The following is a 57270-nucleotide window of genomic DNA, read 5'->3' on the forward strand; positions in this document are numbered from 1 at the left end:
GGGGAGGCCGGACCTCCCCAGACCCCGCCTTTACGGAACGATCCGGTCCAACACCGCGACGAAAAATCCATCGGTGCCATGGCGGGCCGGGGTGAAGCGGTGCCACGGCTGGCCGTCGGGCGCGGGATGCGGCCGGTAGTCGGGATGCGCCGCCAGGAAGGCCGTGATCTGGCCTTCGTTTTCCTCGGGCAGCAGCGAACACGTCGCGTACACCAGCCGCCCGCCGGGCCGCACCAGATCCGCCGCCCGCGCCAGCACCCCCGCCTGTTCCGCGCACAGGGACTCGACCTGAGCCGGGGTCAGGCGCCAGCGCGCATCCGGATTGCGCCGCCACGTTCCGGTGCCCGAACACGGCGCATCGACCAGCACCCGGTCAAAGCTGCCCTTGCGCCGCTTCAGCCAGCGCCCGGTTTCCGCGTCCAGCACCCGCCGCGTCACGTTGTGCACGCCGGCCCGGTGCAAGCGGGTGCGCGCCCGTTCCAGGCGGCCGGCACTGACATCGGTGGCCACCAGGGTGCCCTTGTTCTCCATGGCCGCCGCCAGCGCAAGGGTCTTGCCCCCCGCGCCCGCGCACAGATCCAGCACCGCCATGCCTGGGCCGGCTTCGGTCAACAGGGCGATCAGCTGGCTGCCCTCGTCTTGGACCTCGACCAGGCCTTGCTGGAACGCCGCGCTGGCCGCCACGTTGGGCCGCCCCTCGGCGCGCAGGGCCCAGGGGCTGAGCGTGCCGGGGATGGTGGCGATTCCTTCCGCCGCCAGGGCCGCGACCGCCGTGTCGCGATCCGCCTTCAAGGTGTTGACGCGAAGATCCAGGGGCGCTTCCGGCAGCAGGGCCGCCAGTTCCGCCTCGGTGTCGTCCCCCCAGACCGGGGCCAGCCGGTCGGGAAGCCAGGCCGGGATTTCCAGGCGCACCGCAAGCGGCTGGGCCGGATCGGCGAGCGTCCGCCCGGCCAGGGCATCGATCAACGCGCCTTCAGCCGACGACAACGGCGGGGGTTCATGGGGAGTCCGCCCCCGGGCGTCGAACAGGGCGCGCACCGCCGCCGGGGCCTGCCCGTCCACAAGCAGCAACGAGGCCAACGCCAGGGTGCGCGGCGTGGGCGTGCCCCGCCGTGCTTCCACGTGCCACGTCAGGCGGGCCCGGTGGCGCAGAACGCCCCAGGCCAGCGTTGTAACCGCGCGACGGTCCTTGGCCCCCATGTAGCGCCGGGCCCGCACAAAGGCGCTGACCGTGCCATCGGCCGGCCGGTCGCTGGAAGCGATCGCCTCCAGCAGGGCCACCGCCTCCTGAAACCGGGCGCCAGGCGTCACATGCCACCCCTGTAGTTCGGGGCTTCCTTGGTGATGGTCACGTCATGCACGTGGCTTTCCCGCCAGCCCGAGGCGGTGATGCGCCGGAAACGGGCCCGTTCGCGCAGCTCGGGCAAGGTGCGGCTGCCGGTGTAGCCCATCGCCGCCTTCAAGCCGCCGATCAGCTGGTGAATCACCGTGCCGGCCGGGCCCTTGAACGGCACCTGCCCCTCGATCCCCTCGGGGACCAGCTTCAAGGTGTTGGAGACTTCCTGCTGGAAGTAACGGTCGGCCGAGCCGCGCGCCATGGCGCCCAGCGAGCCCATGCCGCGATAGGCCTTGTAGCTGCGGCCCTGATACAAGAACACCTCGCCCGGGGCTTCCGTGGTGCCGGCAAGCAGGCTGCCCACCATCACCGTGTGCGCGCCCCCGGCCAGGGCCTTGGCCAGATCGCCAGAATACTTGATGCCACCATCGGCGATCACCTTGACCCCCGTGTCGCGCAGGGCCTCGGTCACCTCGACAATCGCGGTGAACTGGGGCACGCCCACCCCGGCCACGATCCGGGTGGTGCAGATCGAGCCCGGCCCGATGCCCACCTTGACCGCGTCGGCCCCGGCATCGACCAGGGCGCGCGCCCCATCCGCCGTGGCCACGTTGCCGGCAATGATCTGGGCGCCGGTGCTGCGGCGCTTGACCTCGGCCACCGCGTCGATCACACCCCGGGAATGACCGTGGGCGGTATCCACCACCACCACGTCCACCCCGGCCTCCATCAGGGCCTCGGCCCGCGCCAGGCCATCGGTGCCCACGCCGGTGGCCGCCGCCACCCGCAGCCGGCCGTGCTCGTCCTTGCAGGCGTTGGGATAATTCTGGGCCTTTTCAATATCCTTGACCGTCACCAGCCCGATGCAGCGGTAATTCTCGTCGACCACCAGCAGCTTCTCGATCCGGCGCGCGTGCAACAGGCGCCGGGCCTCGGCCTGGCTCACCGTCTCGCGTACCGTGACCAGGTTTTCATGGGTCATGAAGGCGCGCACCGGGGCCGAGGTATCCTCGGCGAAGCGTACATCCCGGTTGGTCAACACGCCGACCAGGCGACCCGAGCCGGGCTCGGTGACGGGAATGCCGCTGATCTTGTGATGAGCCATCAAGGCGAGCGCGTCGGCCAGGGGGGCGTCCGGGCCGATGGTCACCGGATTGACCACCATGCCGGCTTCAAAGCGCTTGACCTTGCGCACTTCCTCGGCCTGGGCGGCGATATCCAGGTTCTTGTGGATCACGCCAATGCCACCGGACTGCGCCATGACGATGGCCATTTCGCTTTCCGTGACCGTGTCCATCGCCGAACTGATCAGGGGAATTCCCAGGGTGATCGAAGCGGTCAGCTGGGTACGTGTATCTGCTTGAGCCGGCAGCACATCCGAGGCCGCGGGTTCAAGCAGGACATCATCGAAGGTTAGGGCCTCTGGAATGATCACGGATCGGGCTCCTCGTGTTCACGAAAGGCCGGTCATCATACACCCGTGCCGCCCCGGAGCAAGACCAGCCTAGTCCGACGATGGACAAAACCGGTCAGGGGGGGGTACAGTCAAAGGACGAGTGAAGGGGTCCGTTCCCCAGGGATCGCGTCGCGCCCCTTTTCTTTTCAAGACCGTCCTCCTCCCCCGGACACGAAGGAGTTCCGCCATGGTCAACAAAAAAGTCGCGGGTGTCATGGCCGTGGCCATTCTCGGCCTGCTGCTCTACGTTGGCATCTATGTTGGCGGCGTGACCCTTTCGACCGGCATCATGACCGTGGCCCTGTTCCTGGGCCTGGGCCTGACCTTGACCCTGTTCGTGCTGATCATCCTGATCACCCGGGGCAAGACCGAAGATTAAAGCGCATTCCGATTAAAATGGAGTGATCGCCCCTGCCCGGCCCTACAGCATGGCCATCAGGTCATCCGGCGGCAGGGGCTGGCCAAACAAAAAGCCCTGGATCAAATCGCAGTAGTGATTGCGCAGGTGCTCCAGCTGCGCCTCGGTTTCCACCCCTTCCGCCACCACCCGCAACCCCAGGCGCCGGGCCATCAAGGTGGCCGTTTCAACCAGCACGGCGTCCTCGTGACGGGTGAGCATGTCGGCCACGCATTGCCGGTCCAGCTTCATCACGCTGAAGGGATGGTGACGCAGCGTTTTCATCGAGCCGTGCCCCGAGCCGAAGTTATCGATGGTCAGGGTAACACCGCGCTCATGCAGCGCGGCCAGGGTATGGCCGATCAGCACCGGATCCCGGGCCAGGGTCGCCTCGCTGACCTCCAGTTCCAGCACCGAGGCCGAAAGCCGGGTTCCTTCCAGCACTTCCTGCACCCGATCGGGAAAGCCAGGGTCGCGCAACTGACGCCATGACAGGTTCACCGCCAGACGGAAGCCCTCATCGACCCGTTCTTGCCAGATCCGCCCTTGCGTGCACGCGCTCCACAATACCCAGGCCCCGATTTCCTCCATCAGCCCCAGTTCCTCGGCGATGGGAATGAACCGGGCCGGGGGCATGAATCCTCCGTCGGCCAGCGGCCAGCGCACCAGGGCCTCGGTTCCCACCACCGCCAGGGTCGCGCTATCCACCACCGGCTGATAATGAAGCGTCAGGTCCATGTGCCGCACGGCCCGACGCAAGGCGCTTTCCAGGGTAATCTGCGCCTCGATGTCGCGGTTCATGTCCGGGGTATGGAACTGATAGGTGTTCCGTCCGGCTTTCTTGGCGCCTTGCATCGCGGTTTCCGCGTTGCGAACCAGCCCGTCCACGGTTTCCGCGTCGTCGGGATACACGGTGATCCCGATCGATCCGCTGATCAGCAATTCGCCGGCGCCGGCCTTCTCGGGAACAAACGGCTTGCGCAGGGCTTCCAGGATCCGCCGGGCGACCAGGGCATGATGGCGGGAACTCGCGTCGCTGGCCATCAGGATCACGAACTCGTCGCCCCCCACCCGGGCCAGGGTATCGGTATCGCGCAGGCAGTCGCGCAGGCGCGCGGCCACCAGGCTCAGCAAGGTATCGCCTGTTTCCGGCCCATGGGTTTCGTTGATCGCCTTGAACCGATCCAGGTCGATGAAAAGAACCGCGAGGCGCAGCCCGTTGCGCCGGGCATGGGCCAGGGCCAGGGTCATGCGGTCGCGAAGCAGCACGCGGTTGGGCAGCCCGGTCAGGGCATCGTGGTTGGCCTGATGCCAAAAGCGGGTTTCGGCCGCCTTGCGCTGGCTGATGTCTTCGTGCACCGCCAGATAGTGGATGATCACCCCGCCCGCGTCGCGCAAGGGCGTCAGGGTCGTGCGCTCCCACACCAGCGAGCCATCCTTGCGCCGGTTCTGAACCTCGCCACTCCAGGGCCGTCCGGCGCCCAGGTCGGCCCACAGGCGTTCGTAGATCGCCTCGTCCATGGTGCCGGATTTCAAGAAACGCGGCGTGCGCCCCAGAACCTCGTGTGCCTCGTACCCCAGGCCATGCAAAAAAGCCGGATTGGTGTATTCGATCACGCCGGCCGGACTCGTCACCATCACCGGGAACGGGACTTGATCGAGCACGGAGCGCACCGCCCCATCCATCAGCAGTCCCTGGCTGGGCGGTCCCGGGTGAACCGTCACCACCGTGACCGGCCCGCCGTCCCCTTGGGTGCTGGTGCTGCCGTGCAGGTGAACCGCCCGTTCGTCGTCGATCAGCCGGGCAATCACCTCCCATGCTTGGCCGGGCTCGGCAAAACGGGCCGCGCAGACATCGCGGTCTTCCTCGACCAGAAGATCCAGGAACGACATCCCCAGCAAAGCGTCCGCCGCGCGATCGACCATCAGGCAGAAAACGGCGCTGGCAAACACCACCTGCCCCCCGGCCACCACCACCAGCGCGTCGGGCACGGCATCCAGCAGGCGCAGCAAGGGATCCGCCGGGCTGTCTTCCGGCGGAGAGGGATTCTCCTTTGGACGGGAAGAGGACGCCGCCGTCAAGGCAGTCGACGGAGTGACGGAATCGGACATGATGGCGGTCTACCCTTTTCCCGGACAACCGCCCCGCCCCCCGAGACGGCAAAGTGCCCGGGATTTTACGCCGCTTTGAAGAGAGGAACTACCTCAAAGCAGCGCACCAACCGACGACGCGAGGACTCTACTCGTCGGGGTCGAAGGTGACCAGTTCATCAAGGCCGGCGGTTTCATCTTCTTCCACCGTAGGTTCGGGTGTTGAGTCCATGCCGCCGTGCGTCAGACGGTACAAAAGGTCATCCAACTGGGAAAGGGTTTCATAGGTAATGCTCACCCGCCCTCCCCGTCCCTTGATCTCGATGTTGACCGCCAGACCAAGCGCGTTGGACACATCGCGTTCCAGCGCCAGGGTATCGGCGTCCTTTTCGTGCGCCGGCCGGGCGGAACGGTTCTTGGGCGCCGCCGCCTGCTGCGCCAGCTTTTCGGTCTGGCGCACGTTGAGCCCCTGGGCGACCACGCGGCGCGCCAGGTCCACGACATGGTCGCAGGTGATCAAGGCGCGGGCGTGCCCGGCCGTCAGCTTGCCTTCCTGCACCATCCCCTTGACCTCGTCGGGCAGACTGGTCAGGCGCAAGGTGTTGGCGATGTGGCTGCGGCTTTTGCCCAGAACCTGCGCCAGGCCTTCCTGGGTATGGCTGAAGTCCTCCATCAGGCGACGATAGCCTTCCGCCTCCTCGATCGCCGAAAGATCCTGCCGTTGCAGGTTTTCGACAAGGGCGACTTCCAGCGTTTCCTTGTCGGACAGCGACCGGACCAGGATCGGCACGTCGTGAATCTGGGCCCGTTGCGCGGCCCGCCACCGGCGTTCGCCGGCGATGATCTGGTAGCCCTCTCCCCCGTCCGGATCCGGGCGGACCAGGATCGGCGTCAGGATGCCTTTCGAGCGGATTGATTCCGCGAGGTCGGCAATGCCCTCTTCATCGAACACCCGACGCGGCTGGGTGGGGTTGGGCGCCAGCAGGCCAATGGGAACGGTTTGCACCCCCTTGACCGCGACCTCGCCGGCTTCAAGGCGGGCCACGTCCTCGTCGCCACCCAGCAAGGCCGACAACCCGCGCCCCAGGCCCCGCTTGCGTGCCGGGCCCGAGCCAGAAGCAGAGCCGGTTGGGGGCACGGGATCCGAGAACAGCGAAGCCGTCTCGTCGTTCGAACTCGCCGTTGTCATGCCGCCATTCCGTTTTCTCGTCGGATCATTTCACCCGCCAGATGCAGGTAGGCCTGCGATCCCGGGCATTTCAAATCGTACAATAGCACCGGCTTGCCATGCGACGGCGCTTCGGACACCCGGACATTGCGGGGAATCACGGTGTTATACACCTTGGATCCGAAGTACCCGCGCACGTCAGCCGCCACCATGTCGGAAAGGTTGTTGCGCCGATCGAACATGGTCAGCACGATCCCCTGGATTTCCAGGGTCGAATTAAACACCTGGCGCACCCGGTCAATGGTCTTGACCAGATGGCTGATGCCCTCCAGGGCAAAAAACTCGCATTGCAGCGGCACCATCACCGCATGAGCCGCCACCAGGGCATTCAAGGTCAGCAGCCCCAGGGCCGGCGGGCAATCGATCAGCACATAATCAATGCCGTCCAGCTGCCCCTTCAACGCCTCGCGCAAACGAAATTCGCGCCCCATCTCGGCCACCAGTTCCAGCTCGGCGCCCGCCAGATCCACCCCCGCCGGGATGATCGTCAGATTGGCAACCGCCGTCGGTCGCGCGGCCTCGCGGGGGGTGGCGTCGCCCATCAGTAACTTGTAGCTGCCCTGCGAACGGGCCGCCGTGGCCAGGCCCAAACCGGTCGAGGCGTTTCCCTGCGGATCCATGTCGATGATCATGACCCGTCTGTGGGTCGCGGCCAGGGCCGTTGCCAGGTTGATGGCGGTCGTGGTTTTTCCCACCCCGCCCTTCTGATTGGCGATGGCGATAATGCGCGTGGCCGGAGCCGGGGCCGGCGTGGTGGGAGGTGACGCAGGGGAAGAAGACGGCGCCGAAGAGGACGGAGCGGAAGAGGACGCGGCGGAAGCGGTCGCGGCGAGGGAGGTCTCGATCGCAAGGGTTTCAGGGAATTGGGGCTCAGACACGGCGAACCTCTCCAAGTCGCAGGACGAAGCCGCTGGACCCGGTGCGGCTAGGGAACCGGTCCACCCGCATCATCCACGCTGAGCCGGACTCGGTCAACTCTTCCTCGACGGCCTCTCCCTTGAGGAACAGGGCCTCGGCCCCTTTTTCCAGAAAAGGCGCCGTCCAGTCCAGCAGGCGCGGCAAGGGCGCCAGGGCCCGCGCCGTCACCACGTCCACCGGAAACGGATCCAGGGTTTCCAAGCGCCGCGCGTGGACGGTCACCGTCGTGTTGGTGTGGCGGGCCGCCTCGCGCAGGAACACCACCTTGCGCTGATCGGCTTCGACCAGATGCACCTCGGGAACACCCAGGATCGCCAGGACCAATCCCGGAAAACCGGCGCCACTGCCCACATCCAAAACCACGCGGGTGCCTTCGGGCATCAGGGGCAGCAGCTGCGCCGAATCAAGAAAGTGCCGGCGCCAGGGGTCGGACAGGGTGCTGGGCCCCACCAGATTCAAGTGCGGCTGCCACCGGCGCAGCAAGGCCAGATAGGTCTCGCAGCGGGACAATGTTTCACGTGAAACATTGCAGGCGGCGGCAAAGGCCTCGGCGGTCAGCGGAGGCGACGCGGGCTTGCTCATACCAAGGAAATCCGCAAGGAGAAAAGCGAACCCGGCGGCGGGCCCCCCGGGGAGCCCCACAGGCTCACGCCCCCCGTTTCCAGGGGATCGTTCGCGCTCGAACGGGGCAAGGCGCCACGGCGGTCCATCGACCAGCCCTCAAGCGGCGCGCGCCCCTTTCTTCACATAGCGCAGCAGCACCGTCAAGGCTGCTGGCGTCATTCCGGGAATTCGCCCCGCCGCCCCCAGGGTGGCCGGCCGCGCCGCCTGGAGTTTGCCGCGCAGTTCCGACGACAACCCCGAAAGATCCTGGTACGGCAGATCAGCCGGCAGGCCCAGGGCCTCGTCGGCCCGGAAGGCGGCGACATCGGCATGCATGCGGGCCAGGTATCCGGCGTACCGGGCTTCGATTTCCAGCTGCTCGGCCACGTCGGCGCGCAACGCGCCCAGCTCCGGCCACAGGGCCGTGACCCGCTCCCAGCTCATGTCCGGCAGGGTCAGCACGTCCAGCGGAGTCCGCCGCACCCCATCGTGGTTGACCGTGATGCCCCGCCGCGCCAGGGCCTGCGGGGTTTCGCCCAGGCTCTCGACCAGGTGCAGGGCCGCCGCCAGCGCCGCTTCCTTTTCGGCGAAGGCCGCCGCGCGCGTCGCGCCCACGCAGCCCACCGCCAACCCGCGCGGGGTCAAACGCCGGTCGGCGTTGTCGGCGCGCAGCAGCAACCGATACTCGGCGCGACTGGTGAACAGGCGGTAGGGCTCGCGGGTGCCAAGCGTGATCAGGTCATCGATCATCACCCCCAGATACCCGTCGGCGCGGTCCACCGTGAACACCGTCTCCGGCCCCCGCGCCCGCGTCCGTCCCGCCACCAGGGCCGCGTTGACCCCGGCCAGCAAGCCTTGCGCCGCCGCTTCCTCGTAGCCGGTGGTGCCGTTGATCTGTCCGGCCAGGAACAGCCCCGGCACCCGCGCCGTTTCCAGGGTCGGACCCAGTTCGCGCGGATCGACGAAATCGTATTCAATGGCGTAGCCGGGGCGGAAAATCCCTACCCGCTCCAGTCCCGGCACCGTGCGCAGGAACGCCTCTTGCACATCGGCCGGCAGACTGGTCGACAGGCCGTTGGGGTAGATGGTCGGGTCGTCCAGGCCTTCCGGCTCCAGAAACACCTGATGATGCTCGCGATCGGCAAAGCGCACGATCTTGTCTTCGATGCTGGGACAATAGCGCGGCCCCACGCCCTCGATGTGCCCGCCATACAGGGCCGAGCGGTGCAGGTTGTCGCGGATCACCGCATGGGTGGCCGGCGTCGTCGCCGTCAGGTGACACGGGCGCTGCTCGGTGGTGATCGCCGACGTCAGGAAGGAAAACGGCGGCGGCGGGTCCTCGCCCGGCTGTTCTTGCAACCCCGCCCAGTCGATGGTCCGCCCGTCCAGGCGGGCCGGGGTGCCGGTCTTCAGGCGGCCCAGCGGAAAGCCCAGGCGCTCCAGGGCGGCCGACAGACCCAGACAGGCCGGATCGCCCACCCGCCCCCCGGGGGTGCGGGTCGAGCCCACATGCAAGACCCCGCGCAGGAAGGTGCCGGTGGTCAGCACCACCGCGCCCGCGCCCAGGGTTTCGCCCTGGTCGGTGACCACGCCTTGCACCCGGCCCGCGCCGTCCACCACCAGATCCTCGATCGCCCCCGCGCGCACGGTCAGGTTCGGGGTTTCGTCCAACAGGGCGCGCACCGCGTCGGCGTACAGACGCCGGTCCGCCTGTGCCCGGGGACCGCGCACCGCCGGCCCCTTCGAGCGGTTCAGCACCCGAAACTGGATGCCGCCGCGATCAATGGCCCGTGCCATCACCCCGTCCAGGGCATCGATTTCCCGCACCAGATGCCCCTTGGCCAGGCCGCCGATGGCCGGGTTGCACGACATCGCCCCCAGGGTTTCCAGGCGATGGGTGGCCAGCAAGGTCCTGGCCCCCAGGCGCGCCGCCGCCGCCGCCGCCTCCACCCCCGCATGGCCGCCACCGACCACGATCACGTCCCACATCACCGTCTTCTGTCCTTGTTGGTCCGACCCCCGGGCCGGACGAGTCCTTGGTGGTCCGACCTTCGGGGCCGGATGTCGTGTCCCTGCCGTCGGGTTCCTGCCGTCGGGTGCTGGCGCGGCTATTTGCCCAGGCAGAAGTCGCGGAAGATCACGTCCAGCACGTCCTCCACCCCGACCTGCCCGGTCAGGCGTCCCAGGGCGCGCAGGGCAAGACGCATATCCTCGGCGCGCAGTTCCGGCAAGGGGGCCTGCTCGGCCCGCTCCAGCGCGGCCACGGCATCTTGAATCGCCATCCGGTGGCGCAGTCGGGTGGGGGGTGGACTGCCGTCCCCTTCCACCAGGGTTTGGGCCAGGGTCAACAAACGCTGTTCCAGCCGCGCCATGCCCGCGCCGGTCCGGCAGGAAATCCACACCGGCCCGTCTTCAGCCCTCGCGGCTTCGGGGCACAGGTCGGCGCGGGTTCGCACCCGAACCACTGTGGCTTCGGTGCATCCGGGCAGCGGGTCCGGCGCCGCCGCGCCCAGGGTACCGTCTTGCACCACCACGGTCAGGTCGGCGTCGGCGTGGCGGGTCCAGGCCCGGCGCACGCCCTCGGCCTCGATCGGGTCGGCGGTGTCGCGGATGCCCGCCGTGTCCGCCACCAGCAGCGGGATCCCGCCCAGGTCCAGGGCGATCTCGATCACGTCGCGGGTGGTGCCGGCGGTCTCGGACACGATGGCCGCTTCCCGCCGCGCCAGCTGGTTGACCAGGCTGGACTTGCCGGCGTTGGGGGCCCCGATCACCGCGACCCGCACCCCTTCACGCAGGCGCTCGCCGCGATGGCCCTCGGCGAGATGGCGGGCCAGGGTGCCGCGCAAGGCGCGCAGCCCGTCGCCAATCGTTGCTTCCAGGGTTTCGGGCAACTCCTCGTCGGGAAAATCGAGGACCGCTTCCAGATGGGCCAGCAGCCGCAGCAAGGTATCGCGCCAGCCCTCGACCAGGCGCAGGAGGGCGCCATCGGCTTGTCGCAGGGCCTGGCGGCGCTGGGCCTCGGTCTCGGCGTTGACCAGGTCGGCCAGGGCCTCGGCCGCCGTCAGGTCCATCTTGCCATTCACGAAGGCGCGCCGGGTAAACTCCCCCGGCTCGGCAAGACGCAGGCCGGAGCAGCGCCCCAGGGCTTCCAGCACCCCCATGACCACCGCCCGGCCGCCATGGACATGCAGCTCGGCCACGTCCTCGCCGGTGAAGCTGCCCGGCCCTGGAAACCACAAGACCAGCGCGTCGTCCAGTGCCTCCCCCGAGGCCGGATCGCGCAGGCAGGCCCGCGTCGCCCGGCGCGGGGCCGGCAGGTCGCGGGCCGACAGCGCGCGCAGCGCCGCCCCGGCCTCGGGGCCGGAAATCCGCACCACCGCCACGCCGCCGCGTCCGCGCGCGGTGGCCGGGGCAAAGATGGTTGCCTGAACGGGCACGTCGTTTTGCCTCACGCGCTTATCCTTCCGAGCCGCCCGAGCCGCGTCCCGATCCGCCTGTTGCCGCCTTGGCCATCTGCGACCAGAAGAAATCCTGCATCGCGCCCAGGTTCTGGACCTGCATCGGCAGCCACGACCGCATCAGGGTTTCCGGCTCCATGGCATTCAAGGACGCGGCCATGCGTTCCTTCATCTGCTCCAGCAGGGCGTCTTGCAACGGCGCCACGTTGGGCAGGCCAAAAAAGGCCCGGGCTTCCTCGGGCGTGCATTCCACATTGACCGTGATTTTCATCCGCCGCTTCCTTGTGTCTCGCTTCTCCCGCTTCCCTTTTCGCGCGCGGTTGCAGGAAGGCGGTTCTCTCCCAAGGTTATGTCAGGGCGCGATGGCCCGCAATGTCCCGGACTCCCCGGGGTTCGCCAAAAGGGGGTGCCATGAGTGAAAACCGTTTGGGCGAGGCCAGCTCGCCCTATCTCCGCCAGCACCGGGACAACCCCGTGGACTGGTTCCCCTGGGGGGCCGAGGCCTTCGCCGAGGCCCAGGCGAGCGGTCGCCCCATTTTGCTCAGCGTCGGCTACGCGGCTTGCCACTGGTGCCATGTCATGGCCCACGAGAGTTTCGAGGATGCCTCGGTGGCCGCCGTGATCAACACCCACTTCGTTCCGGTGAAGGTCGATCGCGAGGAGCGCCCCGACGTTGATGCCTTTTACCAAAATGCCCTGGCCTTGATCGGCCAGCCCGGGGGCTGGCCCCTGACCATGTTCCTGACCCCCGACGGCCGTCCTTTCGCCGGCGGCACCTATTTTCCCCGCGCCCCGCGCTTCGGACGGCCCGGGTTCGTCGAGGTGCTGGGGCTGGTCGCCGAGTTCGCCCGCGACCATCCCGCCCGCATGAACGATCAGGCCGGCCAGGTGGTGGCCGCCCTGGCGCGGTTGGAAACAGCGCCCGATGCCGGCCCCGACACCCCTCCCCTGCCCGATCTGGTGCCCCTGGCCCGTGTCGTGGCCGGCCGCGTCGATCCCGTGCACGGGGGATTGACCGGCGCCCCCAAGTTCCCCCTGCCGGTGGTGTTTCAATTCCTGTGGCGGGTGGGCGTGCACCAGGACCAGAAGGACGCCCGCGCCGCCGTCACCCTGACCGTGACCCGCATGGCCCAGGGCGGCCTGTACGACCACCTCGCCGGCGGCTTCGCCCGCTACGCCACCGATGAAACCTGGCTGGTGCCGCATTTCGAAAAGATGCTGTACGACAACGCCCAGCTGGTGGATCTCCTCACCTTGGTCTGGCGCCGGACCCGCGACCCGCTGCTGGAGCGCCGGGTGCGCGAGACCGTGGCCTGGATGGACCGCGAAATGACCGGCGAAAACGGCGCCTTCGCCGCCTCGCTCGACGCCGACAACGAAGGGGGTGAAGGGGCGTTCGCCGTCTGGTCCGAAGGCGAGATCGACGCCCTGCTGGGCCCGATGGCGCCGGCATTCAAGGCCGCCTATGGGGTGGTGCCCGGTGGCAACTGGGAGGGTCATTCCATCTTGCACCGCGCCGGCCCGATCCTGGCGCCGGCCGAGGAAAGCGCCCTGGTGGCCGGGCTGGCCCCGGCCCTCGACCTGCTGCGCGGGGCCCGCGACCACCGGCCGCGCCCCACCCGCGATGACAAGATCCTGGCCGACTGGAACGGCCTTGCCCTGGTCGCCCTGGTTCATGCCGGCCAGGTGTTCGCCGAACCCGCCTGGATCGAGCGCGCCCGCCATGCCTGGGACGGCATCCAGGCCACGATGACGCGGCCGGACCAGCGCCTGGGGCACAGCCTGTGCCGGAACCAGCTTCAGGAAACCGCCCTGCTGGAGGACTACGCGGCCCAGGCCCTGGCCGCGATCGCGCTGTACGAAGCCACCGGCACCCCGGCGTTCCTGGATCAGGCCCAGGCCTGGATGGAAACCGTCGAGCGCTTGTATCGCGACCCGACCGGCCCGGGCTATTACCATACCGCCGCCGACGCCGCCGACCTTCCCTTGCGCCTGCGCGGGCTGCCCGATGGGGTGGTGCCCAGCGGCAGCGGCCTTCTCGCCTGGGTGTTCGCCCGTCTCGCCGTGCTGACCGGTGCCCCCTGCTGGGACGACCGCCTGGAGGGGCTGCGCCGCGCGGCAGGGGCCGAGCCCCTCACCCGCTTCCCTCACCACGCCGCCCTGCTGGCCGCCTGCCAGTGGCGCGCCCTGGCCGCCGAGGTGACCTTGCATGGCGATGACGGCTCCCTGGCCGCGACCCTGGCCGCCCTGCCCCACGATGCCTATGCGGTGCGCCATGCCCCGGCGCGGGGCCCCCAGCCCCAGGCCACCGTCTGCCGGGCCGGGGTGTGCGGTCCCCTTCTTTCCACCCCCGACGCCCTGCGCGACGCCCTCGCGCTTCCCCGGGTGTCCTGACCGGAGTCCCCTTCCGTGACCCTCAGTGTTCGCTTTCATGCCACCGGCGGCCCCGATGTTCTCACCGTCGAGGATCTTCCCCTCGCCGATCCCGGACCCGGGGAAGTGCGGGTCCGCCACACCGCCATCGGCGTCAATTACATCGACACCTATCACCGCAGTGGCCTCTACCCGGTTCCCCTGCCCGGCTGCCCGGGAATGGAAGCCGCCGGCGTGGTCGAGGCCGTGGGGCCCGATGTCACCCGGGTGGCGGTGGGTCAGCGCGTGGCGTATGGCACCGGCCCCACCGGCGCCTACGCCGCCGCCCGCATCGTGCCCGAGGCCATCCTTCTCCCCCTGCCCGAGGGCATCGCCGACGAGCAGGCCGCCGCCATGATGCTGCGCGGCATGACCGTGCAGTACCTGATCCGGCGCACCTTCCCGGTGGCTCCGGGCATGACGGTTCTGCTCCATGCCGCCGCCGGCGGGCTCGGGCTGATCGCCTGCCAGTGGCTGCGCCATCTGGGCGTGACCATCATCGGCACCGTGGGCTCGGAAAAGAAACGCGAGATCGCCCTGGCCCACGGCTGCACCCATGTCGTGATCCCCAGCCAGGAAGACCTGGTGGCGCGGGTGCGCGACCTGACCGACGGCAAGGGGGTGCCGGTGGTTTATGATGGCGTGGGCGCCGCCCTGTTCGAGGCGTCGCTGGACTGCCTGCGGCCGCGCGGCATGATGGTGACCTTCGGCAACGCCTCGGGACCGGTGCCCCCCTTCCCCCCCACCTTGCTCACGCAAAAGGGATCGCTGTTCCTGACCCGGCCATCCTTGAACCACTACACCGCCGAGCGGGACGAGCTGGAAGCCACCGCCGCCGACCTGTTCGAGGTTGTTCAGAAGGGCGTGGTGTCCATCACCATTGGCCAACGCTTCCCCCTGGCCGAGGCCGCCGCCGCCCACCGGGCGCTTGAATCCCGGGCCACCGTGGGCTCGACGATTTTGCTGCCCTGATCCCCATCCGTCGCCCGCCCCAATGTTTCACGTGAAACATCCGGGCGCGGGCGACGGATGGCTCCTCCCCTGCCGGCGCCGTTCCACCACCTTGCCCTTTCCGGCGGTACTCCTGCTCGCCGGGCCCGCTCGCCTGAATCGTGCGCCTGGCCCGCGCGCTTGGGTCGTGCGCGTCCCTCGTTCCAGTGTTTCACGTGAAACATCCAGGTCCGGGCAACGGATTTTTCCCCTGGCTCCCCTTGGCGGCACTTTCCCGGTCCGCGCCCCTTGACACACCCGAGACCTGTCCTCACCGTCTTGTGGCCTCGCCACTTCCGACGACTGCCCCGCGGTCGCCTCGACCTCTCGTTTCGTGTGATCTCCCATGACCGTCGAACCCGATCCCGACGCCCAGGCGTCGGAAAAACCCCGCACCCTCTTCGCTTCGCTTCGAACATGGATTTCCTCTCATCGCACCGCCCTGGTCTCGCTTGCGACGGTGGCCGTGCTGATTCTTGTTTCCGTGACCATCGCGTCCCTGGTCCGGGAAGTGCATTACCAGGACGTTCTCGCCGCGCTGCGCGAAACCACGGCCACCCATGTGATCCAGGCCATTGGCCTGACCGCCATCGGCTTCCTGGCCCTGTCGTTCTATGACGTGGCCGCGCTTTCCTTTATCGGGCGCCCCCTGCCGTACCGCGCGGTTTCCCTCACCGCCTTTTGCGCCTACGCGGTGGGGAACACGGCCGGCTTTGGCCCCCTGACCGGAGGGGCGCTACGCCTGCGGTTTTATGGCTCCTATGGGCTGGAGCCCGAGGACGCCGCCAAGGTCATTGTGTTTGTCACCACCGCCTTCGGGCTGGGGCTCACCACCTTGTCGGCCGCCGCCCTGGCCTGGACCGCCGACGACATCGCCCCCTTCATCGGCTTGCCGGCCCTGCCGGTGCGCGTCGGGGCGGTGATCACCCTGGCCGCCATCGTTGGCGCTTTCATCTGGGTGGCCCTGACCAAGGAGAAAACCCTGGGCCGTGGCCGCTTCAGCGTTCGCCTGCCGCACCCGCGCCTGGTGCTGGGACAACTGGCCGCCACCGTCGTTGATGTGCTGGCCTGCGCGGGTGTGTTGTGGGTGCTGATGCCCCCGGTGCCGCTGTCGTTTGCCGCCTTCGTGGCCTTGTTCACCGTGGCCCTGGGCCTGGGCGTGCTCAGTCATGTTCCCGGCGGCCTGGGGGTGCTGGAAACCATTTTGCTGGCCACCCTTTCCGATTCCGTCCCCGTGGACGACCTGCTGGGCGCGCTCATTCTTTTCCGGGTCATCTATTACATTCTGCCCCTGGTGCTGGCCGCCGTTGTCGTGACGGGGGTCGAGGTTCGGCGGCTGGTCCTGGGCCCCGCGACCTCGCGCCTGCTGGGGGCTGGCACCCGCCTGGTTCCGCCCGTTCTTTCCGCGTTGACGGTGACGCTTGGCGCCATGCTGATTTTTTCCGGCGTGACCCCGGCGCAACCGGATTCCCTTTCGGTCCTTGCCGACTGGGTGCCCCTGCCGGTGGTCGAGGGGGCGCACTTCCTGGCGTCGATCCTGGGATTGCTGCTCATCGTGGTGGCGCGCGGTCTTGCCTTCCGGCTGGATGGTGCCTGGGGTGTTGCCCTGGGGGCCTCGTTTCTGGCCGTGGTTCTTTCGCTTCTCAAAGCCCTGGCGCTTGGCGAGAGCATTCTTTTGAGCCTTCTGATTGTTGCCCTGCTGGCCAACCGCTCGGAATTTCGCCGCCCCGCCGCCCTGGTTCACCAGGCCCTGACCCCGCCCTGGCTGGCCGCCGTGGCCACCGTGGTGATTTCCGCCTTCATCTTGCTGTTCGTGACGTATCGCGAGGTCGAATATTCCCATGCGCTTTGGGGCGTGTTCGAGTTTTCGCAGGAGGCCCCCCGCAGCCTGCGCGCCCTTCTCGCGGTCACCTTGGGAGCGATCGCCGTGGGTCTGTGGTCGCTGCTCCGCCCGGCCAGCGGTCGCGCCCCCATCCCCCACGAGGGCGACCTGTGCCGCGCCGTGGCCCTGATCGATACCCAGCCGACCGCCGCCGCCAACCTGGTGCGCATGGGCGACAAGAGCCTGCTGTTCAGCGACGACGGCGGGGCCTTCCTGATGTATGGCCGTCAGGGCCTTTCCTGGATCGCTCTCCTCGATCCGATCGGCGCGCGGGACGCGGCCCCGGAACTGGTGTGGCGCTTTGTTGAAATGGCCACCGAGGCCGGGGGGCGGCCGGTGTTTTATCAGGTATCGCCCGATTCCTTGTCGCTGTACGCCGACGTGGGCTTGCGGGCCTTCAAGCTGGGCGAGGAAGCAGTGGTGGATCTCACCTCCTTTTCCCTGACCGGATCGCGTCGCTATGGATTGCGCCAGACCCTCAGCCGGGGAGTCCGCGAGGGCCTGTCGGTCGACGTTCTGACCGGGACCGAGACCGAAGCCGTCTTGCCGCGCCTGCAAGAAATTTCGGATATGTGGCTGACCACCCACAAGACCCGGGAAAAGCGCTTCTCCCTGGGGGCCTTCCAGCCCGACTACGTGCTGGCCCAGCCCGCCGCTGTCTTGCGCCACCAGGACCGGATCGTGGCTTTCGCGACCCTGATGGTCACGGCCTGCAAGGAGGAAGTGGCCATCGACCTGATGCGCTTCGATCCGGAAGGGCCGCGCTCGGGCATGGAGTTTTTGTTCCTGCGTCTGATCGAGCGCTACCAGGCCGAGGGCTTTCGCTCCTTCAACCTGGGCATGGCGCCGCTGGCCGGCTTGCGGGCCAGCGTCTCGGCGCCCATGTGGAACCAGGTGGGCCGCGCCGTGTTCGAGCATGGCGAGCGGTTCTATAACTTCCAGGGTTTGCGCGCCTTCAAGGCCAAGTTCTCCCCCACCTGGCACCCGCGCTACATGGCGGTGGGGGGACGGGTCAACCCGGCGCTGGCCCTGGCCGACGTGGCCTTGCTGATCAGCGGCGGGCTCAAGGGAGTGATCGGAAAATGAGCCTCAGGTACGCGCTGCGCCACGGCATTGCCGTGGGGCTGATGAGCGCCGCCCTTCTGGGCCCCTCCGCCCCCGCCAGGGCCGAGGTGATCTTGCCCACGGGGACGGTGGAGACCGGGAACCTCCCCCTGCCCCGCCTGGCGCTGCCCCAGGGAAGCCCGCGCGGGTTTGTGTTCCTGTTCTCGGGCGCTCAGGGCTGGGGCACCACCGACGAGGCCCTGGCCGCCCGATGGCGCCGGGAAGGCGTCGCGGTGATCGGTCTTGATACGCCCGCCTGGCTGGCCCGCGCCGCTTCCGCCGAAGGGGAGTGCGCCGATCTGGCCGGCGACCTGGAGGGCCTGAGCCAGACCCTTCAGCAAGCCCTGGGACAAGATCAGTACCGGCCGCCGGTGGTGGCCGGGCTTGGCATGGGCGGAACCGTGGCCCTGGCCGCCCTGGCGTCGGCTCCGGTGCGCTCTTTCGCCGCCGCCCTGGCCGTGGACCCCGCGCCCATGCTGCCCCTGGGCACGCCGCTGTGTCGGGACCAGAAGCCCCCCCTGCCCCCGGGATCGGCCGGATTTGGCTTTCCGGGCGCCGACCTTGCCGACCCGGCCACCGTGGTGCTGACCCCCACCGCGCTTCCCGATGCCCGCGCCCAGGCCCGCCTGGCCCATCGCGCCCAGCCCCAGGTGCGGCTGGTCCGCGCCACCGGACCCCTGCCTGGCATCCTGGACCGGCGGATGCGACGCGTGCTGTGGAGCCTGGATCAGCCCACCGATACGTCCGTTGTCCCCCTGCCGGCCGCCGCCACCCAGTCGGTGCTGGCCATCGTGTATTCCGGCGATGGCGGATGGCGCGACCTCGACCGCGACATTGCCCGGCGCTTGCAAGCCCAGGGGATCCCGGCCCTGGGCATCGACTCGCTTCGCGCCTTCTGGAAGCGCAAGACGCCCGAAGAAGCCGCCGCCCAGCTTTCCCAGCTCATCCGCCATTACACCGAGGCCTGGGGCGTGAACCGGGTGCTGATGATCGGGTATTCCTTTGGCGCCGATCTCCTGCCCGAAACCCTGGTCGCCCTGCCGGCCGAGGACCGGGCCCGTATCGCTCAGGTTTCCTTGCTGGCGCTGTCCCCGGTGGGGGATTTCGAAATCAACCCCACCGGATGGATGGGCCAGCCTCCCGTGCAGCCCACCCCAACCCTGCCCGCCTTGCGCCGCCTGGATCCCAGCAAGATCCAATGCCTGTACGGACGCGACGAGGCCGAGGACTCGGCCTGTCCGGGCCTGGAAAGCGAAGGGGTCGAGGTCGTGGTCCTGCCGGGTGGTCATCATTTCGACGGCGCCTACGGCCATCTGACGGACATCATTACCACCGGGTTGAAAGCCCGGCTGTCGCCCTAACGCCCAGGCGGTAGGCCAAAACCGCTGATCGTTATTTCTCGCGATGGTTTCTTGTCAAACCGCGCTACCTCACTCCTTACTAAAGGAAGGGATGCATCCTCCCTTCCCTCCGCGCCTTCCCTGGGGGATGGATCCGTTCCATCCCCTTTTTTTTATTCGTGCCGGGGTTGGCTCTTTTACCCGTCCACCGCTTTTCCACATCTCTCCTTTCACGAAAGACATCCCCATGACCCTGCCCAAACTTGGCCTTTCCGGCAAACTGCAAAGTGTCGTGGCCATCAGCGTCATCGGATTCTTGATCACCGCCTTGATCGCTCTCGGCACGCTTCGAACCATGCTGGTCGAAGACCGGATCGACAAAATGGATAGTCTGGTCGATACCTCGTTATCGATACTCAAAACCTACGACGACCGGGCCACGGCGGGCCAGATCACCCGGGCGGAAGCGCAAGCCCAGGCCGTTGCCCTGCTGCGGGACCTGCGCTACGACGGCGCCGAGTATTTTTTCATCTATGATCAAAACGGTATTTGCAAACTCAGTCCCGGTCACGCCGAGCGCGAAGGCAACAACGCCCTCGATACCCGCGACGTGAACGGCTTCCCCTTCATCAAGGCCTTGATCGACGCCGGCAAGGCCGGTGGCGGACCGGTGTTCTATCGCTACCAACGCAAGGCCGGTGCCGAGCCCGCCGACAAGATTTCCTACGCCCAGTATTACGAGCCTTGGGGATGGATGATCGGAACCGGGATTTATATCGACGACATCCAGTCGGTGTTCCTGGCCAAGGCGCTGCAATTCGCCCTGATCGTGGCGCTGGTGATCGCTGTCGCCGTGGGCTTTGCCCTGGTCATCGCGCGTTCGATCGTGCGTCCGTTACGCGGCTTGACCGAGGTCACCACCCGCCTGGCCCGGCAGGAGTATGACACCGAGGTTCCGGAAACCAGGCGCGCCGATGAAATCGGCTCGCTGGCCTCGTCCATTCGCACCCTGCGCGACGCCGCGCGGGAATCCGAAACCCTTCGTCAGGCCCAGGAAACGGCCAAGCAGCACGCCGAGGAAGAACGCCGCCAGCGCGCTCAAAGCATGGCCAGCTCGTTCGAAGCCAGCGTCAAGAACGTGTCCGACGCCATCGCCGCCTCGGCGGGCCATCTGGACAACGCGGCCCAGCGCCTCTCGCGGGTGGCCGAAACCACGACGGCGCAAACCCAGTCGGTGGTGCGCGCCGCCGACGACACGTCGGCCGATGTCGAGGCCATGACCTCGGTTTCCGAGCAGCTTTCGGCCTCGATCAACGACATCAACCGCCACGTCAAGGCCTCGAGCCAGGCGATCGCGGCGGCGGTGGAAGAATCGGAACGCACCGATCGTCTGGTCCAGGGCCTTGCCCAGGCAGCCGGACGGATTGGCGATGTCATCACCTTGATTAATCAGATCGCCTCGCAAACCAATCTGCTGGCCTTGAACGCCACCATCGAGGCCGCGCGCGCCGGCGAGGCGGGCAAGGGGTTTGCGGTGGTCGCGGGCGAGGTCAAGCATCTGGCCAGCCAGACCGCCCGGGCCACCGATGAAATCGCCGGCCAGATCGGAACGGTGCAAACCGCCACCAGCGAAGCCGTGGGCGCCATTCGATCGATCAGCGAGACCATCGGCCGCATTGACGAGATCGGAACCGCGATCAGCGCTGCGGTTGACGAGCAGCACCGGGCCATGACCGACATCAGCCGTTCGATCACCGCCGTGTCGGGCGGCAACCAGACCATGAACGCGACGCTTGGCAACCTGCGCACCGAAATCAACGGAATCGCCGAAACCTCGTCGGCGGTGCAGGCCGCCTCGCGCGATCTCAGCGACCGTTCGCGCGGGCTGGATCGGGAAGTGGCGACCTTCCTGAAAACGATCGGGGCATAAAAGAACCCGGCCTCATAAGAAAGGGGCGGGGAGTTTCTGGCTCCCCGCCCCTTTTTTTTATTCGACGATGGATCGGCGATCAGGAATTCATCGCTTCGAAGAAATCGTCGTTGTTCTTGGTTTCCTTCATCTTGCCCAGAAGGAATTCCATGGCGTCCTGGGTGCCCATGGGCGACAGGATGCGACGCAGCACCCACATCTTCGACAGCACGTCGCGGCGCACCAGCAGTTCTTCCTTTCGGGTGCCCGACCGGGTGATGTCGATCGAGGGGAAGATGCGGCGGTCGGCCAGCTTGCGGTCCAGGATGATTTCCGAGTTACCGGTGCCCTTGAACTCTTCGAAGATCACTTCGTCCATGCGCGAGCCGGTATCGATCAGGGCGGTGGCGATGATGGTCAGCGACCCCCCTTCCTCGATATTGCGCGCGGCGCCAAAGAAGCGTTTGGGCTTTTGCAAGGCGTTGGCGTCCACGCCACCGGTCAGAACCTTGCCCGAGCTGGGCACCACGGTGTTGTAGGCGCGAGCCAGACGGGTAATGGAATCGAGCAAGATCACGACATCGCGCTTGTGCTCGACCAGCCGCTTGGCTTTTTCGCTGACCATTTCCGCCACCTGGACATGGCGGGCCGCCGGTTCGTCGAAGGTGGAGCTGACAACCTCGCCGTTCACCGAGCGGGCCATGTCGGTCACTTCCTCCGGCCGCTCGTCGATGAGCAGCACGATCAGGTAGACCTCGGGATTATTGGCGGTAATGGCGTGGGCAATGTTTTGCAGCATCACGGTCTTGCCGGTGCGCGGCGGCGCCACGATCAAGGCGCGCTGCCCCTTGCCCAGGGGGGTGATCAGATCAATGACCCGGGTGGTGAATTCCTTGCGGGTCGGATCGTCGATTTCGAGCTTCAGGCGTTCGTCGGGATAAAGCGGGGTCAGGTTATCGAAGTTGATGCGGTGACGAACCGCCTCGGGAACCTCGAAATTAATCTTGTTGACCTTGAGGAGGGCAAAATAACGCTCGCCATCCTTGGGGGAGCGGATCTGTCCCTCGACCGTATCGCCCGTTCTTAGCCCAAAACGACGAACCTGGCTGGGCGAAATATAAATGTCGTCGGGGCCGGGAAGATAATTGGCTTCTGGAGCCCGGAGAAAACCAAAGCCATCTTGAAGGATCTCAAGAACACCCTCACCAAATATGGCCGTATCGTTTTCCGCAAGTTGCTTGAGGATCGCAAACATCATGTCCTGCTTGCGAAGGCTGCTTGCGTTTTCAATTTCAAGCGATTCCGCAAAGGACAACAAGTCAGCAGGTGATTTCTTTTTCAATTCCTGAAGATGCATGGACGGTCTCAGCCTGCGGAAAGGGAAGAAGGCGCATCGCGGCGTCCAGCGGCGCGGCACGGGCAGCACGCGGCAAAGGACGACGTCCGACGAACGGACCAGGAAACGCCGAAGAGAAAGGAAAAAATAACCCCTCGTCCGCGTACACGACCTTATGGCCGATCAACGACCAGGACGGAGATCATTTTTTTCGGGATGGAAGTGGGCCACAAGGGCCCTTAGGGGAAGGCTTCTCAGGTGTAACGCCGTGCCTGCGGTCCGTCAACGCCTATGAGCAGGGATCCCCGGGCCGCCGCTCCGAAATCCCGCCCCCTGGTGCGCCGGGGCGGGACTGGAGCGACGCACCTTAAAGCTGCGGCTTAAGGATGACCAACGGAACAATGACGAGCATCAGAACCGTCGGAACTTCGTTGGCGTAGCGATAAAACACGTGCGGACGCGTGTTGCGGTCCTCGGCGAAATCCTTTTGCCAGCGCACATAGTACACGTGCATCAAAATCATGCCCGCGACCATCAGCAGCTTGAGGTGCAGCCAGCCATCGCTCAGCCAGTCGCCCATCAGCAAGGGGCCGGTCACGGCCACGACCACCAACGACGGGTTCATGATCGCCTTGACCAGGCGCCGTTCCATGACCTTGAACTTTTCCGAGGTGGGCGAGCCGACCGGTTCGGTCGCATGGTACACAAACAAACGCGGCAGGTAGAACAGCCCGGCCATCCACGTGATCACGGCAATCACGTGAAGCGCCTTGACCCATAAATACAAATCTGTCCCAAACGAAAGCATGGCCTTGTTCCTTGTAGCTCCCCTCAGGCGGCCGTTGGCCGGTTGGGGCAGCGCCGACACACCGTATCGCATATCCGGCGGTTGATATGCGTGCTGGGGCCGTCCTTGACCCGGACCGCCCGTTCAACCAGATCGGCCAGCCCGCCGATGAACGCGGGATGCCGGCCCACCGTGGGAACCCTCAGGTACAAGGGCACGCCCTTGTGACTTGCGAGGTGGGCATACTCCAGATCCAGCTCGACCAGGGTTTCCGAGTGCTCGGACACGAACGCCACGGGCACCACCACCACCGGCCGCCCGGCCGCGCCGGCCCGGGTAATTTCGTCCTCGGTGCTGGGACCAATCCACTCCATTGGTCCCACCCGGCTTTGAAAACACAAGCGGGCCTCGATGGTGGGGGCGCCCAGCCGGTCCACCACCGCCGCCACCGTTTCCTCGACCTGTTTTTGGTAGGGGTCGCCAGCCTCTATGATCTTGCGCGGCAGGCCATGGGCCGAGAACAGCACCACCGGCTCGCCCACCCGGCGCGCCTGCGCCACGCGCACGGCCGTCAGTTCCGCCATGGCGGCGACCAGCCCGGGTTCGGTGGGGTAGCAGCAGATCCGGTTGGTTGGCACCTCCAGACCCGCTTTTTGGGCCTCCTCGGCCCATTGCGCGAGCGACGATCCCGCCGTTGTTCCCGAAAACTGTGGATACAACGGCAGCAAGATCAGGTGATCCGGGTTCATCGCCTGAACCCGGGCCACCGCCTCGCTGATGAACGGCTCCCAGTAGCGCATGGCCACGAAGCAGTGCACATCGTGCCCGCGTTCGGCCAGCAGGCTTTCCAGGGCTTCGGCCTGGATCTGGGTTTGCTCCAGCAGCGGCGAGTGCCCCCCCAGCCGCGCGTAGATATCGCGCGCGATGGGCGCCCGCCGCCACGAGATCACTTTCGCCAGGGCATAGCGGATCGGCCCCGGCACGTTCATGATCGCCGGATCATTGAACAGGTTGAACAAGAACGGCCGAACCGCCTCCAGGCTGTTCGGGCCGCCCAGGTTGAACAATACCACGGCTACGCGCGCCATGCCGGCGAATTCCCTTCTTTCGTTCCGGCCTTGGCGGACCGGGTGCCGGTACTCGGATCCCGGTTACAAGGGGCGTCGCACCAGTTCCATCAGGCGAGCGACGTTTTCCGGGGGCGTCGGGGGCACGATCCCATGACCAAGGTTGAAAATAAAGGGACCGTTTTCAAGGGCCAACCGAATCTCGCGGATGCTCTTTTCCATGGCTTCGCCGCCCGCGACAACCAGAAGGGGATCCAGGTTGCCCTGGACCGCGCAGTGCGGTTGCAACGTCTTGGCGGCCCAGCTCACGGGCACGCTGGCATCCAGGCCGACGCCATCGACACCGGTTTCCTTGACGAACTCCTCGTACATCATCGCGGCCCCCTTGGGGAAGCCGATGACGGGCACGCCCGGGCGTTCCTTGTGGATGCGCCGGGTGATTTCGCCAATCGGGCCGATGACCCACTGGCGGAAATAGGTCTCGGGCAGCACGCCGGCCCAGGTATCGAACAGCTGGATCGCCTCGGCGCCCGCGTCGATCTGGGCGATCAGGTAGCGGGTGGTGGCTTCGACCAGGGTGTCCATCAGGCGGGCAAACGCGGCCGGACGGCCGAACATCCACGACTTGGCCTCGGCGAAGTCCTTGCTGGAGCCGCCTTCGAGCATGTAGGTCGCCACCGTCCACGGAGCGCCCGCGAAACCGATCAGGGACGTGGTTTCGGGAATGGAGCGGGCGAGACCGCTCACGGTGGCCAGCACCGGCGCCAGACGGTCGGTCAGGCCGTCCAGGGACAAGGTGTCAACGTCGCCGTCCTCGCGAAGGGCATCGAGCACCGGGCCTTCGCCCTGCTTGAACGACACCGAGCGGCCCAGCGCATGGGGCAGCACCAGAATGTCTGAAAACAAAATCGCCGCGTCGAAATTGTAGCGACGCAGAGGCTGCAAGGTGACCTCGACCGCCAGATCGGGCGTGTAGCACAGGTCAAGGAACCCCCCCGCCTGCTCACGCGTGGCGCGATATTCGGGCAGGTAGCGACCGGCCTGGCGCATCAGCCACACCGGCGGCGGAGAAACGGTCTCGCCGGCCAGGACACGCAAGAACGTCTTTTTTGGTTTGGATGCCTCGGTCACGGATCGCTTCTCCCTCGTTGGCAGCCCTTGATACGGCCGGTTGATGGCCGCGCCATCGATCCCGGTGTCCCTCCTTAAACCAAGTGAAGGGAAAAAGGAAAGAAGAGGAAGTGGCTGTTGGGCATCGGAAACGTGGGGATCCCCGTAACGGGCGAATTTATCCACAGAGTCCCGGGTTATCCCGCCTCCTTGTGGATAACAGTGCGAAAAAGAGGGGATAATTGTCATAACACATTGATATTAATGGTGGAAAAGCGGGTATAACCCCCGCGTGAACAATGGGGAGGAAGACTCGTCATGCCCATTTTTCAGGATATCCCCCCGGGGGTGGAATCGGTTGTCCCCTTGTGCACGAAAAAGGACGGGCGAGGGGAAGGAAGGGGATGGTTTTCAAGGCCCTGCCGTCCGGGGCCGGGTTATCCCCGTTGTCCCCTGTTTTCCACAGGGCGGATGCGCTATGACAGGTTTTTCCCGTTATCCCGACCCGTGGAGATCCCCCCTTGAACGAGACGCCCTATCACGTGCACCTGGTTTCCGACGCGACGGGCGAGACCCTGACCAGCGTCATGCGCGCCTGTCTGGTTCAATTCGATGGGGTGCCGATCATCCAACACCGGTGGTGGTTGGTGCGCACGCAAGGACAGGTGGACCGTCTGATGGAAGGCATTGGCCGCCATCCCGGGCTGGTTGTGTTCACCATGGTTGATCCGGCCATTCGCCAGGCCCTGGAAGAACGCTGCCGCGAGCTGGGCGTGCCGGTGCTCTCGCTCCTGGACCCGGTGATGGAGGCCCTGGCGCGGCTGTCCCACTCCAAGGCCCATCGCCAGCCCGGGCTTCAACACACCCTCGACGAAGGCTACTTCGATCGCATCGACGCCATGCAGTTCACCTTGGCCCTGGACGACGGCCAGGCCCTGGACCGGTTGAGCGAGGCCGACGTGGTCGTGGTGGGGGTGTCGCGTACCTCGAAGACACCGACTTGCATGTTCCTGGCCAACAAGGGAATCCGCGCGGCCAACGTGCCGTTGGTGCCCGAAATCGATCCCCCCCAGGTTCTTCTCGATCTGAAGGGGCCGCTGGTGGTGGGCCTGACCCGCGATCCGCGCAGCCTTTCCGACATCCGGCGCAACCGCCTTCGGATCATGAACGAGGAACGCGATACCACCTACGCCGACCTGGAAGCGGTCGAGCGCGAGGTCACGGCGGCGCGGCGCCTCTATACCCGCATGGGCTGGCTGGTGATTGATGTCACCCGGCGCTCGATCGAGGAAGTGGCGGCCACCATCATGCAGCGCCTCGCCATGATGCGCGGGGAAACCGGCCTGTGACGCCCGCCACGACGCCCGGGAACGCCGCTCCCGACCTGGTGCTGGCCTCGGGAAGCCCGACGCGCGCGCGGCTTCTGGCGGCGGCTGGCGTGCCGTTTCGCGTGGTGGCCCCGGCCGGGGTCGAGGAAACGATGAAGGCCATGCTGCGCGCCGACGGGGTGGAGGCTTCGGCCGCCGCCCTGGCCCTGGCCACCGCCAAGGCGCGGGCGGTGTCCACCTTGGAACCCGGGGCCCTGATTCTGGGCGCCGACCAGATCGCCGACCTGGAGGGCCATTGGCTGGACAAGCCCGGAACGCGCGAGGCCGCGCGCGCGCAGCTTGACCGGCTGCGCGGTCGCGATCACAAATTGCTGAGCGCGGTGGTTCTGGTTCAAAATGGCGTTCCCCTGTGGTCGCACGTCGAACCGTGCCATCTGGTGATGCGCGCCTTTTCCGACGCCGTGCGCGAGGCCTATCTGGCCGATCCCGACGACGGATTCCTGGGCTGCGCCGGGGGGTATGAAATCGAGGGGCGGGGCATCGCGCTGTTCGAGCGCGTGCAGGGGGATGTCTTTGCCATTCAGGGCCTGCCGCTGCTGCCCGTGCTCGCGGCCCTGCGCACCTTGGGAGTCCTGCCGACATGATTTCGGGAAAAGCCCGCGTGGCCGCCGTCCTGGGCTGGCCGGTGGCCCATTCGCGTTCGCCCCGGGTGCATGGCTTCTGGCTGGCCCGGCATGGCGTGGATGGCGCCTACGTGCCGTTGGCCCTGCGACCGGAAAGCGCGATGCAAGGCCTGCGCGCCCTGCCCGCCCTGGGCCTGGCCGGCGCCAACGTCACGGTGCCCCACAAGGAAACCGCCTTTGCCGCCGCCGACCTGCTCACCGATCGCGCCCGGCGCATTGGCGCGGTCAACACCTTGATCGTTCAAGAGGATGGCCGTCTGCTTGGGGATAACACCGACGGCTTCGGCTTTCTCGCCAACCTGGAACAGGAAGCACCGGCATGGCGCGCGAACCAGGGCCCGGCCCTGGTGATCGGGGCCGGCGGCGCGGCCCGCGCCGTGGTGGTGGCGCTGCTGGAAGCCGGCTGCCCGGCGGTGATCCTGGGCAACCGCACCCGCGAGCGGGCCGAGGCCCTGCGCCTGGCCCTGGCCGGGGTGGCGCCCGAGCTGGCGGCCCGCGTCCGGGTGGTGGACTGGGACGCCTTGCCCCCCGAGGCGGCGAACGCGGCCCTGGTGGTCAACACCACCACCCTGGGCATGGTGGGCCACCCGCCGCTTCAGGTCGATCTGGAGGCCCTGCCCGCCTCCGCGCTGGTTACCGATATCGTGTACACGCCCCTGGAAACGCCGCTGCTCGCCTGGGCCCGCGCCCGGGGCAATCCGGCGGTCGATGGCCTGGGCATGCTGTTGCACCAGGCCCGGCCGGGGTTCGAAGCCTGGTTTGGAGTCGCGCCCTCCGTGGACGATGCCTTGCGTCGCGCGGTGCTGGAGGACCGATGAGCCGGGCCGCCCTGCTCGACCGGCTGGCGCGGCGAAGCCGCCGCGTGCGGGTGCTGGGGCTCACCGGATCCATCGGCATGGGCAAGACCACCACGGCGGCCATGGCCCGGCGCCTGGGCTGCCCGGTGCACAATGCCGACGCGGTGGTGCACGCCCTGATGCGCCCGGGCGGGCCGGCGGTGCGGCCCATCCTGGCCGCCTTTCCCACCGTGGCCGACGCGACCGGGGGCATTGATCGCAAGGCGCTGGGGCGGCTGGTGTTTGGCAATCCCTCCCAACTGCGCCGCCTGGAAAGCATCGTTCATCCCCTGGTGCGGGCCGCCGAGCGCGCCTTCCTGGCCCGGCAGGCGCGCGCGCGCCGCCCGGTGGTGGTGCTGGATATCCCCTTGCTGTTTGAAACCAAGGGGGAAACCCGCTGCGACCGGGTGGCGGTGGTGTGGGCGCCCGAGGTCCTGCGCACGCTTCGGGTGCTGGCGCGGCCGGGGATGACGGCAAGTACCCTGGCCCATGTGCGATCGTTGCAAACGACCGAGGCGTTCAAGCGCGCCAACGCCGACGCCCTGATTCCCACCGGCCTGGGCCATCGTCCGGCCTGGGTGGCACTGCGCCGGGTGCTTCAACACATGCGCCAGGGCCCCGCGTGCCCCAGCCGGCGCCGCCTGACAAGGACCGTTCGTCCCCATGCGTGAAATCGTTCTGGATACGGAAACCACCGGCCTGGACCCGGCAACCGGGGACCGGCTGGTGGAAATCGGCTGCATTGAGCTGATCAATCACCTGCCCAGCGGGCAGGAACTGCACCTGTACGTCAACCCCGAACGCGACATGCCCGAGGAAGCCTTTCGGGTTCATGGCCTGTCGGCGGCGTTCCTGGCCGACAAACCCCTGTTCGCCGAGGTGGTGGACGAGTTCCTGGAATTCATTGGCGACGCGCCGCTGATTATCCACAACGCGGCGTTCGACATGAAGTTCCTGAACGCCGAGCTGGCCCGCCTGGGCCGGCCTCCCCTGCCCCGCGAACGGGCCATCGACACCTTGCGCATGGCCCAGACCCGGTTCCCCGGCTCGCCGGCCAGCCTGGATGCCCTGTGCCGACGCTTTGGCATCGACACCAGCTCGCGCGAGAAGCACGGGGCGCTGATCGACGTGTTGCTGCTGGCCCAGGTGTATCTGGAACTGGTGGGCGGCCGCGAGCCCGGCCTGGCCCTGGCCGCGAGCGAGGACCGCCAGGGCGCGGGTGAGCGGGTGGCGATCGAGCGCCCCTTCCGCCCTGCCCGCCCCCACGCCCCCACCCCCGAGGAACTGGAAGCCCACGCCGCGTTCGTGGGCCGGCTCAAGGGGGCGCTGTGGACCCGCGAGGCGGAGACGGGCAGCGGGGGATAAGGGAGGCGGGAGGAACAACCGATTCTTGCGCCTTAAACTCCTTTTTCCGCGTCTGGAAAGTGCTTCCTGATTTCCTTGTGCCCGACCAGATGGGTTAGGGCGCGATAGTCTTTTTTCTCGTATCGGAACCGTCCTGCCACGATGGCCGGATGGATTTGCAAGGAACTGGCAAGAACTTTGATATCGTTGGGGCATCCCGTCTGGAAGGCTGTCGATGACCGCCATGTGTGTTCATCGATCAAGGCATCCCGGGCCATGTCATCGGCGGCTTGCTCGATGCTGTCGAGCCCGTCTCCGTTAAGGTCGAGGTCATCGAAGAACGGGTCGCCGCCGTTTCCATCCAGATGCAACCCGACGTGGGCCAATTCGTGAGCGAGACAGAACCAAAAGTTATCGATTCTGTCGTGCCGCACGGTTAAGGCGATCAAGGGGTTCCCATCGGCTGCCCACATCGCGGCCCCATCCAAGTGAGTACGCGGCAGGCGATGAAGCACCACAAAATGAATGCCACTTTTTCCAAGAAAATCCTGAACCTGCCGAGGTCCTTCATCCAGGTAACTTAATTGAACGGCTCTTCGGATAAAATCGACCGTGACCGTCCCCGGCCGGTAGGCACAAGAGAGTGGTTTTTTGTTTGACAGCTCCATGACCCGCGCTTGCCAGGCGGACAGCGCGTAGCGGTCCATCTCGGCGCCACTGCGGATGATTTGACGCAGCCAAGCGGGGCGCAGGCTGCCCGGGCTGGCCCGCTCGAACAATCCTCGGATCAGTTCCTCGGCGCACTCCCTGGCTTCATGCACGGTTCCCTCGAAGCCGTCGAACCATCCGGCCTTGCGCATGGCGGCAACCGGGAACTTCGACCACTCGATGGCGGGCGTTTCCTGGGGGAATTCGGCCCCCTCTTTTTGAAGAAAAACCTCGGCAGGGATGCCCAATCCACTGTGGAGGGCGCGAGCCATTTTCAGGGTCAAGGGGCGCTTCCCCGCCAGGACTTCCGACACCCGGGCGGCACTGCCGATGTAGGGCACAAGGTCGCGGGGGCGCAAATTCATCTGGTCCATGCGAAACGCGATCGCTTCAGCCACGCTGGGCAGCCCGATGGGGAAAGCCTTGTCCTCGTACATCTCGATCAAGGTTGCGAGAAGTTCCAGCTCGTCCCCTTCGGGAGTGCCGGGCTCCGCCTCCATCAACCGATCGATACGTTCAAGGGCTGCTTCGTAATCCTCGGGATTTTTGATAAGCCGAATGGTCATGTTCATTTGATAAGCTCCGCATCTATATCGTCATACTCCCTGTGGGTACCAATAAACCTGATATAGACAACACCGCTTTTATAATTAATTTCGACGATAAGCCTGTATTTGTTTCCCCTTATATTGAAAACGACGCGCCCCCCTTTCAGGGTGCTTGCTGTTCCGTATTTGGATTTTATGTCAGCGGGATCATTCCAGTGCGCTGTCTTTGCTTCCCGATACCACGCTTCCAGGGCTGGCTGGGCATCCTCGCATCCGGGGCGCTCCCAAAAATCAATCAATGCCTTGCGCTTGATAACGTGCATCGAAACGAAGCCCCGGACGACCGCATCGGAGATATAGGCGTTCCCAAGTTTTTGATCAATGAGAACGTTCCCATTTTGGGAACTTTGACTTCTCGACTCCACAATAAGGCATGACCTGAAGCCCATGGCACGGGCCAGGGCACTCCCGCCGCCTTGGTCTGGGGAGGCCGTGCCTCCCCAGCCTTCTTAATGCGCTTCCGCCCACGAGGGGCCCACGCCCACGTCCACGTCCAGGGGGACGGTGGTCACGCCCTGGGCGTCGGTCAGGGCGACGGTGGTGCTCATCACCCGGCGCACGGTGTCGCGGGTGGCGTCGATCTCGGCTTCGGGGACTTCCAAAACCAGTTCGTCGTGCACCTGAAGCAACAGGCGCGCCCCCAGGCCGGCCTCGCTCAGGGCATCGGGCAGGCGGATCATGGCCCGCTTGATGATGTCGGCGGCGCCCCCCTGGATCGGGGCGTTGATCGCCTGGCGCTCGGCGAAGGCGCGGGCGGCGGGGTTGCGGTCGTTGATTCCGGGAATGGGGATGCGCCGGCCAAAGGGCGTTTCCACGAAGCCCTGGGCCCGGGCCTGCTCCTTGATCGTTTCCATGAAGGTCTGGATTTCGGGGAAGCGGGCCATGTAGGCGGCGATGAAGGCGCCCGCCTCGCCCCGCGAAATGCCGAGCTGAACCGCGAGCCCATGGGCGCTGATGCCGTACAGGATGCCAAAGTTGATGGCCTTGGCCCGGCGGCGCACCATCGGGTCCATGCCCTCCAGCGGCACGCCAAACACCTGGGCGGCGGTGATCGCGTGGATATCCTGGCCCTGGGCGAAGGCCTCGCGCAAGGCGCGGATGGCGGCGACGTGGGCCACCAGGCGCAGCTCGATTTGCGAGTAGTCGGCGCTCATCAGGCAAAAGCCGGGAGGGGCCACGAAGGCTTCCCGGATCTTGCGCCCGTCTTCCGAGCGAATCGGGATGTTTTGCAAATTCGGGTCGTTGGACGACAGCCGGCCGGTGGTGGTCACGCTCAGGCTGTAGGTGGTGTGCACCCGCCCCGTGGCGCGGTCGATGTCCTCGACCAGGGCATCGGTGTAGGTGCTTTTCAGCTTGGCGTACTGGCGCCAGTCCAGCACCAGCGCCGGCAGGGCGTGCCCTTCCCCGGCCAGGGTGTCCAGCACCTGGGCATCGGTGGACCACGCCCCGGTCTTGCTGCTGCGCTTGCCGCCGGGCAGGCCCATGTCGTCGAACAGCACTTCGCCCAGCTGCTTGGGGCTGGCCACGTTGAAGGGCCGGCCGGCCAGGGCGTGGATTTCGGTTTCAAGGTCGGCCATGCGCCGCGCGAATTCCCCTGAGAGGGTTTTCAGGCGCACGGCATCCACCACCACGCCGGTTTGTTCCATCCTGGCCAGGATCGGGATCATCGGCCGGTCCAGGGTTTCGTACACCCGCACCAGCCGCGCCGCCAGCAGGGCTTGGCGCAAGACCACGTGCAGGCGCAAGGTCACGTCGGCGTCCTCGGCGGCGTAGCGCACGGCCTGATCCAGGGGCACCAGATCGAAGGTGATCTGGTTCTTGCCCTTGCCGCACACCGCTTCGAAGGGGATCGTCGTGCGCCCCAGGTGGCGCTGGGCCAGCTCGTCCATGCCGTGGCCGTGGCGGCTGCCATCGATCACGAACGACAGCACCATGGTGTCGTCCAGCGGGGTCACGGTATCGAGGCCGGCGCCCGCCAGCACATGCAGATCGAACTTGATGTTGTGGCCGACCTTCAGCACCGAGGGGTCGGCAAGGAGGGCGCCGAGGCGGGCCAGGGCCTTGTCTTTGTCTTCAATGTTGGTCACGGCCGCGCCGGCGCCCTCGCCCTCCAGGTCCAGGCCCTCGGTCTTGGGCGCCCGATGGGCAAAGGGGATGTAGCAGGCCCGGCCCGGACGGGGCGCCAGCGACACGCCGACCAAGGTGGCATGGCGGGCCTTGAGCGAATTCGTTTCCGTGTCCACCGCCACCACGCCACTGGCGTGGGCCTCGGCGATCCAGGCATCCAGGTCTTCCAAGGTGGTGACCAGGTGGTAATCGTCGGGCACGCTTTCCACGCCCTGGGCAACCGCCGCCGGAGTGTCGGGGCTGGCCGGGTCGGGGGCGGTGTCCAGGGTTGCCTCCACCCTTTTCAGCAGCGAGCGAAAGCCGTTTTCGGTCAGGAAGGAGCGCACCACCCCCGGATCGGGGGCGCCCAGCGCGAAATCCTCCAGGGTTTCGCTGACCTCCACGTCGTCGCGCAACGTCACGAGCCGGCGCGACAGGCGGGCGTTGTCGGCGTGCTCCAGCAGCGACTGGCGGCGCTTGGGCTGGGGAATCTCGCCCGCGCGGGCCAGCAGGGTTTCCAGATCGCCGTAGGTGGTGATCAGCTGGGCGGCGGTCTTCACCCCGATCCCGGGCACGCCGGGCACGTTATCCACCGGATCGCCGGCCAGGGCCTGGACATCCACCACCTTGTCGGGGTCCACGCCGAATTTCTCGCGCACTTCGTCGGGTCCGATGGCGCGGTTCTTCATGGGGTCGAGCAGCGACACCCCGTCGCGGACCAGCTGCATCAGGTCCTTGTCCGACGACACGATCACCACCTGGGCCCCGGTAGCGCGGGCGCGGGCGGCATAGGTGGCGATCAGGTCGTCCGCCTCCAGGCCCTCGCGTTCCAGGCACGGCACGTTGAACGCCCGCACCGCCTCGCGGATCAGCGGAAACTGGGGGATCAGGTCGGCGGGCGGATCGGGGCGCTGGGCCTTGTAGGCGGGATAAATCTCGTTGCGAAAGGTGTGGCGCCCGGCGTCGAACAGCACGGCCAGGTGGGTGGCCTTCATGTCGGCCAGCAGCTTCAACAGCATGGTGGTGAAGCCATACACCGCGTTTACCGGGGTGCCGTCGGGCCGGCTCATCGGCGGCAAGCTGTGGTAGGCCCGGAAAATGTATCCGGAGCCATCCACGAGCATAAGGGTTGGGGGCGCGGTCATGGCTCGGGGTTCCCGTTGAAAAAACACGAAAAAAGGGCGGAGCCGTGCCCCGCCCCCTATTTTAGGGTGTTGCCTTGCGCGAAGGGGCCGTGTTCGCGCGGCCCCGCTGGTTCAAGGCCGCAAGCGCGCGATCAGGGCTTCGTTGCTTTCCACTTTCGACAGCGGGCCAATCACCGCGACGGTGGGCGGCGTGGCCAGCAGGCGCCGGGCGCAGGCGATCACCTCGTCGGGGGTCACGGCGTCGAGCTTTTCGATGGTTTCGGTGATCGAGATCGGCCGCCCGTGCACCTGGATCTGGCGCGCCAGATGTTCGCAGCGCGACGAGGTGCTTTCCATCGACATCAGCAAGCTGGCCTTCAACTGGGCGCGGGCCCGGTTGACTTCCTCGGGGGTGACGCCAACCCCCACCGCCAGGGTTTCGTCGCACAGCACCGGGATCAGCTCGGCGATCTCTTCCTCGCCGGTGCCGGCGTAGATGCCATACAGGCCGGTATCCTGGTAGCTGGCGGTGAAGCTGTACACCGAGTAGGCCAGGCCCCGCTTTTCGCGGATTTCCTGGAACAGGCGCGACGACATGCCGCCCCCGTGCAGCGTGGCCAGGATCGACAGGGGATAGTAGTCGTCATCCAGGTTCGAGATCCCCTCGAACCCCACCACCAGGTGCACCTGTTCCAGGTCGCGGTCCTCGCGGTAGGCGCCCCCGGCGTAGCGCCCCGGTTCCTCGGCCACCGGGCCGCCGTCGGGCAACTGCGAGAAATGACGGCCGACCGCCTCGACGAAGGCGTCGTGCTCAATGTTGCCCGAGGCCGCCACCACCATGCGCCCGGGGGCGTAGGTCGAGCGCAGGTAGCCATCGATGGTTTCGCGGGTCAGGCTGCGCACCACCGACACAGTGCCCAGCACCGGACGGCCCAGGGCTTGGCCGGGGAAGGCCGCTTCCTGGAAATAATCGAAGATGATGTCGTCGGGGGTATCGATCGCCTGGTGGATTTCCTGAACCACCACTTCGCGCTCGCGGCCCAGTTCCTCGGCATCGAACACCGAGTTTTGCAGGATATCGCCCAGGATATCCAAGGCGAGGTCGGTATCGTAGCGCAGCACCCGGGCATAGTAGGCCGTGTTGTCGCGGCTGGTGTAGGCGTTCAGATGACCGCCCACGGCCTCGATTTCCTCGGCGATCTCGCGGGCATTGCGCCGGCCCGTGCCCTTGAACGCCATGTGCTCCAGAAGGTGCGACACGCCGTTGACGGCCGGGCTTTCGTGGCGCGTGCCGGTGGCCACCCAGGCCCCCAGGGTCACGCTTTCGACCGTGGCCACCTTGTCGGTCGCGACCACCAGGCCACTGGGCAAGGTGGTGACGCGGACGTCTTCCTTGATCATGCGGAAGCTCCTTGCCGGTGCGCGCGCACCAGCTCCTTGACCGCGCCCAGGTCATTGGGCAGCTCGACCAGCCGTTCCGGCCGGGTCATCAGGTCGGCCAGCGCGGGCGGCAGGGCCGGGCGCACGCCGATCGCGCGTTCCACCACGTCGGGGAACTTGGCCGGGTGGGCGGTGGCCAGGGCGACCATGGGCGTGCCCACGTCGCGGTGCCCGGCCTCGCGTCCCGCCATCACGCCGATGGCGCTGTGCGGATCAAGGATTTCGCCGGTGGTGGCATGAAGATCGGCGATCGCCTGCACGGTGCCGGGATCGTCCAGGCGGTAGCCCCGAAACAGGCCCAGCAGTTCCTGGTGCAAGGCGTCGGGCACGCTGTAGGCGCCGGTTTCGGCGAAGCGGGCCATCAGCTCTTCGACCTGGGCGCCGTCGCGTTCCATCATTTCGAACAGCAGGCGCTCGAAGTTGCTGGAGACCTGGATGTCCATGGACGGGCTCAGGCTTTGCTCGACGGTGCGCCGGGCCATGGTGCCGGTTTCGAGGAAGCGGGTCAGGATGTCGTTGCGGTTGGAGCCGACCACCAGGCGTTCGACCGGCAGGCCCATCTGGCGGGCGACCCAGCCGGCCAGGACGTTGCCGAAGTTGCCGGTGGGCACGGCGAAGCCCATGGCACGCTCGGGTGCCCCCAGGTGCAGGCCCGCCCACATGTAATAGACGGTCTGGGCCATGACCCGGGCCCAGTTGATGGAATTGACCGCGGCCAGGCCGACCTCGTCGCGAAAGGCGGTGTCGGAGAACAGGGCCTTGACCAGGGCCTGGCAGTCGTCAAACGTACCCTCGACGGCCACGACCTTGACGTTGGGGCTTTCGACGGTGGTCATCTGGCGGCGCTGGACCTCGGACACCCGGCCCTTGGGCAGCAAGATGACCACATCGACGGCGGCGCGGTCGGCCAGGGCGGCGATGGCGGCGCTGCCGGTGTCGCCGCTGGTGGCGCCCACCACGGTGACGCGCTCGCCGCGCCGGGCCAAGATCAGGTCGAACAGGCCGCCCACGACCTGAAGGGCGTAATCCTTGAAGGCCAGGGTGGGGCCGTGGAACAGCTCCATGACCCAGTCCTCGGGGCCGATCTGGCGCAAGGGGGCGATGGCGGGGTGGGTAAAGCCGCTGTAGGCGGTTTCCACGATCTGGGCCAGTTCGTCGTCGGTGAGCACGGCGGCCACGAAGGGGCCCATCACGCGCACCGCCAGCTCCTGGTAGGTCAGGCCGCGCATGTCGCGCAGGTCGTCGGCGGTGAAGGTGGGCCAGTGGCTGGGCACGTACAGGCCGCCATCCTCGGCCAGGCCGGCCAGCAGGACATCATCGAACGACAAAACGGGCGCGCGGCCCCGAGTGCTTACGTATCTCACCGCACAGAAACTCCGACAGGGGGCGGACGTCGACACCAAAACAGGCAAGGGATCAACAGTAATCCCGTCCGCTTGCATCCGGCAAGCCGTGGCGGGCGCTTTGGGGGACGCGACGCGCGCGTTTTGTGGACAGGCGGGGTACCGGGATGGTATCGGGTCCCCTTTGGCTGAATCGCCGCGCCAGCGTTCGCGGGGGACGATGTCCGTCCCCTGCCCGTTCCCTTAAGGATTCATGACCCGTGGCCGCCCTTTCAACACGTATCGGACTCCTGGGACCTCCGGGCGGTCGGGCGCGCGGCCACTAGGCGGGAGACGCGGGCGGTGAGCGACGAGGCCGGCACCGGCATCGAGGGCTATCTGATGATCGGGGTGAACCAGAAGATCACCCCGCTGGCCTTGCGTGACCGCATCACCATGGATGATCCGGCCGCGATGGCCTTGCTGACCCGCCTGCGCCAGCAGGGCCTGAGCGATGTCCTGGTGCTTTCAACGTGCGATCGGGTCGAGATCATGGCCCACGGGGCGGATCCCCAGGCGGTGCGGGGCCAGATCCTGGGCGCCCTGGCCCAGGCCACCGGGGTGGACGAAACCGCGCTCGCGGGTCACATGGTTGATGTGCGCGGGATCGAGGCGATCCGCCATCTGTTTCGCATCGCGGCCTCGCTGGAAAGCCAGGTGGTTGGCGAGCCGCACGTGCTGGGGCAGGTCAAGGCCGCTCACCGGCTGGCCCGGGACGCGGGCGTGGCCGGATCGGCGCTTGAAAGCGTGTTGCAGGCCGCCTACGCCAGCGCCAAGCGGGCCCGGGCCGAAACCCCCCTGGCCGAAGGGCCGGTGAGCCTGGCGGCGGCGGCGGTGCAGGTGGCGCGCGATCTGCACGGCGATCTGTCAACGTGCCGGCTGCTGTTGCTGGGCACGCAGGAAATGGGCGAGCTGATGGCCGAGCAGCTGCTGGCCGCCGGGGTGGGGCGGCTGGTGGTGTGCAGCCCGCGCCGGCTGCGCGCGGAAGCGGTGGCCACCCGCCTGGGCGGACTGGTCGCCGGGCACGACCGGCTGATGGATCTGCTGGCGGATTCCGAAATCGTGCTGGTGGCGGTCAACGGGTGTTCGCATACCCTCTCCGAGGAAGCCGTCCGCCTTGCCTTGCGCCGGCGGCGCAACCGGCCAATGTTCCTGGTCGATGTCACGGTGCTGGGGGCGATCGAGCCGGCCGTGGAACGCCTGGAATCCGCTTTTGTCTACGATCTCGCCGACCTCGAAGGCGTGGCCGAACGGGGGCGCGCCAACCGCGACGAGGCGGCCCGGGCCGCCTCGCTCATGGTGGAGGACGCCGTGCAGGCGTTCGCGCGCCAGCGGGCCGAACGGCGCGCGGTGCCGGCGATCATGTCGTTGCGCGCCCTGTTCGATGTCGAGCGGCGCCGCGCGTTGGACGAAGCCCCCGACGATGCCGAAAAGGCCACGCGGCTGCTGGTGGGGCGGCTCTTGCACGCGCCCTCGGCCGCGCTGCGCGCCATGGCCGCCGAGGGCGATACCGCAACCAAGGATCGCGCCGAGGCCATGTTGCGCCGTTTGTTCGCGCTGGACGCCGAGGCCGACGAAGAGAACTCCGAGAAGGGAACCAGTCCATGAGCCTGGAGGACAACCTGGCCCGGGTGGTGGCCCGGCACGACGAGCTGCACGCCCTGCTGGCCCGCAGTCACGGGGGCGGCGAGGAATTCGTGCGCTTGTCGCGCGAGCTGTCCGACCTGACCCCGGTGGTCGAGGCGGTGGCCGAACTCACCCGCGCCCGCGCCGAGCGGGCCGAGGCCGAGGCGATGCTGGAAGACCCCGATCTGCGCGCCCTTGCCCGCGAGGAGATCGAGCGGCTTGATCAGGTGTTGCCGGGCCTGGAGCAAGACGTGCGCCTGAAGCTGCTGCCGCGCGACGAGGCCGACGACCGGGGCGTGATCCTGGAAGTGCGCGCGGGCACGGGGGGCGACGAGGCCGCCTTGTTCGCGGGCGATCTTTTGCGCATGTACAACCGCTATGCCCAGGAACGGGGCTGGCGCTTCGAGGTGCTGGACGCCTCGGAAAACGATCTGGGGGGCATGAAGGAAGCCAGCGCCTCGATCTCCGGCAAGGGGGTGTATGCCCGCCTGAAGTACGAATCCGGCGTGCACCGGGTGCAGCGGGTGCCGGTGACCGAGGCGGGCGGACGCATTCACACCTCGGCCGCGACCGTGGCCGTGCTGCCCGAGGCCGAGGAAGTGGACGTGCAGATCGATGAAAAGGATCTGCGCGTGGATACCTACCGCTCGCAAGGGGCCGGCGGTCAGCACGTCAACACCACCGACAGCGCCGTGCGCATCACCCACTTGCCTTCGGGCGTGGTGGTGCAATGCCAGGATGAAAAATCGCAGCACAAGAACAAGGCCAAGGCCATGCGCATGCTGCGCGCGCGCCTGTACGACCATGCCCGCCAGCAGGCCGACGACGCGCGGGCGGCGGCGCGCAAGACACAGGTGGGGTCGGGCGATCGTTCGGAGCGCATTCGCACCTACAACTTCCCGCAAGGACGGGTGACGGATCACCGGATCGGGCTCACCTTGCACCGTCTGCCCGAGGTTCTGGCGGGAACGGCGCTCGACGAGGTGATCGATCCCCTGATCGCCGAGGATCAGGCGGCGCGCCTCGCGACGCTGGGGGCATGACGCCCTTGCCCGGGGTTCCGCTGCCGGCCGTGCTGGCCCGGGTAACGGCGGTCTTGAAGGCGGCCGGGATCGAAGGACCCCGGCGCGAGGCCCGCTTGCTGGCCGCGCATGTCCTGGAGGTGGCGCCGGGGGCTTTGCTGGCCGATCCCGACCGGATGCTGGACCCGGCCCAGGCGGCGGCGCTGGATGCCCTGGCCCGGCGGCGCGCGGCGCGCGAACCCTTGTCACGCCTGGTCGGCCGGCGCGGGTTCTGGACCCTGGATCTGGCGTTGTCGCCCGATACCCTGGATCCCCGTCCCGACACCGAAACCCTGGTTCAACTGGCCCTTGATCTGCTGCCCCCGGCCTTTGCCGACGGACGCATGGGGCGGGTGGTGGACGTGGGCACGGGGACGGGGTGCATCGTGCTGGCCCTGCTCAGCGAACGGGCCGATCTGCAGGGGCTGGGCCTTGACATTGCCCCGGGCGCGGCGCGCACGGCGCGGGACAACGCCCGCGCGGCCGGTCTTGGGGACCGCGTGGCCTTCGCGGTTTCCGATTTGCTGGCGGCCGTGCGCGGCCCGGTGGACCTGATCGTGTCCAACCCGCCCTATATTCCCACCGGGGTCCTGGAAACCCTGGATCCCGAGGTGATCCGCTTCGATCCCCGCCGCGCCCTGGATGGCGGGGCGGATGGCCTGGACTTTTATCGCCGTCTGGCCCACGACGCGCCGCGCTGCCTGGCGCCGGGCGGACACCTGGCCGTCGAAGTGGGGCAAGGCCAGGCGGACGCGGTCGCGGCGCTGCTGAGCGAAACCGGGTTCGAGGCGGTGGGCACGCGGGCCGATCTGGCCGGCATTGCCCGATGCGTGCACGGGCGCCGGGGAAGCCAGCAGGGACGCTAGAGTTTATCAGGGAAAAGTGGACACTGCTTTTCCCGAAAAGACAAATTAAAACAAAAAGATGCGGAGTCTGTCGGCTTCCATCCGAAGGCGACGGACTCTGGAGTCCGGTTCTCCGGGCCGGGCGTTGTGGGCCCTCATGCGAAAAACACAGACTTCCTGCCCTCGGGTCTGAAGCAAGGCTTCCCCGTGCAACGCTCCTTTAACGAAAAAAGGATAGATACAAAGGGATCCCGATGACCGTGAAATGGGTCGGGGAAAGGAACCCGGTCCGGGATCCGTGCTGAGGGAAGGCGCGTTGGGATCAGACGCCTGTCCAGCCAGGGAGGAGGGCCCTCATGCTTGCCGGTTTCGCCGTGTTTGTTGCCCGCTTTTTTGGGTGGGGCCTGCTGGCCCTTTCGGCCCTTCTGGCGTCGGGAGAGGCGGTGCTGGCCCTGGGAGGGGCGTCGCCTGACGGCCTGTCCACCCGCGAGATCTGGGTTTTGCTGTCGGGAGGCGTGCCCTCCCTCGATCCCACTCAACCGGCCGAGTGGGGGACCGCCTTGCGGATGCTGCTCGATGGCCCCGCCTGGATGGCCATGGGCGGACTGGGTTTGGTCTTGAGCGTGGTTTTCCGCCCCCGCCGGCGCGTGCGCCCTCATCCGCGCCCGCGTCCGCGCCCCCGCACGTATTTGCGTTCCCTGGAATAAACGGGCTGTCAGTCCTGCCCCAGGCTGATGACGCCGTGGGCCATCACGCCTTGCTCTCCCTGGCCTGTCGGGCCCATCACCCTCACGTCCGCTTCGTACACGGCGCCGCTTTCGGGAAAGCAGGGCCCGAGATAGCCCACCCGGGGGCCGAGCGCGGCCCCGTGGGAGCGTTCGATCCAGGCTCCCGGCGGAAGGGACTCGGTTTGACCGGGGACCGGGGGCGTGACGAACAACGAGGCGCCCAGGGGAAGCGTCCAGCCGACCACCCCCAGGCCGCCGTCGTCCAGGTCGGAATCGCCGCGCTTGCTGAAGGCCACCAGAACCGTTCGCGCTCCCGTCGGGATTCCCCCAATGATCAGGGGCGGCGTCCGGCCCGTGCCCCCCAGGGCCTTGCACCGTCCCTCGGCGGGAACGGTTTTCCCATTCCAGTGCGCCGAATCGAAGCGGACCGTGACCACGGGAAGGGGGTCTATCCCCGCCGTTTCGTCGGGGGAGTCGAACGCGCCGGGGGGTGTGTCGGGGGCCGGGCCGTGGCAGGCCGCCACCAGCAGCGCCAGGGGGAACAAGAACCGGCGTACCATGGGATCCCTCTTTTCGTTGCGACGCCTTATCGATCGCGGCGCCACTATGGCACAGGCGGGTCTTGCCTGTCAGCGCATGGCGTGCGGGCCGGGGGCTGTTCACGCGCGACCGGGCGGCCCGGACCACTCTTTGTCTGCCCAAGCGGCTCTGGCCGCTTCTTGCCTGAAACCCGCGCTCGGAGTACAACCCGGCCCCATGACAGAAACCGCCACCGCCACCCGGGCCGCCGCCCTGGACGTCATGGCTGCCGTCCTGGACGAGGGCCGGCCGCTTGACGATGCCTTCGATCCCCCCACCCGTGCCCTGGGGCCGCGTGACCGGGCCTTTGCCCGGCTGCTGGTGGCCACCACCTTGCGCCGGCTGGGACGGCTTGACCGTATCTTGAAGGGCTTTCTCGACAAGCCGCTTCCCAAGCGGGCCTCGGGGGCCCGCCATCTGCTGCGCCTGGGGGCGGCGCAAATGCTCTTTTTGGGCACGCCGGCCCATGCCGCCGTGGCCACGGCGGTCGAGGCGGCGCGCCGGCGCCAGTTGCACCCCTATGCCGGGCTGATCAACGCCGTGTTGCGCAAGATCGCGCGCGAGGGTGCCCAGCGTCTGGCCGAGATCGACGATCCCTTCGCCGACCTGCCGCCCTGGCTGGCCCAGTCGTGGGTGGAGGCCTATGGCCCGGAAACGGCCGCCGCCATGGCCCGCGCCAGTAGCTGCGAGGCCCCCTTGGATCTGACGCCGACCGATGGCGACGCCCAGGCCCTGGCCCAGCTGGTGGGGGGCGTGGTGCTGCCCACCGGCTCGGTGCGCCTGAAGGCCTCGGGCGCCATTCCCGACCTGCCCGGGTTTCGCGAAGGCAAGTGGTGGGTGCAAGACACCGCCGCCGCCCAGCCGGTGCGGCTGGCCGGTCCGGTGGCCGGGCGCCGGGTTCTGGACCTGTGCGCCGCGCCCGGCGGCAAGACCTTGCAACTGGCCAGCGCCGGGGCCCGGGTCGTGGCCCTGGACCGCTCCGAGCCGCGGCTGGCCCGGGTTCGCGAGAACCTGGACCGCACCCATCTTGGCGAGGCCGTGACCCTGGTCTGCGCCGATGCCACCACCTGGGCGCCCGCCGACGAAGCCCTGTTCGACGTGGTGCTGGTCGATGCCCCTTGCAGTGCCACCGGCACCGTGCGCCGTCATCCCGACGCGCCTTGGCGCAAACGGCCGGGCGACGCGGCCGCCCTGGCGCCAACCCAGGATGCCTTGCTTGATACCGCGATTCGCCTGCTGGCCCCCGGGGGCGTGCTGATTTACGGGGTGTGCTCCCTTCAGCCCGAGGAAGGCGCGCCCCGGATCGAAGCCGCGCTGGCCCGTCACCCCACCGTGCGCCGGAACCCGGTGACGGCGGGCGAGGCCGGCCTGGACGCCACCATGCTCACCCCCGAGGGTGATGTGCGCCTGCTGCCTTGCCATCTGGAGGCCGAGGGCGGCATGGATGGGTTTTTCATCGCCCGCCTGGTTCGCCCATGAGATCGGGCACGGGTGCTTGGATGGAGCGCGCGGCCCTGGCGCTGGCGGTGCTGGTGCCCGTAACCGCGCTGCTGATCCAAGGAGGCGCCTGGACCGGCGGGCGCAACGATGACGCCGAGCTTCTGTTGCACGGCCAGACCCTGGCCCTGGCCTACGATGCCTTGAACCCGCCGCTGGTGGCCTGGATTTCGTGGGCCTTCCAGCAGGTCCTGGGCCCCACGTTGTGGGCCGTGCGCCTGCCCATCACCCTGGCCCTGATCGCGACGGCTGGTCTGGCCGGGGCGCTGGCCCGGCGCCTGTCGCCCGACCCGTTGGTGCGCGCCTTGGGCACGCTGGCGCCGTTCACCCTGCTTCATCAGGGCTTTTATGTTTCGTTGAACCTGTCGCACAGCGTCTTCCTCACCCTGGGGGCGCTGGCCGCGCTCGTGGCCCTGATCGCCGCCACCGATCGCCCCACGCCGGGGCGCTTCATCGTGCTGGGGCTCGTGGCCGGGCTGGCCTTGCTGACCAAGTACAATGCCGTTGTCGTGCTGGCGGCGCTGGGGCTGGCCGGCCTGGCCGTGGAGCCGGTGCGCCGCGCGATCTGGGGCTGGAAGGGGATGCTGGCCGGGCTGGTCGCCGCCCTGGTCGCCGGCCCGGTGTACGGGGCGCTGGCGCTGCATCCCGAGGGGTTCGCCCACCTCTATCAGGCCAAGATGGGCTTGAGCGCGCCCCAGCCCTGGCCGGCCGGGGTGGGGGCGGGCGTGCTGAGCGTGCTGTCCCACGGGTTTTCCGTGCTGCTGCCCGGGGCCGGGTTGGCGCTGGTTGTTTTCCTGCCCGGGGTGGCGCGGCGCATCCGCGCCCAACGCCGCTTCGTGCTGGGGCCCGAGGGCGAGGCAGCCTGGCCGTGGCGCCTTGCCGTGCTGATGCCCACGCTTTACGCGGGCCTGCTGGCCGGGGTGGCCCTGATCGGCCAGTCGCGGGGCTACAGCGCCCATCACCTGCTGCCGGTGGGCTTGGCGATGGTGCCCCTGGTCGTGGCCCTGGCCAGCCAGCCGCCGGCCGGGCGCGCCGAGCGGATCTTGTTTCTTTCCCTGAGCCTCGCCCTGGCCGGCGCGGCGCCGGTGGCCCTGGCTCATTTCACCTGGCGCACGGCGGCGACGTGCACGGGCAAGTGCAACATCGTGTTGCCCTATGGCGACTACGCGCGCGGTCTGCGCGGAGCCGGCTTCACCGGGGGCACGGTGGTGCAACTGACCTCGGTGCATGCCCTGCCGCTCGCCAACCTGCGCGCCTGGTTTCCCGACAGCCGCTTCGTGCGCCCGCTCGATCCCCAGGCCCGGGTTTTCGTGCCGCCGCCGCGCGATCCGCCCGGCGATTGCGTCGTGCTGTGGGATCCCGCCGTCCCCCCCGCCCCCACTCCCGAGGCGCTGGCCCGGGCCCTGGGGCTCGATCCCGGGGAACTGGCCGGCGGGCACCAGGGCGTGGTGTCGGGCCCGCTTGCCCTTTCGGGACGGCCGGGGCCCACCCTCGCCTACGCCCTTCTTCCCGGCGCCGGGGCCCGCTGCCCCTGACCCTGCCCGTTCGGGCGGTTTTCCCTGGCTAGAGCGCATTCCGATCGAAACGGATCGGCGGATGCGCTCTAGCTTTTTGATTTTTCGCATTTTCGGACCGCCGAAACGGTGTCATTTGGGCTGAAAATGCTCTGGAGAGGATTCCCATGACCAAGCCCCGCCCCCGGCTGTTGTTCCTGGTCACCGAGGACTGGGCCTTCTGGCGCCACCGTCGGCCCATGGCCCGCGCGGCCCGGGCGGCGGGGTTCGAGGTCGCGGTGGCCTGCCGGGTTTCCACCTACCGCGAGGCGATCGAGGCCGAGGGTTTTCGGGTCATCCCCCTGCCCTGGAACCGCCAGGGCGCCAACCCGTTCACCGAGGCGGTGTTGCTGGCCCGGGTCGTGGCCCTGCTGCGCCGCGAACGCCCGGATCTGGTCCACGCCGTGGCCCTGAAACCCGCCGTGCACGGCGCCCTGGCCGCCGACTTCGCCGGCCGGCCGCCGGTGGTGGTGACCGTGGCCGGCATGGGGTATGTCTACAGCGCGAACACCGTGAAGGCGCGGATGCTGCGCCCGGTGATTTCGCTGCTGTTCCGGCTTGTGGTCAACAGAAACGGTCGCCGCCTGATGGTGCAAAACACCGATGATCGCGCCTATTTCGTCGGGCGCGGGCTGGTCGCGGATCAGCGCACGGTGCTGGTGCCGGGGTCGGGGGTGGACGTGGAGCTGTTCCACCCCGCTCCCGAGCCGGAAGGCACGCCGGTGTTCGCCTATGTCGGGCGAATGACCCGGGAAAAGGGCCTGCTGGACCTGATCGAGGCGGCGCGGCTGTTGCGGGCGCGATCGGTGGACGCGCGGGTTGTTCTCGTGGGCGCCCCCGACCCCGGCAACCCGACCAGCGTGCCCGAGGCGACGTTGCGCGACTGGCAGGCCCAGGGCTTGGTGGAATGGCTGGGCCTGCGCGAGGACATCAACGCCGTTTGGGCCCAGGCGCACGTCGCGGTGTTGCCCAGCACCAGCGAAGGGCTGCCCAAGATGCTGCTGGAAGCCGGCGCGGCGGGGCGCCCGGCCGTGGCCACCGACGTGCCCGGCACGCGCGACCTGGTGGTGGACGGCGAAACCGGGGTGCTGGTGCCGCTCCACGATCCCCGGGCCCTGGCCGAGGCCCTGGCGGCCCTGGCCGGCGATCCCGAGCGACGGCGACGGTTGGGGGCGGCGGCCCGCGAGCGGGTGACGGCCCTGTATTCAGCCGAGGCCATCGGCGCGGCCACGGTGGCGGTGTATCGCACCCAGCTGGAAGCGCCGTCGTCTTGATTTTAGGGCGTGACCGCCTGCAACCGGGTGGCGTATAAACGGGGCAGGAACAACGATCCAGGAACGGTTCGGCCCATGATTGCGCGCATCGCCACCACGGCCTTCCAGGGGATCGAGACCGTGCCGGTCGAGGTCCAGGTGTCGATGACCAGCGGATTGCCCGCCTTCACCGTGGTCGGGCTGCCCGATAAGGCGGTGGCGGAAAGCCGCGAACGGGTGCGCAGCGCCTTGGCCGCCATCGGGCTTGCCCTGCCGCCCAAGCGGATCACGGTCAACCTGGCGCCGGCCGATCTGGTCAAGGAAGGCAGCCACTACGACCTGCCCATTGCGCTCGGGCTTCTGGTCGGCATGGGGGTGCTGGACGCCGAGGAAATGGCGCGTTTCCTGGCCCTGGGCGAACTGGGGCTGGATGGGTCGATTGCCTCGGTGGGGGGCGTGCTCCCGGCGGCGCTGGCGGCGCAGGTGGCCGAGCGGGCCTTGATCTGCCCGGCGGCGCAAGGCGGGGAAGCGGCGTGGGCCGGGGCGAACGAAATCCTGGCGCCTTCGGGGCTTCTCGATCTGATCAACCACCTGAAGGGGACCCAGGTCCTGGGCCGTCCCCAGCCGGAAATCGCGGCCGAGGCGGGCCGGGTCCCCGATCTCGCCGACGTGCGCGGCCAGGAATCGGCGCGCCGTGCCCTGGAAATCGCCGCCGCCGGCGGCCATGCCCTGCTGATGATCGGGCCGCCCGGCGCGGGCAAGTCGATGCTGGCCCAGCGCCTGCCCGGCCTGCTGCCCCCCCTGGCCCCGGCCGAGGCGCTGGAAGTCAGCATGATCCATTCCGTGGCCGGCCTGCTGGAAGGCGGGCGTCTGCTGCGCCGGCGGCCTTTTCGCGATCCCCACCACACCGCGACCACGGCGGCCCTGACCGGGGGCGGCGCGCGGGCGCGCCCGGGCGAGATCAGCCTGGCCCATCACGGGGTCTTGTTCCTCGACGAGTTGCCCGAGTTCCAGCGCCCGACCCTGGAGGCCCTGCGCCAGCCCCTGGAAACCGGGCGGGTCACGGTGAGCCGGGCCAACCTCAGTGTCACCTACCCCGCGCGTTTCCAACTGGTCGCGGCCATGAACCCGTGCCGGTGTGGCTGGCTGGATGACCCGGCCCAGGCCTGTTCGCGGGCGCCGCGCTGCGCCGAGGAATACCAGGGCCGTCTGTCGGGGCCTTTGCTTGATCGCATCGACCTGACGGTTGAAGTGCCGGCGGTTCCGCCTTTGGATCTGGCCCGCCTGACCCCGGGGGAGGCCTCGGCCCCGGTGGCGGCCCGGGTGGCGGCGGCCCGCGCCCGCCAGGCGGAGCGCTACCAGGGGATGGGCATCGCCACCAACAGCCAGGCCGAGGGCGACGCGCTCTTGCGGGTGGCCACCCCCGACCCGGCCGGCGCCGCGCTGCTGGCCGAGGCCACGGAGCGGCTGCGGCTGTCGGCGCGGGCCTATCACCGGGTGCTGCGGGTCGCGCGCACCCTGGCCGACCTGGAAGGAGCGCCCACGGTGGGGCGGATCCACGTGGCCGAGGCCCTGGCCTACCGCCCGCGCCCGCGCGTCCGCCGCTGACGCGGACAAGGGCAGCGCGTCAGGCCAGGGTGTTCAGGGTTTCCATCAGGTCCTTCACCTGGGCTTCCCACGACCAGCGGGCCAGGAAGCGGGCGCCGGCCTGGCCGCGCCGGGTGGCGCGCTCGCGGTGGACGTAGGCGTCTTCCATGGCTTCCACCAGTTCCTCGACCGAGGTTTCGCCCCAGCCGGTGCGCCAGGGCTGGGCACCGTCGTCGGTCAGGTCGCCTTGCTCGGTCAGGGACCAGCACACCGGTTCCCCCATCGCCCTTTGGCCCGCGATCAGGTCCAGGTGCCCGGTGTTGGCCGACACGATCGCGGGCACGCCGCAGGCCATGGCTTCCATGGCCACCAGGTTGGTGCCCCCTTCGCAGCGGTTGGGGAACACGGCCAGGTCGCATTCGCGCAGCACGCGGGCGGTGGCGGCGTTGGCCAGGGGGCCTAGGTCCAAGACCGCGTCGGGGGAAAGGCCCAGGCCCTCGAACCACGGGCCGAGGCACAGGCGCCCGCGCCCGTCCACCGTGGGCAAGGTGTCCACGTGGGGGGATTCCTCCAGGGTTTCCAGGCATTCGGGCCAGAGGTTATGCCAGGCGGTCACCAAGAGGGCGTCGGGATGGCGCTGGTGGAAGATCCTGAACGCGGCGATCACGATATCCTGGCCCTTGCGGTATTCCAGCTTGCCGCCCGAAAACACGACGAACCGCCCGGGAGGCATCAGGCCGGCCCGGGGCGCGGGATGGAACACGCTGGGATCAATGCCCTGGAAGTGCAAGCGCGCGTGGGTCACGCCGTGGGCTTCCAGCACCATCTGGTTCCAGCTTGATCCGGTGATGATAACCTTGAAGCGCTCGGCGGCCGCGAGATTGGGCCCGGGCACCAGGGCGGATTCAAAAAACACCACGCCCACGTCGGGCTGGCCGCGCACCTGATCGGAAAAAGGGTTGATGTCCAGGCCGTCGGCCAGGCCGTGCAGCACGAGATAAGGGAGATCCAGTTCCCCGTGCAGCGCCAGCAGGTGGTTCATGCGCGCGTGCTCGGCCAGGGCGGGCGCCAGCAGGCGCTGGCCCAGGGGGTCGAGCCACTGATCAAGAGGGGCGTTCGACAGCGAAAACGGCACCGGGCGGTGGCCCAGGCGAGAAAGCTGAAGGGCCAGGTTCAAGGCATAGGTGCCCCATCCGCTGGGCAGGCCCATTTGCCAGGCGATGCCAACCCGCATGCGTTTCTCCTTTGCGTGAGGTCCCGGCCAGCTTGCGGTCGGGGCGCGTCAAGACCCGTCGTGGCGCCCTCTGGTAATGGCACATGACAGACGCGGCGGTGAAGGGTATCCTTAATTCCGCACACGCAGGGCCCGAAGGGCCCTGCCGCCCCTTGACCCTCTGGCGTCCGCGTGGACCAGAAAGGAGTTCTTTCATGTCGGATCTGATGCTCAACCAGATTCAAGTCCTGCTGAACAAGCTGTCGGACGACGTCGCCCGCATGGGGGATCTGTCGTCGGAGCAAATCAATAATCTTTTGAACATGATGGAAGGTCTGGCGGCCCACGTTCTGGGCACGCGGGCGGTGGTGGCGGCCCTGGTCAAGAAGTATCCGGTCGAGATGGCGGACGTGGAGGCCTTTTTCGCCGAGGGGGAAAACCCTCCGGCCGAGGATGTGCTGGCGGTCGCGCGGCATCTGGTCGAAGGCGAGCAGCCCAAGGACTGAGCCGGGAGCGGACGCGAACGGATGTTTTTTCGCACGAGATAACGTGCCTGAAGGGTGAAGGGGCCGTTTCTCGTTGAAGGGCCTCGGTGTCGGGTGCGTTGGGGTGTTTCTTCCCCGGAGCGCGTCGAGAACGGCCCCCTTTTCTCGCTGGAACCCTTCCAGGAGTCGATAGCGGCGGATCAATGGGGGACCCCCCGAACACCACCGATGCCTTGAACGCGCGAGCCCGGCAGCTGGCGCGGGAAGGCCTTCTGGACGCGGCGGCGCGCGTGTTCCGGCAGGTTGTCTTGCTCGACCCCGCGTGCCCGGCCGCGCGGAGCAACCTGGGGGCGGTGGCGTTGCGCCAGGGGGATCCCGTCCGGGCGGACCGGGAATTCAGCAGGGCCCTGTGTCTTGATCCGGCGTTTGCCGATGCCCGCTATAACCGGGGGGTGGCGAAGCTCCTTTCGGGCGACCTTGCGGGGGGATACCCCGAGTATCGGGCGCGGTGGGCGGCGTGGAACAAGTCCCGCCCGTTTCCCGGGCTCCCGGAATGGACGGGAGAGCGGCTTGCGCTCCCTGTGCTGCTGTTCACCGAACAAGGGATCGGCGACGCCGTGCACTTCGCGCGCTACGTGGCCCCGGTCCGCGAACGCGCCGGGGCCGTGGTGCTGGCCTGTTCGCCGGCCCTGGGATCCCTGCTTGCCACCGTGCCCGGCCTGGATGCCCTGATTCCCCTGGGCGTGACTCCCCCGGCGGCGGGGGCGTGCCTGCCCTTGATGGATACGGCAGGTGTTCTGGGGCTGGGTCCCGCCGACGGGGCCCCGGTGCCGTATCTTTCGGCGGATCCCGTTCGGGAACAGGCGTGGGCCCGCCGTCTCGACGCCTTGGTTCCGGGCGGTTTTCGGGTCGGGGTGGCGTGGCGGGGCAATCCCGCCCATGCCCTGGACCGGGAACGCTCGCTCGCGCCCGCCGCCCTGGCCGGGTTGGCGCGCGTGCCTGGCGTGACCCTGATCGCCCTGCACCCCGACCTTCGGCCCGATGAACGGCGCACGCTGGAGGATCTGGGCATCGCGATGGTGCCGCCCGATGCCGATTGGCGCGACCACGCCTTCGCGGGCCTGGCCGGGCTGATGGCGTCCCTGGATCTGGTGATCAGTGTCGATACCGCCTTTGCCCACGTGGCGGGGGCGCTGGGGCGGCCGGTGTGGGTTCTGCTGCCGGCGGTCCCGGATTGGCGGTGGGGGCTGCACGGTGAAAGCACGCCGTGGTATCCCACCATGCGCCTGTTTCGTCAGGAAACCCCCGGGGGCTGGGGGACGGTGCTTGATTCCGTGAGCCGGCGTTTGACATGGCGGGCCGGGGGACGGGGTTCCGAAAGGACACGCCCGGCGTAGGGATCGGGCGATGTCGCAAGGGGGTGGGGCAAACATGCCGGCATTGCGCGAGGAGCGGTTGGACAGGGCCCTGGCGGCTCATCAGGCGGGCCGCCTGGACGAGGCTCTGGCGGAGTACGACGCGATCCTGGCGACGGATCCGGCGCATGTCGAGGCCTTGCATCTGTCGGCGATGGCGCTTTTGATGCGTGGGCGGCCGGCGGTGGCGGTGGCGCGGGTGCGCCTGGCCCTGGTGCTTGCGCCCGACGCGATGGATCCGTGGCGCGCCCTGGCCCACGCGTGCCAGGCCCGGGGCGACGACGCCGGGGCGGAAAACGCGTGGCGTCGCTTGCTGGCGGTGCGCCCGGGCCTGAGCGCGCCCGTTCTCAGCCTGGGGCGCTTGCTGGTGCGCCGGGGCGCCCTGGCGGCGGCCGAGGCCCTGTACCGGACGCTGGGCTCCCTGATCGAGGCCCAGCATCAGCTGGCGGCGGTTTTGAACGAACGCGGCGCCTACGAGGAAGCCCTGGAGGTGACGGGGCGCTGCCAGGTTCAGGAACAAACTCCCTCGGTTTCCACGCTGCTGAACCGGGGCTTCGCGCTGGCGGGGTTGGAGCGTCCGGGCGAGGCGGCCGAGCTGCTGCGCCATGCGCTGGCCCTTGATCCGGGCTCGTGGCCGGTTCGGGCCAACCTCGCGCGGGTTCTGGAGCGAAGCGGGGCCTGGGCGGAGGCGTTGCGGGTCGTGGAAGGCGCGGGCGACCATCCGGCGGCGGCGGTGATGGCGACGGCCGTGTTGCCGCGCGTGCCCGTCTCGGGGGCCGAGATCGACGAAGCCCGGATCCGGCTGCGGCGTGGCCTGGCGGCCTTGCGCGATCGCGGCGCGTTCCTGCCCGATCCCAACGCCCTGGGCGGGGCGCTGGCGGTGCCGGCCCTGGCCACGCACGGGCGCGACGACACCGCCTTGATGACGGAGCTGGCGGAAACCATGCGTCGGGTGTCGCCGGTGCTGGGACACGTGGCCGCCCATGCGGAAAAGGCGCCCACGGGGGAACGGCGTCGGGTGGGGGTGGTGTCCGCGACCCTGGCCCGTGGCGAAACGGCCCACGGTCTCGTGGCGCTGGTGGAAGAACTAAGGGGGCGCCCGGAACTGGAGGTCGTGCTGGTCGCCCCGGGGCCGGCCAGCAGTCCGGCGTGGGCCCGGCTCGTGGAAGAAGGCACGCGCGAGGCGGTGTTGCCCCGGGATATCCTGCGCGCGCAAAAGGACCTGGAAGCGCTGTGCCTCGATGTGCTGGTCTACCCCGAAGTTGGCGTGGATCCCCTGACCACCGCGCTGGCCCACGCCCGCCTGGCCCCGCTTCAGGTGGCCTTGCCCGGGCATCCCGTGACCACCGGCCTGCCGTCGATCGATGCCTACGTCAGCGCCGACGCGCTGGAGCCTCCGGGGGCACGGGCCCACTATCGGGAACCCTTGATCCGGGTGCCGGGCCTGATGACGTGTCAGCCCCGGCCGCAGCCCGAGGCGGCCGATCGCGCCCGCCTGGCCCTTCCCGAGGACGCGACACTTTATCTGTGCGCGCATCCGCTTGAACGGATTCACCCCGACATGGACGCGGTGTTCGCCCGCGTGCTTGCCGGGGATGCGCGCGGGCGCTTGTGCCTGTTTCGCGCGCCCGAAGGGGAGTTGACCCGTCTGATGGGGGCGCGGCTGGCGGCGGCGGGCGTGCCGGCCGAGCGGCTGGTGTGGTTGCGCTGGCCCCGCCCGGGCATCCGCCAGGCCGCGCTGAAGGCGGTGGACGTGGTGCTGGATGCCTTTTACTGGGGGGGCGGGCCGGCGATCCTGGAAGCGCTGGGGGTGGGCACCCCGGTGGTGAGCTGGCCGGGGCCGTTCATGCGCGGGCGCCGTACCCAGGGATATTACCGGATGATGGGGCTCAACGAAGGCCTCGCCCGCACTCAGGAAGGCTACGAGCGTCTGGCCCTTGCCCTGGGGCGGGAACCGGAGCGGCGGCGGGCCCTGTCGGAACAGCTGCGCGACCGGGCCCCGGGGCTGTTCGACGACCGGCGTTCGATCCTCGCGCTTGCCGACGGGATCCGCTCGTGGACGCGGCCCGCCTAGAGTAATCCGAGATCAGGTTGGGCCATTTCTTGGCCCAACCTGATCTCGAAGTTACTTTAAAATTTATAGAATTAGACTGAAACTGGGCCAACTTGACTCAAGTTGATCCAGTTTCAGTCTAGAGTCGAAAAGAGGGAACCGCGTTTCCCGCAAAAAGAAGAACCCTCGTTCGCATTGCACGGTCCCCCGCCGAGCCTCTCCCTTGAGCGGGTGAGGGCCCGGAGTCCGTGGAAAGCGGCCGGGGGCGGATCAGCCCTGGTTTTCCTCGCAGGCCAGAACTTCCATGCGCGCCGCGCGCAGGCGGGCGGCCATGACGGGCAGCAGGCGATCCATCAGGGCATGGGCCAGCACGTGGTCGGCGCGCATGCGCTCGCGCAAAATGGCGGCATCGATGACAAGGGCACGCACGGGCGTGCGGGCCTGGGCCTCGAACGTCCAGTGAAAGGGAGGGATCAGCCACGACCACCCCAGCAAGTCGCCCTCGCGCACCACTTCGATGACCTTCAGGCGTTCGCCGCGCCGTGCCACGCCCAGGGCGACGGTGCCATCCAGCAGCAAGAAGAATCGGTCCGCCGCCCGGCCCTCGATCAGCAAAGCATCACCCGCCGCGAAACGCTCGATGCTGGCCAGGTCTTCCAGCCCGTCAATCACGCTGGTGTCCAGTCCCCGCAGGAATGGATGGCGTTCCAGGATGGCGCGGATGCCGTCTTCGGTCGACATGGTTCCCCCCATGGCCTGTTTCCCCTGCCCGCCGACGGCGCCGAAAGTGCTTTGGTCGCCGGGCTGGAGTTGGTAAAGCACAGCCCACGCCAGGAGGCCAGAAAAACCGGGGCCGCCTTTCGCAATCCGTGGTCCGGATACCCGTATAATGCGTGTTGATCTGTTTGATTTTCCCTTGCCGCGAGAATGCATCGCCGTTCGACCGGCGGTACCCCGGGATTCGGCTCGCCTGCTGCGCGTTCCGGCCACGGGACCCTTCCAGGATTTGGGGGTGCGCGATCTGCCGGGATTGCTTGATCCGGGCGACGTGCTGGTGGTCAACGACACGAGGGTGATTCCGGCGCGCCTGAAGGGGCGGGTGGGCGAAGGCGGGGTCGAGGTGACCTTGCACCTGCAAGAAGCCCCGGACCGCTGGCGCTGCTTCGCGCGGCCGGCGCGCAAGCTGACGCTGGGCCGGGTGGTGACGTTCGCTCCCGATTTCACGGCCGAGGTGGTGGCGCGCGGCGAGGGCGGCGAGGTGGTTTTGTCGTTCAACCGCGCCGGCCCGGCCCTGACCCAGGCCCTGGAAGCCCATGGCCGCCTGCCCCTGCCCCCCTACATGGGGCGCGAGGACGACGCGCGCGACCGCGAGGACTACCAGACGACCTATGCCAGCCACGACGGCGCGGTGGCGGCCCCCACCGCCGGCCTGCACCTGACCCCGGCCCTGTTCCAGGCCCTGGCCGATCGGGGGGTGGCGTGCGAGGCGCTGACCTTGCACGTGGGGGCGGGCACCTTCCTGCCGGTGACCGCCGACGACACCGCCGACCATGTGATGCACGCCGAGCGCGGCATCCTGACCCCCGAGGTGGCCGGGCGGCTGAACCAGGCGCGGGCCGAGGGGCGGCGGATCGTGGCCGTGGGCACCACCGTGGCCCGCCTGCTGGAAAGCGCCGCCGACGATGCGGGCGTGATCCACCCCTTTGAAACCACGACCCGGTTGTTCCTTGTGCCCGGGGCCCGGTTCAAGGTGGTGGACCGGCTGATGACCAACTTCCACCTGCCGCGTTCGACCCTGTTCATGCTGGTTTCGGCCTTCGCGGGACTCGGGCGCATGCAGGCGGCCTATGCCCACGCCATCAAGGCCGGCTACCGCTTCTACTCGTATGGCGATGCCTGCCTGCTGGACCGGGCCGACCTGGCGGCGGGCGACGAGAGGGCTTGATCGTTCTCACGACCGATTGTACATACATTTTGTCGGCACACGGAGCGCGGCTTCCCAAAGTCCGCGCCGGCCTCCAAAATCCGTCTGCTTCACTCTGACAAACGCGACCCATCCAGATGGAAGTCAGGATATCGAGAATGCTGGAAGCAATTGGACCAACCCTTCAACAACCATCTCGACATCCTCTTGCGAGGATTTGTCGAGATTTTGTCACAAAAGGAGAAAATCATGCTGCCATTCGAATGGGATCCGCAAAAAAATGAAATAAATACTTCAAAACACTTTATTGATTTTAATGATGCAAAAACTATATTTTTTAATTTTTATATAAACAGTACAAGCAAAAAAGAATCTTCGGAACCAAGATGGATTGCAGTTGGTGATATTAATGGAATTATTATTGCAGTTGTTTATACATATAGAGGAGAAAAAATTCGAATTATTTCGGCACGAAAGGCACGCACCGATGAAAAGACACGATATTTTGCAGAGCGCGACGCCGCCTCCCGGGACGGGAAAGACCGACTGGGCCCGGCTGGAGGCGATGACGGATGAGGAGATCGACCGGGCGATGGCATCGGACCCCGATGCCGCTCCCGTGTTGGATGATAATTGGTTCGCGAACGCCGAGCGGGTTCCCTCTGGCAAGACGCGGATCAGTATTCGCCTTGATCCGGATATTTTGTCTTTTTTCAAGCAAGGAGGGCCCCACTACCAAACCCGGATCAACGCCGTGTTGCGGGCGTACATGGAAGCTCGTCAGGCAAAGGCGACTGGCGGGTAATCCGCTTCCCGGTTTGGGCAGGGGAACGTCGCCCTTCTCCGGGCAAGGGGCTCTCATCCCCTTGCCCGGAGAAGGGGCTTTGCCCTTTGCCGCCGTCCTCGTTTCCTTTACCCTCTTCTCCTTCCTCGCCCTCCTCTCCCCCCTGGTTTTGGTTTTCCCATGTCCGGCTCCTGCTTTTCGTTCACCGTGACCGCAACCGATGGCGCCGCGCGCCTTGGCCATCTGGAAACCGCGCACGGTCCGGTGGAAACACCCGTGTTCATGCCGGTGGGCACCGCCGGCACGGTCAAGGCCATGATGCCCGAGTCCGTGGCGGCGACGGGGGCGCGGATCATCCTGGGCAACACCTATCACCTGATGCTGCGCCCGGGGGCCGAGCGCGTGGCGGCCCTGGGGGGGCTGCACCGCTTCATGGACTGGCCGGGGCCGATCCTGACCGATTCCGGGGGCTTCCAGGTGATGAGCCTCGCGGGCCTGCGCACCTTGACCGAGGATGGCGTCACCTTTCAGTCGCACATCGACGGCAGCCGCCACCTGCTCACCCCCGAGCGGTCGATGGAAATCCAAGACCAGCTGGACGCGACCATCACCATGGCGTTCGACGAGTGCCCCCCCTTCCCGGCCGAGAAGCAGGCGGTGGCCGACAGCATGCGCCGGTCCATGCGCTGGGCCCGGCGCTCGCGCGAGGCCTTTCGCCAGCGCCCGGGCTATGCCCTGTTTGGCATCAACCAGGGCGGCATTCATCCTGATCTGCGCGCCGAAAGCGCCGAGGCCCTGACCGCTCTGGGCTTCGAGGGCTACGCGGTCGGCGGCCTCGCGGTCGGCGAGCCGTTCGAGGCCATGCTGGAAACCCTGGAAGCCACCGTGCCCCTGCTGCCCTTCGACCGGCCCCGCTACCTGATGGGGGTGGGCCGGCCCGAGGATATCGTGGCGGCGGTGGCGCGCGGCATCGACATGTTCGATTGCGTGATGCCCACCCGCTCGGGGCGGACCGCCAAGGCCTTCACCCGCACCGGCGACCTGAACCTGCGCAACGCCCGCCACCGCGACGACCCCGGTCCGCTTGATCCCGCCTGTTCGTGTCCGGCCTGCCGGCGGTTCAGCCGGGCCTACCTGCATCATCTGGTGCGGGCCGAGGAAATCCTGGGCCCCATGCTGCTGACCTGGCACAATCTTCAGTATTATCAAGACCTGATGGCCGATCTGCGCCAGGCCATCGGCCAAGGGAGCCTGGAGACGTTCCTGGCGACCTTCCACGCCACCCGCGCCCAGGGAAACGGGCCCGCCCCGGCATGACACGGCGGGCTGTCTCCCCTTCTCCTTGCGCCTGACCAGAAGGATTGCAGGCCGATCGCGGTCGGCCTATACCCTGGGCCATGGAAACCTTGCCCTTCTCCTTGCTGGCCGTGCCACTCCTGGCTGCTCTCGCCGTCCCCCTGACGGCGCGGGCGACCGGTCGGTTGATCCGTGTTCTGCACGCCCGCCAGGTGATCGACACGCCCAACGCCCGCTCCAGCCACGACCAGCCCACCCCCCGGGGGGGCGGGCTGGCCCTTCTCGCGGTGGCGCTGCCGTTGATGGCGGGCCTGTTCGCCTTGCTGGGCCCTTTCGAGGCCGGGGCCTTCGAGGCCGGGGCCTTCGGGGCCGGGCCTTATGGCTTGCT

The 57270-nt window shown here is 67.9% G+C and carries 48 protein-coding genes (1 of these 48 only partly in view); 27 read left to right on the top strand and 21 right to left on the bottom strand.

The features are described from left to right. Positions 1-30 precede the first annotated feature (30 nt). Together ROR02_RS00830 and guaB are read right to left on the bottom strand one after the other, a co-directional pair. A complete protein-coding gene (locus tag ROR02_RS00830) occupies positions 31-1311 on the bottom strand; it encodes an RsmB/NOP family class I SAM-dependent RNA methyltransferase (RefSeq protein WP_147162107.1) in 1281 nt (426 codons plus the stop codon). Continuing rightward, positions 1308-2771 carry an IMP dehydrogenase gene (gene guaB, locus ROR02_RS00835; protein WP_147162108.1) on the bottom strand — a complete coding sequence of 488 codons (1464 nt, stop codon included), beginning with the start codon at positions 2769-2771 and terminating at the stop codon, positions 1308-1310. Before guaB ends, ROR02_RS00830 begins: the two co-directional genes overlap by 4 nt. A 208-nt stretch (positions 2772-2979) precedes the next feature. Between guaB and ROR02_RS00840 the strand changes: the two genes are divergently transcribed. Then, the gene (locus tag ROR02_RS00840; RefSeq protein WP_147162109.1) at positions 2980-3171 is read left to right on the top strand and encodes a hypothetical protein; all 192 of its coding nucleotides are present in this window, start codon (positions 2980-2982) and stop codon (positions 3169-3171) included. A 42-nt stretch (positions 3172-3213) separates the two neighbouring features. Here the strand turns inward: ROR02_RS00840 and ROR02_RS00845 are convergent, their stop codons facing one another. The 7 genes from ROR02_RS00845 to ROR02_RS00875 form a co-directional block, all read right to left on the bottom strand. Then, the gene (locus tag ROR02_RS00845) at positions 3214-5301 is read right to left on the bottom strand and encodes a putative bifunctional diguanylate cyclase/phosphodiesterase (protein ID WP_147162110.1); all 2088 of its coding nucleotides are present in this window, start codon (positions 5299-5301) and stop codon (positions 3214-3216) included. Positions 5302-5428: 127 nt separating this feature from the next. Next, positions 5429-6469: a ParB/RepB/Spo0J family partition protein gene (locus ROR02_RS00850; RefSeq protein ID WP_147162111.1), complete on the bottom strand. Its 1041-nt coding sequence runs from the start codon at positions 6467-6469 to the stop codon at positions 5429-5431. After that, positions 6466-7233, bottom strand: coding sequence for a ParA family protein (locus ROR02_RS00855; protein ID WP_170244905.1), 768 nt, complete (start codon positions 7231-7233; stop codon positions 6466-6468). Before ROR02_RS00855 ends, ROR02_RS00850 begins: the two co-directional genes overlap by 4 nt. 145 nt (positions 7234-7378) lie before the next feature. Then, positions 7379-7984 (bottom strand): 16S rRNA (guanine(527)-N(7))-methyltransferase RsmG, encoded by a 606-nt coding sequence (gene rsmG / locus ROR02_RS00860; protein ID WP_170244906.1) that lies wholly within the window; start codon positions 7982-7984, stop codon positions 7379-7381. A gap of 162 nt (positions 7985-8146) precedes the next feature. Beyond that, the gene (gene mnmG / locus ROR02_RS00865; RefSeq protein WP_147162113.1) at positions 8147-10018 is read right to left on the bottom strand and encodes a tRNA uridine-5-carboxymethylaminomethyl(34) synthesis enzyme MnmG; all 1872 of its coding nucleotides are present in this window, start codon (positions 10016-10018) and stop codon (positions 8147-8149) included. 119 nt (positions 10019-10137) lie between these two features. After that, positions 10138-11481 carry a tRNA uridine-5-carboxymethylaminomethyl(34) synthesis GTPase MnmE gene (mnmE, locus tag ROR02_RS00870; RefSeq protein ID WP_246135331.1) on the bottom strand — a complete coding sequence of 448 codons (1344 nt, stop codon included), beginning with the start codon at positions 11479-11481 and terminating at the stop codon, positions 10138-10140. A gap of 4 nt (positions 11482-11485) precedes the next feature. Next, positions 11486-11758: a DUF6489 family protein gene (locus tag ROR02_RS00875; protein ID WP_147162114.1), complete on the bottom strand. Its 273-nt coding sequence runs from the start codon at positions 11756-11758 to the stop codon at positions 11486-11488. 140 nt (positions 11759-11898) lie between these two features. Between ROR02_RS00875 and ROR02_RS00880 the strand changes: the two genes are divergently transcribed. The 5 genes from ROR02_RS00880 (at position 11899) to ROR02_RS00900 (ending at position 21145) form a co-directional block, all read left to right on the top strand. Further along, positions 11899-13881, top strand: a complete 1983-nt coding sequence (locus ROR02_RS00880) for a thioredoxin domain-containing protein (RefSeq protein WP_147162115.1) — start codon at positions 11899-11901, stop codon at positions 13879-13881. 15 nt (positions 13882-13896) lie between these two features. Further along, entirely contained in the window at positions 13897-14871 is a 975-nt protein-coding gene (locus ROR02_RS00885) for a quinone oxidoreductase family protein (protein WP_147162116.1), read from the top strand. Positions 14872-15235: 364 nt separating this feature from the next. Then, a complete protein-coding gene (gene mprF, locus ROR02_RS00890; RefSeq protein ID WP_147162117.1) occupies positions 15236-17857 on the top strand; it encodes a bifunctional lysylphosphatidylglycerol flippase/synthetase MprF in 2622 nt (873 codons plus the stop codon). After that, the gene (locus ROR02_RS00895) at positions 17854-19236 is read left to right on the top strand and encodes an AcvB/VirJ family lysyl-phosphatidylglycerol hydrolase (RefSeq protein WP_147162118.1); all 1383 of its coding nucleotides are present in this window, start codon (positions 17854-17856) and stop codon (positions 19234-19236) included. Before mprF ends, ROR02_RS00895 begins: the two co-directional genes overlap by 4 nt. A 226-nt stretch (positions 19237-19462) precedes the next feature. Beyond that, positions 19463-21145: a methyl-accepting chemotaxis protein gene (locus tag ROR02_RS00900; RefSeq protein WP_170244900.1), complete on the top strand. Its 1683-nt coding sequence runs from the start codon at positions 19463-19465 to the stop codon at positions 21143-21145. A 79-nt stretch (positions 21146-21224) separates the two neighbouring features. Here the strand turns inward: ROR02_RS00900 and rho are convergent, their stop codons facing one another. The 4 genes from rho to hemE form a co-directional block, all read right to left on the bottom strand. Next, the gene (rho, locus tag ROR02_RS00905) at positions 21225-22481 is read right to left on the bottom strand and encodes a transcription termination factor Rho (RefSeq protein WP_147162120.1); all 1257 of its coding nucleotides are present in this window, start codon (positions 22479-22481) and stop codon (positions 21225-21227) included. A gap of 346 nt (positions 22482-22827) precedes the next feature. Continuing rightward, complete coding sequence (gene hemJ, locus ROR02_RS00910; RefSeq protein WP_147162121.1) at positions 22828-23268, bottom strand: protoporphyrinogen oxidase HemJ; 441 nt, start codon at positions 23266-23268, stop codon at positions 22828-22830. 23 nt (positions 23269-23291) lie between these two features. Beyond that, on the bottom strand, positions 23292-24335 hold the full coding sequence (gene hemH / locus ROR02_RS00915; RefSeq protein WP_147162122.1) for a ferrochelatase: 1044 nt from the start codon (positions 24333-24335) through the stop codon (positions 23292-23294). 63 nt (positions 24336-24398) lie between these two features. Continuing rightward, the gene (gene hemE, locus ROR02_RS00920; RefSeq protein ID WP_147162123.1) at positions 24399-25445 is read right to left on the bottom strand and encodes a uroporphyrinogen decarboxylase; all 1047 of its coding nucleotides are present in this window, start codon (positions 25443-25445) and stop codon (positions 24399-24401) included. Between the two features lie 500 nt (positions 25446-25945). Here hemE and ROR02_RS00925 point away from each other — a divergent pair, with 500 nt between their 5' ends. The 5 genes from ROR02_RS00925 to dnaQ are packed head-to-tail and all read left to right on the top strand — an operon-like array spanning position 25946 to position 29636. Beyond that, positions 25946-26773 carry a pyruvate, water dikinase regulatory protein gene (locus tag ROR02_RS00925; RefSeq protein ID WP_147162124.1) on the top strand — a complete coding sequence of 276 codons (828 nt, stop codon included), beginning with the start codon at positions 25946-25948 and terminating at the stop codon, positions 26771-26773. Further along, complete coding sequence (locus tag ROR02_RS00930) at positions 26770-27396, top strand: Maf family protein (RefSeq protein ID WP_147162125.1); 627 nt, start codon at positions 26770-26772, stop codon at positions 27394-27396. The genes ROR02_RS00925 and ROR02_RS00930 overlap by 4 nt, the downstream gene beginning before the upstream one ends. Beyond that, complete coding sequence (locus ROR02_RS00935) at positions 27393-28253, top strand: shikimate dehydrogenase (protein ID WP_147162126.1); 861 nt, start codon at positions 27393-27395, stop codon at positions 28251-28253. The genes ROR02_RS00930 and ROR02_RS00935 overlap by 4 nt, the downstream gene beginning before the upstream one ends. Next, positions 28250-28942, top strand: a complete 693-nt coding sequence (gene coaE, locus ROR02_RS00940; protein ID WP_147162127.1) for a dephospho-CoA kinase — start codon at positions 28250-28252, stop codon at positions 28940-28942. Before ROR02_RS00935 ends, coaE begins: the two co-directional genes overlap by 4 nt. Then, on the top strand, positions 28935-29636 hold the full coding sequence (gene dnaQ, locus ROR02_RS00945) for a DNA polymerase III subunit epsilon (protein WP_147162128.1): 702 nt from the start codon (positions 28935-28937) through the stop codon (positions 29634-29636). Before coaE ends, dnaQ begins: the two co-directional genes overlap by 8 nt. A gap of 32 nt (positions 29637-29668) precedes the next feature. On the opposite strand, the gene ROR02_RS17025 is transcribed toward dnaQ, so the two are convergent. The 5 genes from ROR02_RS17025 to thrC form a co-directional block, all read right to left on the bottom strand. After that, entirely contained in the window at positions 29669-30895 is a 1227-nt protein-coding gene (locus ROR02_RS17025; protein ID WP_147162129.1) for a transcriptional regulator, read from the bottom strand. Continuing rightward, positions 30892-31194, bottom strand: a complete 303-nt coding sequence (locus tag ROR02_RS00955) for a type II toxin-antitoxin system HigB family toxin (protein WP_147162130.1) — start codon at positions 31192-31194, stop codon at positions 30892-30894. Before ROR02_RS00955 ends, ROR02_RS17025 begins: the two co-directional genes overlap by 4 nt. A 186-nt stretch (positions 31195-31380) precedes the next feature. Beyond that, the gene (gene polA, locus ROR02_RS00960) at positions 31381-34182 is read right to left on the bottom strand and encodes a DNA polymerase I (RefSeq protein ID WP_147162131.1); all 2802 of its coding nucleotides are present in this window, start codon (positions 34180-34182) and stop codon (positions 31381-31383) included. A 111-nt stretch (positions 34183-34293) separates the two neighbouring features. Further along, positions 34294-35562 carry a M16 family metallopeptidase gene (locus tag ROR02_RS00965; RefSeq protein WP_246135332.1) on the bottom strand — a complete coding sequence of 423 codons (1269 nt, stop codon included), beginning with the start codon at positions 35560-35562 and terminating at the stop codon, positions 34294-34296. Further along, complete coding sequence (thrC, locus tag ROR02_RS00970) at positions 35559-36965, bottom strand: threonine synthase (protein WP_147162132.1); 1407 nt, start codon at positions 36963-36965, stop codon at positions 35559-35561. The genes ROR02_RS00965 and thrC overlap by 4 nt, the downstream gene beginning before the upstream one ends. A 321-nt stretch (positions 36966-37286) precedes the next feature. Between thrC and hemA the strand changes: the two genes are divergently transcribed. From hemA to ROR02_RS00990, 4 genes are all read left to right on the top strand, one after another. Beyond that, the gene (hemA, locus tag ROR02_RS00975; RefSeq protein ID WP_246135333.1) at positions 37287-38591 is read left to right on the top strand and encodes a glutamyl-tRNA reductase; all 1305 of its coding nucleotides are present in this window, start codon (positions 37287-37289) and stop codon (positions 38589-38591) included. Then, on the top strand, positions 38588-39652 hold the full coding sequence (prfA, locus tag ROR02_RS00980; protein WP_147162133.1) for a peptide chain release factor 1: 1065 nt from the start codon (positions 38588-38590) through the stop codon (positions 39650-39652). Before hemA ends, prfA begins: the two co-directional genes overlap by 4 nt. Next, positions 39649-40536 carry a peptide chain release factor N(5)-glutamine methyltransferase gene (gene prmC, locus ROR02_RS00985; RefSeq protein WP_147162134.1) on the top strand — a complete coding sequence of 296 codons (888 nt, stop codon included), beginning with the start codon at positions 39649-39651 and terminating at the stop codon, positions 40534-40536. The genes prfA and prmC overlap by 4 nt, the downstream gene beginning before the upstream one ends. A 335-nt stretch (positions 40537-40871) precedes the next feature. Beyond that, on the top strand, positions 40872-41222 hold the full coding sequence (locus ROR02_RS00990; RefSeq protein ID WP_147162135.1) for a hypothetical protein: 351 nt from the start codon (positions 40872-40874) through the stop codon (positions 41220-41222). Between the two features lie 8 nt (positions 41223-41230). Here ROR02_RS00990 and ROR02_RS00995 read toward each other — a convergent pair whose 3' ends face one another. Next, positions 41231-41803 (bottom strand): hypothetical protein, encoded by a 573-nt coding sequence (locus tag ROR02_RS00995; RefSeq protein WP_147162136.1) that lies wholly within the window; start codon positions 41801-41803, stop codon positions 41231-41233. Between the two features lie 196 nt (positions 41804-41999). Between ROR02_RS00995 and ROR02_RS01000 the strand changes: the two genes are divergently transcribed. From ROR02_RS01000 to ROR02_RS01015, 4 genes are all read left to right on the top strand, one after another. Then, entirely contained in the window at positions 42000-43301 is a 1302-nt protein-coding gene (locus tag ROR02_RS01000) for an RsmB/NOP family class I SAM-dependent RNA methyltransferase (RefSeq protein WP_147162137.1), read from the top strand. 20 nt (positions 43302-43321) lie between these two features. Further along, positions 43322-44854, top strand: a complete 1533-nt coding sequence (locus ROR02_RS01005) for a glycosyltransferase family 39 protein (RefSeq protein WP_170244901.1) — start codon at positions 43322-43324, stop codon at positions 44852-44854. A 146-nt stretch (positions 44855-45000) separates the two neighbouring features. Continuing rightward, positions 45001-46146, top strand: coding sequence for a glycosyltransferase family 4 protein (locus ROR02_RS01010; protein WP_147162139.1), 1146 nt, complete (start codon positions 45001-45003; stop codon positions 46144-46146). Between the two features lie 75 nt (positions 46147-46221). After that, on the top strand, positions 46222-47733 hold the full coding sequence (locus ROR02_RS01015; RefSeq protein WP_147162140.1) for a YifB family Mg chelatase-like AAA ATPase: 1512 nt from the start codon (positions 46222-46224) through the stop codon (positions 47731-47733). Between the two features lie 19 nt (positions 47734-47752). Here ROR02_RS01015 and ROR02_RS01020 read toward each other — a convergent pair whose 3' ends face one another. Continuing rightward, complete coding sequence (locus ROR02_RS01020; protein ID WP_147162141.1) at positions 47753-48946, bottom strand: glycosyltransferase family 4 protein; 1194 nt, start codon at positions 48944-48946, stop codon at positions 47753-47755. Positions 48947-49140: 194 nt separating this feature from the next. Here ROR02_RS01020 and ROR02_RS01025 point away from each other — a divergent pair, with 194 nt between their 5' ends. The 3 genes from ROR02_RS01025 to ROR02_RS01035 all read left to right on the top strand — a co-directional run bounded on the left by ROR02_RS01025 (position 49141) and on the right by ROR02_RS01035 (position 52899). After that, entirely contained in the window at positions 49141-49431 is a 291-nt protein-coding gene (locus tag ROR02_RS01025) for a hypothetical protein (protein WP_147162142.1), read from the top strand. Between the two features lie 182 nt (positions 49432-49613). Beyond that, entirely contained in the window at positions 49614-50807 is a 1194-nt protein-coding gene (locus ROR02_RS01030) for a glycosyltransferase family 9 protein (protein ID WP_147162143.1), read from the top strand. Between the two features lie 34 nt (positions 50808-50841). Next, the gene (locus tag ROR02_RS01035) at positions 50842-52899 is read left to right on the top strand and encodes a tetratricopeptide repeat protein (protein ID WP_170244902.1); all 2058 of its coding nucleotides are present in this window, start codon (positions 50842-50844) and stop codon (positions 52897-52899) included. A 249-nt stretch (positions 52900-53148) separates the two neighbouring features. On the opposite strand, the gene ROR02_RS01040 is transcribed toward ROR02_RS01035, so the two are convergent. Then, entirely contained in the window at positions 53149-53619 is a 471-nt protein-coding gene (locus ROR02_RS01040; protein ID WP_170244903.1) for a cyclic nucleotide-binding domain-containing protein, read from the bottom strand. Positions 53620-53767: 148 nt separating this feature from the next. On the opposite strand from ROR02_RS01040, the gene queA reads away from it, so the two are divergent. The 5 genes from queA to ROR02_RS01065 all read left to right on the top strand — a co-directional run. Then, a complete protein-coding gene (gene queA, locus ROR02_RS01045) occupies positions 53768-54823 on the top strand; it encodes a tRNA preQ1(34) S-adenosylmethionine ribosyltransferase-isomerase QueA (protein WP_147162146.1) in 1056 nt (351 codons plus the stop codon). A gap of 228 nt (positions 54824-55051) precedes the next feature. Further along, the gene (locus ROR02_RS01050) at positions 55052-55378 is read left to right on the top strand and encodes a BrnT family toxin (RefSeq protein WP_246135334.1); all 327 of its coding nucleotides are present in this window, start codon (positions 55052-55054) and stop codon (positions 55376-55378) included. Then, positions 55368-55607, top strand: coding sequence for a BrnA antitoxin family protein (locus tag ROR02_RS01055; protein WP_246135335.1), 240 nt, complete (start codon positions 55368-55370; stop codon positions 55605-55607). The genes ROR02_RS01050 and ROR02_RS01055 overlap by 11 nt, the downstream gene beginning before the upstream one ends. 159 nt (positions 55608-55766) lie before the next feature. Continuing rightward, positions 55767-56903, top strand: a complete 1137-nt coding sequence (gene tgt, locus ROR02_RS01060) for a tRNA guanosine(34) transglycosylase Tgt (RefSeq protein WP_147162148.1) — start codon at positions 55767-55769, stop codon at positions 56901-56903. An 89-nt stretch (positions 56904-56992) separates the two neighbouring features. Continuing rightward, on the top strand, positions 56993-57270 hold the beginning of the coding sequence (locus ROR02_RS01065) for an MraY family glycosyltransferase (RefSeq protein WP_246135336.1). 784 nt of this gene lie beyond the right edge of the window; the window shows 278 of its 1062 coding nt (coding positions 1-278); the start codon lies at positions 56993-56995; the stop codon falls past the right edge of the window.

It is taken from the genome of Pararhodospirillum oryzae (assembly GCF_007992075.1).
Lineage (GTDB): Bacteria > Pseudomonadota > Alphaproteobacteria > Rhodospirillales > Rhodospirillaceae > Pararhodospirillum > Pararhodospirillum oryzae.

What these genes read in the sequence shown, in the direction of transcription:
- ROR02_RS00935 (WP_147162126.1), top strand. Translation starts at nt 27,393, where the DNA reads ATGATTTCGGGAAAAGCCCGCGTGGCCGCCGTCCTGGGCTGGCCGGTG.
- ROR02_RS01025 (WP_147162142.1), top strand. Translation starts at nt 49,141, where the DNA reads ATGTCGGATCTGATGCTCAACCAGATTCAAGTCCTGCTGAACAAGCTG.
- ROR02_RS01020 (WP_147162141.1), bottom strand. Translation starts at nt 48,946, where the DNA reads ATGCGGGTTGGCATCGCCTGGCAAATGGGCCTGCCCAGCGGATGGGGC.
- ROR02_RS00965 (WP_246135332.1), bottom strand. Translation starts at nt 35,562, where the DNA reads ATGATCAAGGAAGACGTCCGCGTCACCACCTTGCCCAGTGGCCTGGTG.
- ROR02_RS00875 (WP_147162114.1), bottom strand. Translation starts at nt 11,758, where the DNA reads ATGAAAATCACGGTCAATGTGGAATGCACGCCCGAGGAAGCCCGGGCC.
- ROR02_RS00845 (WP_147162110.1), bottom strand. Translation starts at nt 5,301, where the DNA reads ATGTCCGATTCCGTCACTCCGTCGACTGCCTTGACGGCGGCGTCCTCT.
- mprF (WP_147162117.1), top strand. Translation starts at nt 15,236, where the DNA reads ATGACCGTCGAACCCGATCCCGACGCCCAGGCGTCGGAAAAACCCCGC.
- ROR02_RS00840 (WP_147162109.1), top strand. Translation starts at nt 2,980, where the DNA reads ATGGTCAACAAAAAAGTCGCGGGTGTCATGGCCGTGGCCATTCTCGGC.
- ROR02_RS01035 (WP_170244902.1), top strand. Translation starts at nt 50,842, where the DNA reads ATGCCGGCATTGCGCGAGGAGCGGTTGGACAGGGCCCTGGCGGCTCAT.
- ROR02_RS00880 (WP_147162115.1), top strand. Translation starts at nt 11,899, where the DNA reads ATGAGTGAAAACCGTTTGGGCGAGGCCAGCTCGCCCTATCTCCGCCAG.
- ROR02_RS01000 (WP_147162137.1), top strand. Translation starts at nt 42,000, where the DNA reads ATGACAGAAACCGCCACCGCCACCCGGGCCGCCGCCCTGGACGTCATG.
- coaE (WP_147162127.1), top strand. Translation starts at nt 28,250, where the DNA reads ATGAGCCGGGCCGCCCTGCTCGACCGGCTGGCGCGGCGAAGCCGCCGC.
- tgt (WP_147162148.1), top strand. Translation starts at nt 55,767, where the DNA reads ATGTCCGGCTCCTGCTTTTCGTTCACCGTGACCGCAACCGATGGCGCC.
- ROR02_RS00955 (WP_147162130.1), bottom strand. Translation starts at nt 31,194, where the DNA reads ATGCACGTTATCAAGCGCAAGGCATTGATTGATTTTTGGGAGCGCCCC.
- ROR02_RS01050 (WP_246135334.1), top strand. Translation starts at nt 55,052, where the DNA reads ATGCTGCCATTCGAATGGGATCCGCAAAAAAATGAAATAAATACTTCA.
- ROR02_RS00990 (WP_147162135.1), top strand. Translation starts at nt 40,872, where the DNA reads ATGCTTGCCGGTTTCGCCGTGTTTGTTGCCCGCTTTTTTGGGTGGGGC.
- ROR02_RS01010 (WP_147162139.1), top strand. Translation starts at nt 45,001, where the DNA reads ATGACCAAGCCCCGCCCCCGGCTGTTGTTCCTGGTCACCGAGGACTGG.
- hemJ (WP_147162121.1), bottom strand. Translation starts at nt 23,268, where the DNA reads ATGCTTTCGTTTGGGACAGATTTGTATTTATGGGTCAAGGCGCTTCAC.
- rho (WP_147162120.1), bottom strand. Translation starts at nt 22,481, where the DNA reads ATGCATCTTCAGGAATTGAAAAAGAAATCACCTGCTGACTTGTTGTCC.
- ROR02_RS00850 (WP_147162111.1), bottom strand. Translation starts at nt 6,469, where the DNA reads ATGACAACGGCGAGTTCGAACGACGAGACGGCTTCGCTGTTCTCGGAT.
- ROR02_RS00900 (WP_170244900.1), top strand. Translation starts at nt 19,463, where the DNA reads ATGACCCTGCCCAAACTTGGCCTTTCCGGCAAACTGCAAAGTGTCGTG.
- ROR02_RS01015 (WP_147162140.1), top strand. Translation starts at nt 46,222, where the DNA reads ATGATTGCGCGCATCGCCACCACGGCCTTCCAGGGGATCGAGACCGTG.
- mnmG (WP_147162113.1), bottom strand. Translation starts at nt 10,018, where the DNA reads ATGTGGGACGTGATCGTGGTCGGTGGCGGCCATGCGGGGGTGGAGGCG.
- ROR02_RS01030 (WP_147162143.1), top strand. Translation starts at nt 49,614, where the DNA reads ATGGGGGACCCCCCGAACACCACCGATGCCTTGAACGCGCGAGCCCGG.
- ROR02_RS00995 (WP_147162136.1), bottom strand. Translation starts at nt 41,803, where the DNA reads ATGGTACGCCGGTTCTTGTTCCCCCTGGCGCTGCTGGTGGCGGCCTGC.
- dnaQ (WP_147162128.1), top strand. Translation starts at nt 28,935, where the DNA reads ATGCGTGAAATCGTTCTGGATACGGAAACCACCGGCCTGGACCCGGCA.
- ROR02_RS01040 (WP_170244903.1), bottom strand. Translation starts at nt 53,619, where the DNA reads ATGTCGACCGAAGACGGCATCCGCGCCATCCTGGAACGCCATCCATTC.
- ROR02_RS01055 (WP_246135335.1), top strand. Translation starts at nt 55,368, where the DNA reads ATGACGGATGAGGAGATCGACCGGGCGATGGCATCGGACCCCGATGCC.
- prmC (WP_147162134.1), top strand. Translation starts at nt 39,649, where the DNA reads ATGACGCCCTTGCCCGGGGTTCCGCTGCCGGCCGTGCTGGCCCGGGTA.
- queA (WP_147162146.1), top strand. Translation starts at nt 53,768, where the DNA reads ATGCGTGTTGATCTGTTTGATTTTCCCTTGCCGCGAGAATGCATCGCC.
- ROR02_RS01005 (WP_170244901.1), top strand. Translation starts at nt 43,322, where the DNA reads ATGGAGCGCGCGGCCCTGGCGCTGGCGGTGCTGGTGCCCGTAACCGCG.
- polA (WP_147162131.1), bottom strand. Translation starts at nt 34,182, where the DNA reads ATGACCGCGCCCCCAACCCTTATGCTCGTGGATGGCTCCGGATACATT.
- ROR02_RS17025 (WP_147162129.1), bottom strand. Translation starts at nt 30,895, where the DNA reads ATGAACATGACCATTCGGCTTATCAAAAATCCCGAGGATTACGAAGCA.
- ROR02_RS00895 (WP_147162118.1), top strand. Translation starts at nt 17,854, where the DNA reads ATGAGCCTCAGGTACGCGCTGCGCCACGGCATTGCCGTGGGGCTGATG.
- prfA (WP_147162133.1), top strand. Translation starts at nt 38,588, where the DNA reads ATGAGCCTGGAGGACAACCTGGCCCGGGTGGTGGCCCGGCACGACGAG.
- hemH (WP_147162122.1), bottom strand. Translation starts at nt 24,335, where the DNA reads ATGGCGCGCGTAGCCGTGGTATTGTTCAACCTGGGCGGCCCGAACAGC.